The sequence below is a fragment of the Agrobacterium tumefaciens genome (assembly GCF_013318015.2).
Classification (GTDB): Bacteria; Pseudomonadota; Alphaproteobacteria; order Rhizobiales; family Rhizobiaceae; genus Agrobacterium; species Agrobacterium tumefaciens.
In genome coordinates, this window is the sequence record NZ_CP115842.1 from 1,335,443 (window position 1) to 1,391,910 (window position 56,468).

Sequence of the window (56,468 nt, forward strand, 5' to 3'; positions counted from 1 at the left end):
ATACCAGCCTCGCGGCATAGCAGGTCGATTGACGGGAAACGCGCCGAAAAACCGCTGCCGATCGCCTTGCGGGCATCGAGAAAGACTTTGCCGCCGCGCAGGATTTCCCGGTCGATGGCGCGGGCGACAATATCGCGGGAGGCAAGTTCTGCACCCGGAACGGCCGCCATGAAACGTTCGCCGCTTTCATTGAGAAGAACGGCACCTTCGCCCCGCACCGCCTCGCTGACCAGAGCCAGCGGCCGCCGGGGAGAGGAAAGCGCCGTTGGGTGGAACTGGACGAATTCCATATCAGTGAGGATGGCTCCGGCGCGCGCGGCGAGCATGATCCCCTGTCCGAAATTGCCGGTGGGATTGGTGGTGGCCTCATACAGCCCGCCGAGGCCACCGGTTGCAAGAATGACGTTTGTGGCCGGCAGAACAAAGCTGCCCTTTTGCCCGGCGCAGATGAGACCGGCTATGGCCCCGCCTTCTGTCAGCAGCCGGCGCACCTCCGCACCTTCCAGGACTGCGATGGACGGCGTGTTGAGAACGGCGGCTGCAAGAGCCCTCACAATGGCCGCACCCGAGCCGTCACCTTCGGCATGCAGGATGCGCCGGCGGCCATGGGCGGCTTCCAGCCCGAAAACGAGCCTGCCTTGTGCATCGCGATCGAAACGAACTCCGGCTCGTTCCAGGGCATCGATGACGGCGGGGGCGGTGGAGACGATATCCGCTGCCATAGCCGCGTCACAGAGGCCGTCGCCTGCGGCGAGCGTATCGGCAAGATGCAGTGCAGTGCTGTCGTCAGCGCCAAGGCTTGCAGCAATGCCGCCCTGCGCCCAGGCGCTGGACGTTTCGCCACCGAGCGCGCCGCGGGTCAGAAGCAGGACCGGTTGCGGTGCGAGCGTCAATGCTGCCATCAGGCCGGCAATACCGCTGCCGACGATGACCGTCCTGCCTGCATATTGCGACAGAGCGTCACTCATACCGCCAGCATCCTTTCCACCGCGCGGCGGGCGGCGACCGCAACAGCTGGATCGATTGTCACCTCGTGGCGGTTTTCTTCAAGCGCTGTGCGGATATTGCCGAGCGTGATGCGCTTCATGTGCGGGCAGAGGTTGCAGGGGCGGATGAATTCGACATCGGGATGATGCACGGCGACATTGTCGCTCATCGAGCATTCCGTCAAAAGCACCACGCGGGCCGGTCTTTCCCGGCCGACGTAATCCGACATGACAGCGGTCGAGCCGGAAAAATCTGCGGCCTCAACGACATCGGGCGGACATTCGGGATGCGCGAGAACGGTAATGCCGGGATGGCTTTCGCGCAATTCCCTGATGTCGTTGGCGGTGAAAAGCTCATGCACCTCGCAATGGCCGCGCCATGCGATGAGTTCGACATTGGTCTCCCGCGCCACATTCTTCGCCAGATATTCGTCCGGCAGCATCAGCACGCGCGGCACGCCGAGCGATTCCACCACTTGGCGGGCATTGCCGGAGGTGCAGCATATGTCGGAAGCCGCCTTCACCGCCGCCGAGGTGTTCACGTAAGTGACGACAGGAACGCCGGGATAGGCCTTGCGCAGAAGTGCGATGTCTTCGGGCGTGATGGAATCGGCGAGCGAGCAGCCGGCGGCCATATCCGGAATAAGCACGGTTTTTCCCGGATTGAGCAGCTTTGCCGTCTCAGCCATGAAATGCACGCCGGCGAGAACGATCACATCCGCTTCTACTTCCATTGCCTTGCGCGCAAGGGCGAGGCTATCGCCAACGATATCGGCAACGCCGTGGAAGATTTCCGGCGTCTGGTAATTATGGGCGAGGATGACGGCGTTGCGCCTGCGCTTCAGATCGAGGATCGCCTCCACATCATCCTGAAAACCCATCCATTCCGCCTTGGGAATGACGCGGCTGACGCGGTCGTAAAGGCTTGCGGCAGATATCTGTTCGTTCACGGCACTCTCCCATTTATACTCTATTTGAGTATATCTACGGCAAACAGATATTCTCATTGTGAGCATATGTCAATTGCGGGAGAGTGGCAGTTTGGTTCCGGAAAGGGCGCGTTCATTCACAACGGTCTGGCGGAATCGGAAGAGCTTTGCAGGGCGTCCGCCGGTTTCGGTCGCCATGTCGCCAGTTTCTTCCACCAGCTGCTGCTGTTCTATCAGCCGGCGGAAGTTCTGCTTGTGCAGCGTCAGACCGGCGAGCGCCTCCACCGCGCGCTGCAATTGCAGCAGGGTGAAAGCGTCGGCCATCAGTTCGAAAACTACAGGCCGGTATTTGATCTTAGCCCGGAGGCGCGCGATGCCGGTGGCAAGAATGCGGCGGTGATCGGCAAACATCGGTCTGCCGAAATTGATCCGAGGCTCACTCTGGGCTTCCTCGACCAGTCCGGCCTCATAGAGCAATTCGTAGCGCTGAAGTGTCAGTTCCTCGTTCCAGCCGCCGCCATCAAGGCCGAAGGTGAAGTCGGCCCGTAAATGGCGCTGGCCTTTGCAGGCAGGGTCGGAATCCGCCCAGCAGCGCAGCTTTTCGATGATGGTGTCCAGAACCGCCGGCCGGCCTTGCCGATGGTCTTCCCAGGGAAAATACTCGTACCAGCCATGCCAGAGAGGGCGGCCATTGCCAGGCGGCTCCTGTTCGCGAACCAGCCCGAGATAACCGATCGATATGGTTCTTCCGCCAAGAATGTCATTGTTGCGGTCCCGGTCGGCGAAGGTGTAGAGCTGTTCGAGATAGCCGACGGGATGATGTGTCTGTTCGTGTATCCACTCTCTCAACCCGCTCTGAAGCGTCCTGTGTCCGAATTCAAACGGCCCTGATGGAAGTGCCGCGCCCGCCCGCACGGTCATTACCCGCGGCTCGTCCGTGGTGATTGCGGTGACGACGGCGATGAGTTCGGCGTGGGCAAGCCCTATGGTCACGGCGGGTCCTCTGGTAGATGGCGTCGGTATCGACCTTCTTTGGCACAGGAATGCCTGTTCGCCAACAAGCGGGCGGGGAAACGCGGATGCCGACGCGCATGTATAACTTTACGTAGTGATCAGACAAAAGAATAAGTGCTTGTGGTTAGTCGCGTATCGTCCTTTATGTTAAGACCCGCGTCAAAAGCATCCATAATGTAGAAGGCCGATGTTAGAGGATATATATCTCGAAGAAACACTTGTGGGTTATTACACCTGGAACGTGGGGCAGAATCTGGTTTATCTGGATGCTGTGGCGGCTCGCCTGCGCGAATTTTCCGAAGAGAAAGCCGCCCGCGGCATTCCCGTGGAGGATTTCATAGATCAGATCGAAAGCGGCTCGCGCGCGCGTGTGGCCAAGGCGGTTTACAACTCGCTGACGAACGGCGTGTTCTATGATCAGCAATACCGCATCGAACTCAAATCCGGCGATTTTCGCTGGCTGCGGACAACGGGCAGGGTTATCCTTGATGGTGACCGCATTCCAATCATGGCGATGGGCACGGTGCGAGACATCACCTCGCGCAAGATTTTATTGATGTAATATTTATCGCGTTCGGTCTGTCTTGAAAAAAACGCCGATCTATTTCTTGTCGATTGTTTTGATGTGCGGTGACATGGTTCGGCAGGTTTTCATTTTGCTGTTTCAGATCGTGCTGGTCACGGGGCTTGGTATAGCCGGCATCCGCATCGCCTCGCTCATGAATGGCGAGGCGGCATATCCAGCGACTGGCCTCTCCGCAAACACGGAAACGCTGTGGACGACCTCTCCGGTCCGGGTCGATCCCCGCCATCAGAATTATGAGCGTATTCCGACCCCGCCCGATCCATACCCCCTGAAAATATACGCGGATCAGCGCCTGCGCGTTGCGTCCAACAATCGCTTCACCTTCAAAGGACAGGAGTTCCGCCTCGCCGGTGTGGAAGACATCGACCGCAACCGGGTTTGCGCCGGACCTGACGGCCGCCGTTATGCCTGCGGCCTGAACGCCTTCAAGGCGCTTGAGAACCGCCTGCGCGGCAAATATCTGGAATGCCGGGTGCTGGAAGAAGGCGGCGGCGTTCCGTCGGTGGAATGCCGGATCAACGGGCAGGATGTGCGGGCGCTCTTGCAATAGTCAACGCGAAGAACAGACAATGCCGCACGAAAGCCCGTGCTGGACGATGGAAATTTGTATTTTAGAAGGTTTGGTGGAGCTAAGCGGGATCGAACCGCTGACCTCTTGCATGCCATGCAAGCGCTCTCCCAGCTGAGCTATAGCCCCATAAGGGTTCCGGCATTTCGTCCGGTTCCGGGAACCGAAGCGGCTGTTGTTCCGTTCGGTGGCGGCTTACTACTTCGGCTAATCGAAGAGTGCAAGCACAAAAAACAGCCCGGCTTCATTTTTTTGTCGCCGGGCTGGTTTATCCAATAAGATCAAGCTTCTTCGTCGTCGCCCGGTACGCCGATGATGCCGGACATGTCGTCGTCATCGTCGTCTTCGTCGGCTTCGAGGAAGGTGTCGTCGTCGTCGCCGATTTCCACGTCGTCGTCATCGTCGCCCAGGTCCGGGATATCGTCGCCGCTGTTGTCGCCGTCGGCGTCTTCCAGCGATACGAGTTCGACTTCCGTGTTTTCGGCATCGACTTCCGCGACTTCTTCTTCTTCAGCCTGCTCGAGCTTTGCCTGAGCGGTGCTTTCTTCAAAGAAGGAGAGCGGCCAGGACTTGCCGCTATAGGGAGAAACGACCGGGTCGCGGTTCAGATCGTAGAACTTCTTGCCGGTATCGGGGTCTGTGCGCTTGGTACCAAGGTCCGCTTTTGCCACTGTCTAAGCCTCAAATTGTCGAATGAGTTTCGGTGTGTACGCCGTAAAACCGGCATAGACGGTAAAATTTCTAGCCGGTCCCCTTAATCGTTGCGGTCTTTCGTGTCAAAGACAAACTTTGGAGGCCGCCCTCCCATGATGCGACTTGTATGTCAGGCTGCTCATAAAGATTGGAGGCCGACGCACTCTACTGTATTAATGATGGACGCACAGGCAGAAAGCTTCATGACCTTTACGATTGCCATAGATGGGCCAGCTGCGGCGGGCAAAGGGACCTTGTCACGCAAGATTGCGGAGACCTATGGTTTCCATCATCTCGACACCGGGCTGACCTACAGAGCCACGGCCAAGGCACTTCTTGACGCCGGCCTGCCGCTCGATGACGAGAACGTCGCTGAAAAGGTGGCACTGCAACTCGACCTTGCCGGCCTCGACCGCGCGGTGCTTTCAAGGCACGATATCGGCGAGGCGGCGTCCAGGATTGCGGTGATGACGCCGGTGAGGCGCGCGCTCGTGACAGCGCAGCAGCGGTTTGCGGCAAAGGAACCGGGCACGGTTCTGGATGGCCGCGACATCGGCACGGTGGTGTGCCCGGAGGCGCCGGTGAAGCTCTACGTCACCGCTTCGCCGGACGTGCGGGCGCGCAGGCGTTATGATGAAATCGTCGCCAACGGCAGCGTTGCCGATTACGACGCCATTTTCGCCGAGGTGAAGAAACGCGACGAGCGCGACATGGGCCGAGCCGACAGCCCGTTGAAACCGGCTGAAGACGCGCACTTGCTAGATACGTCGGAAATGAGTATAGAGGCGGCGTTTCAGGCCGCGCGGATGATTATCGACGCCGCCCTGAAGAAACAGGTTTTTCGCGGAACCGCTTGAATCGGTCCGCGTTTAGTCCGGAATTGCCTGAAGACATGTCCTTGCGCCGGGAAGCCTTTTAAAAAGGCGGGCATGGGTTCGGGTATCAACAACGCTAGCCCACCGGCGCTTTTGTATTCGCTCTCGCGCGGATGCAATCAGGAGATTTCATGTCAGTATCTACCCCCACGCGCGAAGATTTCGCAGCGCTTCTCGAAGAATCCTTTGCCTCTAACGATCTTGCCGAAGGCTATGTTGCCAAGGGTATCGTAACGGCAATCGAGAAGGACGTTGCCATCGTCGACGTTGGCCTCAAGGTTGAAGGCCGCGTACCGTTGAAGGAATTCGGCGCGAAGTCCAAGGACGGCACGCTGAAGGTCGGCGACGAAGTCGAAGTTTACGTCGAGCGCATCGAAAACGCACTCGGCGAAGCCGTTCTGTCGCGCGAGAAGGCTCGCCGCGAAGAAAGCTGGGTCAAGCTCGAAGCCAAGTTCGAAGCTGGCGAGCGCGTCGAAGGCGTTATCTTCAACCAGGTCAAGGGTGGTTTCACCGTCGATCTGGACGGCGCCGTTGCCTTCCTTCCGCGTTCGCAGGTCGACATTCGTCCGATCCGCGACGTTACCCCGCTGATGCACAACCCGCAGCCCTTCGAAATCCTCAAGATGGACAAGCGTCGCGGCAACATCGTTGTCTCGCGCCGCACGGTTCTCGAAGAGTCCCGCGCCGAGCAGCGTTCTGAAATCGTTCAGAACCTCGAAGAAGGCCAGGTTGTTGACGGCGTCGTCAAGAACATCACCGATTACGGTGCGTTCGTTGACCTCGGCGGCATCGACGGCCTGCTGCACGTTACCGACATGGCATGGCGCCGCGTCAACCATCCTTCGGAAATCCTCAACATTGGCCAGCAGGTCAAGGTTCAGATCATCCGCATCAACCAGGAAACCCACCGTATCTCGCTCGGCATGAAGCAGCTCGAGTCCGATCCGTGGGATGGCATCTCCGCCAAGTACCCGGTTGGCAAGAAGATCTCCGGTACGGTCACGAACATCACCGACTACGGTGCATTCGTCGAGCTGGAGCCGGGCATCGAAGGCCTGATCCACATTTCCGAAATGTCCTGGACCAAGAAGAACGTACATCCCGGCAAGATCCTGTCCACGAGCCAGGAAGTTGACGTTGTCGTTCTCGAAGTCGATCCGTCCAAGCGCCGTATCTCGCTCGGCCTCAAGCAGACGCTGGAAAACCCGTGGCAGGCATTTGCCTTCAGCCATCCGGCCGGCACTGAAGTCGAAGGCGAAGTCAAGAACAAGACCGAATTCGGCCTGTTCATCGGCCTCGAAGGCGATGTCGACGGCATGGTTCACCTGTCGGATCTCGACTGGAACCGTCCGGGCGAACAGGTCATCGAAGAGTTCAACAAGGGTGACGTGGTCAAGGCCGTCGTTCTCGATGTTGACGTCGAGAAGGAACGCATCTCGCTCGGCATCAAGCAGCTCGGCAAGGATGCTGTCGGTGAAGCCGCAACGTCCGGCGACCTGCGCAAGAACGCAGTCGTTTCGTGCGAAGTCATCGCCGTTAACGACGGTGGCGTGGAAGTGAAGCTCGTCAACCACGAGGACATCACCTCCTTCATCCGCCGCAACGACCTCGCACGCGATCGTGACGATCAGCGTCCGGAGCGTTTCGCAGTTGGCCAGGTTTTCGACGCTCGCGTCGTCAACTTCTCGAAGAAGGACCGCAAGGTCATGCTTTCGATCAAGGCTCTGGAAATCGCTGAAGAGAAGGAAGCCGTCGCACAGTTCGGTTCGTCCGACTCTGGCGCTTCGCTCGGCGACATCCTCGGTGCGGCTCTGAAGAACCGCAGCGAATAATCGCTAGAGATCGTTTGATATAAAGAACCCGCCGGAATTTTCCGGCGGGTTTTTTGTTGGCTGCAGTATTCGTGGCATAGGCCAATGGGCGGCGCGGAATTCAGTGCATGCCACTCATCTTGAGGTAATAATTTTCCGCACTGTCGTCGAAAGCCGCTGTCCGCGGATTTTCCCCATCGCCAATCTCGTCATTGGCGGCCACCCGCTCTTCCATCTCGTCCTGACCGTCGGGATTTTCGCCCTCCGCATCGCCATTCGCTTCATCCTCGGAAAATGGACCACGCCCGCGATGCGGCGTTTCCGATTCGTGGTCCTCTTCCGCCGGTGGGTATGCGACGAGCGGTAACGGCGTGCCGTCTTTTGCCAGAGCCGCAGCGATCAGCGATTGCGAAGCCGTTTGTTCCAGCATCGCCATTCTTGCTTCCGGGTCGAGAGCGGCGCGCGGCATGGGCTGGGCTTCTGGCCGGTTGGTAATCGTCTCCGCATCCTCCCCGGTCGGGTGGATGGGCGTTGCGAGGGCAGTTTTTTCGGCAGGCTGCTCTTCGAGTGGTTGCGGTATGGCGCCCGGTGGCGTGGCGGAAAGCTGGGCAGCGGTGGTGGCCTTGACGGGAAGTTTGCCGGCCACTGCAGCAAGGAGCAGGTTTTCCATATCCTTGGCGCCAGCCGTGGACTGGCTGGATGGCGGGTTCAAGGTAGTGCGGGTTTCCCTCGGCTCCAGCTTCATGGTGTCCCGATGCTGAAGTGCAGGGCGCATCTCGGCGTTCTCAGCCCGTGGCGGATTTGCCGGGCGGGCATCTGTCGAAGCTTCCTTTGTTGTGCTGCCCGTTTGCGGCTGAGGCGAGCGTACGGTGCTTTCGGCGGCTTTCCCTTCCGGTTTTGCCGAATCGTGCGGAGAGTCGGACATGTCGGCAGGTGGGGCGGGAAGATTGGCCTGGGGGCCTTGCGGCGCTGCCTGCGCCGCAACCATGGCTTTTATTGCGGCGGCGCTTTGGGCAAGCGGGCCGATGAGCATAGGCAACAGCCGGCCGGGCGCGGCGGCGGTTGCCGGTTGTGCTGTTGTTGTGGTGGTCGTTGCCGGGTTTGGGCGGCCGTCAGCACTCTGGCTCGGGCCGTTCTGCTGTCTCGCTTGCACTGGCTGCGCGGTCACCGGATTGGCCGAATTGTTCTGCTGATAAGAGGACACCACCGCCTTCGCCGCAAGATCCGTTCCCTTGTAGCGGGAAAGTTCGATCAGCAGCGCAAGCCTTGCGGCATCCGGCCCGGTTGGCTGTTTCAGGATTTCTGCGAGCATCGAAAGGCTCAACCCCTGCAGGACTTTGCTGACCTGTTGTTCCAGCGCCAGGCGCTGCGGTGCGGGCAGGGCGCGCAGCGCATCCGTCAGACGCATCACATAGGTTTGAATGGCTTCGCCGTCGCGCCTTGGGAGGTTCATCAGCTTGCCAAGCGCCTCCGCCAGAACGGCGGTGCTGCGGGAAAGCTGATATTCGCTGGCGAGAGAGGTGACTGCGGCTTTGGCGAAAAGACTGCTGCCATTGTCGGGAGCAAGATTGCTTGCCTGCGGCTGCACGGCCTCCTTCGGCTCCCCGCGCTGCGTCTGCGAGGCTGCGGCTCCATAGGCGGCATCGGCTGCCGGAATTTTCGGTACAGGCGGTAACATGCTGCGCTCCGTTCCTATCGATTACCGCCGCTGGCTGCGAAAGGGCCAGTCCCTGGCTCTCTGATCCGCATTTGGCCTATGTTGAAAGATTGCCGCGCCGGTGATGTACAGGTGTCATCTCGCCCGCTCATGCGGGAGCGCCGTGTGCGTCGCTGGCAGGAATGCTAGCTCTTCGCGATGCACACAGAATCATCAACCCTGAGTCTGGGCCGTAGATATTAAGAATTCGCTAACCATAAAAATCGTGTCGATATGGCAATCAGGGAGAGACGCTGATGAACATGCGGTAAAGCCCGTTATCGTCGGAATTGACCGATGAAATATGGTCTGGTTCGCTGTCTGCTGCCTCAAAGGCTTCCGGCGGCATCGCGTCGAGCCAGCTTGCCTTGGGAAAACCTCTCTCGGGGCGATTTTCAACGGGGGCGATGAGGTTGTCTTCCTCGCTTGCGGCAACGAAATTGTCGTCATTCGGCGCCAGCGGCGGAGCGGCGATCGAGAGCAGCGCTTGCGCCGCATTTGGTTCGGCATCGAGGCCGGCGCTGCCGGATATGCCGGAAATTTGAGACATGTTTGAACTCACATCATGTTTCGCTCAAGTGACTATCGGTAGCGGCGAGATCATGCCGCCTTCTTCTTCAGCAGCGCATAAATTCCATTGTCGTCTATCGAGATCGGCAAAATGGCGCTGCGGGCGTTATCGACGACTGCCTGAGCATCAAGCAGTTTTTCGGCGTCGTCTTTCTGATCGGCTTCCGTCTTGGTTGCGGCGTCTGTCTCTGCGGGTTCGTTGTCATTTTCAGCCGGGGCCGTTTCGCTTGATGGCGTTGCCGCGAGCACGGAGATAAGGGCGATTTCCGAAGAAATATCGACCGGGCCTTGCCCGTCAGTGCCTTGCGCTTTTTCTTCGGCGGCAGCGTCTATGTGTTCCTTCACGACGTCCTGAAGTTTTTGCACATCCTCCAGCTTGCCCTGTGCGTCTCGGGTCTGGATATCCTCTTCCCGCTCGGCCGCAACTTCGGCATCGTTGATTTCGCCCATGCGGTTTTTGCCGCGTTCGGCCTGCAATTCTTCCTTGGTTTTCGGATCGGCAACGTCTTCCAGGCGCTGGATGACCTTCATGGTTTCCCGTGTCATGAATTGGGTGCCCTGCGCCTGATCGTTCAGCGCATTCTTCACGGCGCGTGCCGCATCGCCAAATGGGTTTGCGATTGCGGCGATCATCTGCTGCGCGGAAATACCAAGTTCCTTGAGGCCAGTCGATTCTTCGAGATCATTGACATTTTTGGGTGCGGTGGCGCGCACTGCCATGATTGCTTTCGACATCTGCACGCCGAAATCTTCTTCCTTGCCGCTCAGGCCGGCATTTTGGGCAATGCGTGCGGCAAGTGCTGCCATGGGCGCGGTCTTGGTAGTTACGCCGTTATTCAGGACTTCCACGACCTGCGCTTCCGAAACGCCGAAGGATTTCAGCGAAATCGTCGTGGCTTTTCCTGCCGCATCGGTTTTTTCAAAGCCGTCGGTCAGGGTCAGCGCGTCCTGAAGCCTTTGCGCGAAAGCGGCGTTCGATTCATCGTTTTCCTGGGTGATGCCAAGCGCAGACGAGAAACGGGAGACAAGCGAGGCGAAGGCATCGCCATCAGGCTTCATGGCGCCGAACAGATAGGCGCTTATCTTTTCATTGGCAACGCGATGGCTTTGGTCCGGCTGCGGCTGGGTCTTTATCGTCTCGTCTTTTTTGGTACCGTTCGCTTTTTCCTGCTCTTCGCGATGGCGTTCCTCAATGGTTTCCACCATCGACCGCATGAGGTCGCTGACTGCAATGCTTGCCGTCTGCTGCAACGGTGTAATCATCTGGAAGTCCCCGGCCACCCAAAGTTGCGGCCGAGAATAGGCAGTTTCGGTAAATCAGTCCTTAAACGAAGCGTGAAACCGCTCAGCTATGGGCGAAGATATCCGTTTCGTCCCAGCCCAGAAGATCGAGCTTGGCACGGGTCGGCAGAAACGCGAAACAGGCATCGGCATGATCGAGGCGACCATCACGCACGAGGCGGTGGGTCAGCTTGTCGCGCAGCGCATGCAAATGCAGCACATCGGATGCGGCATATTCGAGCTGTGCGGGTGACAGTTTTTCTGCTGCCCAGTCGGACGATTGCTGCGCCTTGGAGATGTCGACCTCAAGCATTTCCTTCAGATTGTCCTTCAGCCCGTGCCGGTCGGTATAGGTGCGGGTCAGGCGGGAGGCGATCTTGGTGCAGAAAACCGGCGTCGTCGTCACACCGAACGTGTGGAACAGAACGGCGATATCGAAACGGCCATAGTGAAAAATCTTCTGCCGGGCAGGGTCTGCAAGCATATGGGTGAGGTTTGGAGCTTCCTTCTGGCCGGCGGCGATGCGGATGACATCCGCCGTACCGTCTCCAGGAGAAAGCTGAACGACACAGAGACGGTCACGGCGTGGCACCAGCCCCAGTGTTTCCGTATCGATTGCGATGGCGCCAAGGTAGCGTGCGGCATCTGCGGCGGAAATATCGCCTTCGTGATAACGGATGGTTGCTGCCATTGTCTTGCTCCGGGAATGTCCAGTTCGTTGCTCCGGCTATAACGGAAAGACAGGTTTGACGATACCGTTTTGTAGGTCGCTCCGACGCGCCTTGGCGCATGTCCGCTTGGTACTTGCGTTTGCGAAAGTCTCCGGGTTAGGTTTGCGGAAATCCTGTTTCTCCAAATTGTATGAAATTTCCTATGACAAAGAAAATCTATCTCGCCGGGCCGGAGGTCTTCCTCCCGAATGCCCGTGAAATGCTCGACCTCAAGGCCTCGCTTGCACGCGAGGCCGGGTTTACGCCGCTTTCGCCGGGCGATTTGGAAATTCCGCCCGCGGACACGAAAATCGGCCACGGCTGCAACATCAATGCCATAGACGAGCGGATGATGCTGGAAGCGGATGCGGTTATCGCCAATCTCACGCCGTTTCGCGGCATCGCCGCCGATACGGGAACGAGCTACGAACTGGGGTTCATGTGCGCGCTGGGCAAGCCGGTTTTCGCCTACACCAATGTCGCGGCCAATCACTTCACCCGCATCATGGCGCAATATAACGGTGTTGCCGCAATCGATGAAACAGGGCGCTATCGCGGCCCGGACGGTTTGTCGATCGAGAATTTCGACATGGTCGACAATCTCATGCTGCACGGCGGAATTTTGCGGCGGGGCGGCGTCGTCATCGTTGGCAACGCCACGGCAGAGGCCCTTTATACGGATCTCGAGGCGTATAAGCGCTGCCTGGCGGCCGCCGCTGAAAAATTACTGACACAGACTGATCCCGACAGAACGAATTTAGTGGAGACATCATCATGAGCGGTACCATCCTCATCACCGGCGCCACGTCCGGCTTCGGACAGGCCACGGCGCGGCGCTTCGCCAAGGAAGGCTGGAAGGTCATCGGCACAGGTCGGCGGGCGGAACGGCTGGAGGCGCTGGCGCAAGAACTCGGCTCCGCTTTTCACGGCGCTGCCTTCGATGTTACCGAAGAAGATGCCACTAAAAAGGCACTTGCGGCTTTGCCGGAAGGTTTCCGGGACATCGATATTCTCGTCAACAATGCGGGGCTTGCGCTCGGCACTGCACCTGCACCGCAGGTGCCGCTGAAAGACTGGCAGACCATGGTGAACACCAACATCACCGGTCTTTTGAACATCACCCACCATCTTTTGCCCACGTTGATCGACCGCAAGGGCATTGTCATCAACCTTTCCTCGGTAGCTGCGCACTGGCCCTATGCGGGCGGCAATGTCTATGCCGGAACGAAAGCCTTCCTGCGGCAATTCTCGCTCGGTCTGCGCTCCGACCTGCATGGCAAGGGCGTGCGCGTCACCTCGATCGAACCGGGCATGTGCGAAACGGAATTCACGCTTGTTCGCACCGGCGGCAATCAGGATGCCTCGGACAATCTTTACAAGGGCGTCAATCCGATCACGGCCGAGGATATCGCCAATACGATCCATTGGGTCGCCTCGCAGCCCAAGCATATCAACATCAACAGCCTCGAACTCATGCCGGTCAACCAGTCCTTTGCCGGTTTTCAAGTGCATCGGGAAAGTTGATTCCAACGTCTTCTGCGGGAGTGCTAAAAAACAAAGCAGGAATTTTCGAGCTATGCAAAAATGCAATGCTGCATTGCGAGACTTGCTCTGTTAAAAATCGCGGATACCGCTATATTCAAATCATCGAAGCGACGCACTCCTCCTCCCAGTGTCGCTCGATGCGGATCGGTGGTACTCCTCCTCCCAATCACCGATCAAGTTTGAAGCCTGCCGCACCTCCTCCCGCGGCAGGCTTTTTCCTTTTCTGGGCTTCTTTTTCCAATGCATCTTGCGGTGAGGTTTCTGCGCGCCGTCTGCGCCCGGATGACCGATACCCCGCTTTTCCCCTTAAGTTTCCGGGGGATTTCTGATTTTCCGTCAAGGCGATGATTGTCGAAATCGGGCGCGTGTCGATCACGATTTCGTTATGTCTAGATGAATATGCACAGTTTTGTGGCGGTGCATGGTGTTGGCCCATTGCTTAGCCCCCGGCCTGTGTTTAAGCATTGGCAAAAGAACGCTTGGGAGTTGCCGACACGCTTGTGTCTGTGCGCCTGAAAGCGGCGGGGAGAGAATGGCAGACTTTCAAGAGGCGCTGAAGCGGTTTCAGCCGATCGCGGTTTCATCGATCGCTGAAGACGAGCTCGGGTTGCGGTTGCGCGGCCTGCAAGCGCAGCTAATCCAGCAAAATATCAAGGCGGTCTGGCTCGATGCATCATCGTCGCTGACCTATTATACTGGCCTGTCGCTTGGTCTTTCGGAGCGCATTCACGGCGCCCTGGTGCCGGCAGAAGGCAAGCCGGTCTATGTCAGTCCTGCGTTTGAGGAGCCGAAACTACGGACGATCCGTGTCGAGGGCGAAGTTGCCGTCTGGGAAGAGGATGAAAGTCCTTTTGACCTGATGGCAAAGCGAATCGAAGCGCTCGGCTGTCCCGGCCACCTTGTCGCGATCGATCCTGCCACTCCTTTCGTTTTCGCATCGGCCCTGATGCAGCGTCTGGAAGGCCGCATCATTTCCGCCCAGCCGATGATTGTCGCACAGCGGCAGGTCAAATCCGCAGCCGAGATTGCCATCATCCAGGCGGCGATGGATGCGAGCTACGGCGTGCAGAAGGCCGTGTTCGAGGGGCTGCGTCCCGGCATATCCACCACGGAAGTGGCCGACTTCGTTAACGCCGCACATGTTGCGCTTGGCATGAAGCCGCTTTTCGTGGCGGTTCAGTTCGGCGAGGCGACGGCTTATCCGCATGGCGTGCCATATGCGCAGACGCTTGTTGACGGTGACATGGTGCTGGTCGATCTCGGCGGCATCCTTCATGGCTATCGTTCGGATATCACCCGCACCTATGTGTTCGGCCAGCCGACGGAACGGCAGCGTTTTCTCTGGAACGCCGAGCGGGACGCGCAGGCTGCTGCCTTCGACGCGGCCCGGGTCGGGGCTGCCTGCTCGGACGTGGACAAGGCCGCGCGCGACAGCCTGAAAGCGGCCGGTTTTGGGCCGGATTATCAGGTTCCGGGTCTACCGCATCGCACCGGCCATGGGCTTGGGCTGGATATTCACGAAGAACCCTATATCGTTGCAGGAAATGCCACGGCTCTTCAGCCGGGAATGTGCTTTTCCATCGAGCCGATGCTGTGCGTTTATGGGGAATGCGGCGTCCGTCTCGAGGATATAGCTTATATGACGGAGGCGGGACCACGCTGGTTCTGCCCGCCGGAAAAGAACCTCGACCGGCTGTTCCAGCCGGTCGCCGGGTAATTGGTCGGGAGGCACAGGACCGAACGGCGACACGGGGCTCCGCGTCGTCGCTGACCAGGACAGGTAGGCCCCTTAAAACGGGGTCGCATAAACTCAGAAAAAGAGGGAAAGGACCACCAGATGAAAACGCTGACCCGCAGTTTGCTTATAGCCTCTGCGCTTGCGATGGCTTCCGCCGTGCCCGCCATGGCGAAGACCTTCGTTTATTGCTCCGAGGCATCTCCGGAAGGCTTCGATCCTTCGCCTTACACCGCCGGCGGCACCTTCGATGCCTCCGCGCATCCGGTCTACAACCGTCTGACCGAGTTCAAGAAGGGCACGACCGAAGTTGAGCCAGGCCTTGCCGAAAAGTGGGAAGTTTCGAGCGATGGCCTCGAATACACGTTCCACCTGCGCAAGGGCGTAAAGTGGCACTCTAACGAGAAGTTCACGCCAAGCCGCGATTTCAACGCCGATGATGTGATCTTCAGCTACAACCGCCAGGGTGACACAAAGAACCCGTGGAACCAGTATATCGCAGGCATCACCTACGAATATTACAACTCCATGGAAATGCCGTCGCTGATCAAGGAAATCGTCAAGGTTGACGATTACACCGTGAAGTTCGTGCTGACCCGTCCTGAAGCACCGTTCCTTGCCAATATCGCGATGCCTTTCGCTTCGATCGTTTCGAAGGAATATGCTGATACGCTTGATAAGGCCGGCACCAAGGAAGACTTCAACAACCTGCCGATCGGCACCGGTCCGTTCAAGTTCGTCGCCTATCAGAAGGACGCGGTCATCCGCTACCAGAAGAACGCCGACTACTGGGGCGAAGCTCCCAAGATCGACGATCTGATCTTCGCGATCACGCCGGACGCTGCCGTTCGTCTGCAGAAGCTGAAGGCTGGCGAATGCCACCTTATGCCTTATCCGGCCCCGGCCGACCTCGCCACCATTCGTGCCGATTCCAACCTCAAGCTCGATGAACAGCCGGGCCTGAACGTTGCCTACTTCGCCTACAACACCACCGTTGCACCTTTCGACAAGCCGGAAGTCCGCAAGGCGCTGAACATGGCGATGAACAAGCAGGCGATCATCGACGCCGTATTCCAGGGTGCAGGCACGGTTGCCAAGAATCCGATCCCGCCGACGATGTGGTCCTACAACGACAGCATCAAGGACGATCCTTACGATCCGGAAGCTGCCAAGAAGGCTCTCGAAGCCGCTGGCGTCAAGGATCTGACGATGAAGATCTGGGCGATGCCGGTTCAGCGTCCATACATGCCGAATGCCCGCCGCACCGCCGAGCTGATCCAGTCGGATTTCGCGAAGGTTGGCGTCAAGGCCGAGATCGTCTCCTTCGAATGGGGTGAATACCTCAAGAAGTCGACTGAAGTGAACCGCGACGGTGCCGTCATCCTCGGCTGGACCGGCGACAATGGTGACCCTGATAACTTCATGGGCGTTCTGCTTTCCTGCGCTGCAACCGGCGAAGGCGGTGCAAACCGTGCTCAGTGGTGCAACAAGGAGTTCTCCGAACTGCTTTCCAAGGCAAAGCAGACCACTGACGTTGCCGAGCGCACCAAGCTTTATGAGCAGGCGCAGGTGATCTTCAAGGAACAGGCTCCGTGGGCGACGCTTGCGCACTCCACGCAGTTCGTTCCGATGTCCGCCAAGGTTTCCGGCTTCACCATGAGCCCGCTTGGCGACTTCACCTTCGAATCCGTCGATATCGCTGAGTAATCCCAAACAACAGGACGCGCGGAAGAACTCAGGTTCTTTCGCGCGTCTTTTCAGGAAAAAACCATGATCCGGTTCATTTTCGGCAAACTTCTCTATCTCGTTCCGACATTTCTCGGGATTACCATCGTTGCCTTTGCCTTCGTTCGTGTCCTGCCGGGCGATCCCGTGCTGTTGATGGCGGGTGAGCGCGGCATTTCGCCCGAGCGGCATGCACAACTTGCCGAACAGCTCGGCTTCAGCCAGCCTATCTGGCAGCAATATCTCCATTTTCTGGGGCGGCTGCTTCAGGGTGATCTCGGCAATTCGCTGGTCACCAAGAAACCCGTTCTGACCGAGTTCCTGGCGCTCTTCCCCGCGACAGTCGAGCTTGGCCTCGTCGCCATCATCCTCGCCACACTGATCGGTGTGCCGGTCGGCGTCATCGCAGCCATCCGCCGTGGCTCGTGGTTCGACCAGATCTCCATGACGACGGCGCTGGTTGGCTTCTCCATGCCTATCTTCTGGTGGGGCCTGCTGCTCATCATCATGTTCTCCGGCATCCTGCAATGGACACCGGTGTCGGGCCGTATCTCGTTGATGTATTTCTTCCCTTCCGTCACCGGTTTCATGCTGATCGACAGCCTGATTTCGGGGCAGAAGGGTGCTTTCGCTTCGGCTCTGTCACATCTCATCCTGCCTTCGGTGGTGCTTGCCACCATCCCGCTTGCAGTTATTGCCCGCCAGACACGGTCGGCAATGCTCGAAGTCCTCGGTGAGGATTATGTGCGGACAGCGCGTGCAAAGGGCATGTCGCCGTCCCGTGTCGTCGGCGTTCACGCATTGCGCAACGCCATGATCCCGGTCATCACCACCATCGGCCTGCAGATCGGTGTGCTGATGGCGGGTGCAATCCTGACCGAAACCATCTTCTCCTGGCCGGGCATCGGCAAGTGGATGATCGATTCCATCTCGCGCCGCGACTATCCGGTCGTGCAGAGCGGCCTGCTTCTGATCGCGGGTCTGGTGATGATCGTCAACCTGCTTGTCGATCTCACCTATGGCCTCATCAATCCAAGGATCCGTCACAAATGAGCGATGTGACCACAGCTCCCGGCGTCAGGCTTTCCGACGCCGCCATCCGCCGCCGGATGATCGCCGATTTCTGGTTCTACTTCCGCCAGAACCGTGGCGCCGTCGTCGGCCTTGCCGTCTTCCTTCTTCTGGTTCTGATCGCGGTTTTCGCAGCCGTGATTGCCCCGCATGACCCGACCCAGCAATATAGAGACGCGTTGCTCGTCCCGCCGGTCTGGCAGGATGGAGGCCGTACCGCATTCCTGCTCGGCACCGACGCTGTCGGCCGCGACATGCTGTCCCGACTGATCTATGGCGCGCAATATTCGCTGTTCATCGGCGTCGTCGTTGTTTCCATCGCCCTTGTCGGCGGCATTGTCATCGGTCTCGTCGCCGGCTTCTTCGGCGGCTGGGTGGACACTGTCATCATGCGCGTGATGGACGTCATCCTGGCGTTTCCATCGCTGCTTCTGGCACTGGTGCTGGTTGCGATCCTTGGTCCGGGGTTGACCAACGCCATGATCGCGATTGCCATCGTCTATCAGCCGCATTTCGCGCGTCTGACGCGTGCAGCTGTCATGAGCGAGCTTCGGCGTGAATATGTCACCGCCGCCCGTGTGGCGGGTGCCGGCAATTTCCGGCTGATGTTCAAGACGATTTTGCCGAACTGCCTTGCACCTTTGATCGTGCAGGCAACGCTCTCCTTCTCATCTGCCGTTCTCGATGCGGCGGCTCTCGGCTTCCTCGGCATGGGCGCGCAGCCGCCCGCATCCGAATGGGGCACGATGCTGGCCGAAGCCCGCGAGTTCATCCTGCGCGCCTGGTGGGTCGTTACCCTTCCCGGCCTGACGATCCTCGTATCGGTGCTCGCCATCAACCTGATGGGTGACGGGCTGCGCGATGCGCTCGATCCCAAACTGAAGCGGAGCTAAGCCATGAGCCTGCTGAAAATCAAGAACCTCACCGTCAAGTTTGCCACCGCCACCGGCGCGTTCACGGCCGTCAACGGCATCGACGTCTCCGTGGACAAGCATGAAGTGCTGGCCATCGTCGGCGAGTCCGGTTCCGGCAAGTCGGTCTCCATGCTCGCCGTCATGGGGCTTTTGCCCGATACGGCGACGATCACCGCCGACGAGATGATCTTCGATGGTATAAACCTGCTGGCCATGTCGCCGCAGGAGCGCCGCAAGCTGATCGGCCGCGAGATCACCATGATCTTCCAGGAGCCGGTTGCGTCGCTCAACCCGTCCTTTACGGTCGGTTTCCAGATCGAGGAGGTGCTGCGCCTCAATCTCGGCATGGGCCGGTCTGCGGCGCGTGCACGCGCACTGGAGCTGTTCCGGTCCGTCGGTATTCCCGATCCGGAAACCAAGCTCAATGCCTATCCGCACCAGATGTCCGGCGGTCAATGCCAGCGTGTAATGATCGCCATCGCCATCGCTTCCAAACCGCGTCTCTTGATCGCCGACGAGCCGACCACCGCGCTCGACGTGACGATCCAGAAACAGATCCTCGATCTGTTGATGGATCTGCAGGAAGAATACGGCATGGCGCTGATCCTCATCACCCATGACATGGGTGTCGTGGCCGAAACAGCGGACCGCGTGGTCGTGCAATATAAGGGCCGCAAGATGGAGGAAGCGGATGTGCTGAGCCTGTTTGAGGCCCCGCAACATCCTTATACCAAGGCATTGCTTTCCGCGCTGCCGGAACATGCGACCGGCGACCGCCTGCCCACGGTTTCCGACTTCTTCGGCAAGGAGGGCGTTCAATGAGCATCGTTGTCGAAGGCAAGGGCATTACCCGCCATTATCACGTTCCGGGCGGCCTGTTCGGCGGAGCAAAGACCGTGCAGGCGTTGAAAGGCATCGATTTTGCCGTCGAGCGCGGCAAGACGCTCGCCATCGTCGGCGAGTCCGGTTCCGGCAAATCGACGCTTGCGCGCATCATCGCGCTGATCGACCCGGCATCCGGTGGCGAGCTGAAGATCGACGGCCAGCCGGTCGATATCGCAAAGCGCCGTCCCGGCACGGACATGCGCTCCAAGGTGCAGATGGTGTTCCAGAACCCCTATGGTAGCCTCAATCCGCGCCAGAAGGTTGGCGACGTGCTGATGGAGCCGCTTGTCATCAACACCAAAATGCCGGCGTCCGAGCGTCGTGAGCGGGCTGAAGCCATGCTCGTGAAGGTTGGGCTGGGTCCCGAACACTTCAACCGATATCCGCACATGTTTTCTGGCGGCCAACGGCAGCGCATCGCGATTGCGCGGGCGCTGATGCTCAACCCCGCACTTCTGGTGCTGGACGAGCCTGTCTCGGCACTCGATCTTTCAGTGCAGGCGCAGGTGCTGAACCTGCTGAGAGATCTCCAGGAAGAGTTCGAGCTGACCTACGTCTTCGTCAGCCACGACCTTTCCGTCGTTCGCTATATCGCCGATGACGTCATGGTTATCTCGAAGGGTGTAGCCGTGGAGCAGGGCACGCGCGAGGAACTATTTGCCGATCCGAAGCACGCCTATACACGCCAGCTTTTTGCCGCCACTCCGGTGACGGATGTAGACGCCATCCGCGCCCGCGTGGAGCGCCGCAAGGCGGCACGGCAGGCTGCGACGGCTTGAGATCGACGATTGACCGATGAATAAGTGGAACAGGCCGGATTTCCGGCCTGTTGTTTTTTCAGGACTTCAAAAGATTGCGGGGGTGCGCTCAGGCGCCGGCCTCTCTCAGCAGACGCACCTGCCGCAGCGTATTCTGCCGGCTACGCTCCAGATGGCGCCATAGGGCGTCGATAATCTGGGCCTTGCTGCGGGCGGCTATGGCGTCGGCAATATTCTGGTGTTCCTCGACAGAGCGGGCGTAGTCGCCAAGGATCGATACGAAAACCGTGTGGGTCTGGTCGAGAATGCGCCCATGCGTGCCGGAAATGACCGGAATGCGCGCGGCCGAAACAAGGGCCGTGTGGAAGCTGCGATCGTGAAACAGCGCTTTGGAGAGATCGTCCAGCGTCGCGCTCTTGGCAAATTCGCGGTGTTTCGCAAGGCTTTCCAGAAGCTGCGCATGCAAGGCTTCGTCCAGCTGCCCGGCATCGAAGGCCACTTCCACAGCGCCTTTTTCCAGCAGCATTCTGGCGGCGTAGAGTTCTTCCACATCCTCCACGGTAAAATCGCGTACTACCATGCCGCGCCTTGAGGAATTGACCACCAGCCCGTCTGCCTCGAGTTTCAGGCATGCTTCCTTGACCGGCGTGGGGCTGATGCCGAGATCGGCGGCGAGTTCGTTGGGCAACAGCCGTTCGCCGCCGCGCAATCTGCCGCTGACGATGCGCGCCCGCAGTTCCTGATGCGCTTGGTCGGCGAGCGTGACTTTGATCAGTGTGTTCATGGCAACACCATCGCCTAACCGCGAGTGACAGGCAATGACAGAATATAAAAAATAAAAAATTTTTTATTTTACAATGGTCGATTTTGCTTTAGCTGTATCCGTCATCGGAAGCTGGCTGCTGGAGGAGGGTGGCCGGGCAATCCCCTGAGGCTTCATCTCCTGCGGTCATTGATCGCGGGGCAGTGGCGACATTCCGCTGGTTGATCGGTGGAGCTTCGATCAGAACGGAACTTCCGTTTATTCCTCCCCAAAGGCTGCTCAAGCGTCGAGGAATTGACCGATCATGAAAATAACCGCTGTCGAACCTTTCATCCTGCATCTGCCGCTGACATCGGAATCCATTTCCGATTCCACCCACAGCATCACCCATTGGGGCGTCGTCGGCGCAAAAATTACGACGAGTGATGGCCTTGAGGGATACGGCTTCACCGGTACCCATGCGCATCTGCCGTCCGACCGGTTGATCACATCCTGCATCAGCGATTGCTATGCGCCTCTGCTGATCGGCGAGGATGCATCCGAACATTCGCGGCTGTGGACAAAACTTGCCCGTTATCCGTCCCTGCAATGGGTCGGCCGCGCGGGCATCACCCATCTGGCGCTGGCTGCGGTCGATGTGGCGCTCTGGGATCTGAAGGCGAAGAAGGCGGGCGTGCCACTCTGGCAATACCTCGGCGGCGCGCGCACCACAGGGGTCGAAGCTTACAATACCGATATAGGCTGGCTTTCCTTCAATCTCGAAAATCTGCTGGCGGGCAGCGCCAGGGCAGTTGAAGAGGAAGGCTTTACCCGCCTGAAAATCAAGGTCGGGCACGATGATCCGAATATTGATATCGGACGCCTCGCGGCGGTGCGCAAGCGTCTCGGCTCCGCGATACGCATCGCTATCGATGGTAACGGCAAGTGGGATCTGCCGACATGCCAGCGCTTCTGCGCGGCGGCAAAGGATCTGAATATCTATTGGTTCGAAGAACCGCTCTGGTACGACGATGTGACCAGCCATGCGCGGCTGGCACGCAACACATCCATTCCCATCGCTCTCGGAGAGCAGCTTTATACGGTGGATGCGTTCCGGTCATTCATCGATGCGGGCGCGGTTGCCTATGTCCAGCCGGATGTAACCCGACTTGGCGGCATCACCGAATATATCCAGGTCGCTGACCTCGCGCTCGCCAATCGCCTGCCTGTCGTTCCGCATGCCGGTGAGATGAGCCAGGTGCATGTGCATCTGAGTTACTGGCATCCGGCATCGACCATCCTCGAATATATTCCGTGGATCAAGGACCATTTCGAAGAGCCGATCAATGTTCGCGATGGTGTTTACAAGCGCCCGGAGCATCCCGGCGCCAGCACCACGCCTTTGGCCGAAAGCATCGCCCGCTACGGCAAAGCGGTGAAATGAAACAGAGGCGTTCAGCCCGGATTGCATCCGGCCACGGGGCGTCGGCGCCGTCAAAGGAATCGTGCGCTATCGAAGACTGGATCGCACCGTCACCCAGAATCTAATCCGGGGTGACGGTGTGGGCATGATGCAGGTTTTGCCAGACTTAGCGCCAGCCGAGTGCAGGAGCCACCTGTTTGAGGATCGTCTCGATAACATGGGCGTTGTAGTCGACGCCCAGCTGGTTCGGCACGGTCAGCAACAGTGTGTCGGCCTCGGCGATGGCTTCGTCGGCTTTTAGCTGCTCGATCAATGCTTCCGGTCCGGCGGCGTAGCTGCGCCCGAAGATCGCGCGCGTCTTGTCGTCGATGTAACCGATCTTGTCGTCACCCTCGCTGCCGTAACCGAAATAGGATCGGTCGCGATCGCTGACGAGAGCGAAGATGCTGCGGCTGACCGACACGCGAGGCTCGCGGGCGTGTCCAGCCTCTTTCCATGCGGCGCGGTAAGCACGGATCTGTTCGGCCTGCTGCACATGGAAGGGTTCGCCGGTCTCATCCGTTTTCAGGGTGGAGCTTTGAAGGTTCATGCCAAGCTTTGCCGCCCAAACCGCCGTCGCATTGGAGCTGGAACCCCACCAGATGCGCTCGCGCAACCCTTCGGAGTGCGGCTCCAGCCGCAGCAGGCCGGGCGGGTTGGGAAACATCGGCCGAGGGTTCGGCTCGGCGAAACCTTCGCCCTTCAGAAGCTCGAGGAAGACTTCGGTGTGCTGGCGCGCCATGTCCTCCTCGGTCTGGCCCTCGGCAGGGCGGTAGCCGAAATAGCGCCAGCCGTCGATCACCTGTTCGGGAGAACCGCGACTGATGCCGAGTTGCAGGCGTCCGCCGGCGATGAGATCGGCTGAACTCGCATCCTCCACCATGTAAAAGGGGTTCTCATAACGCATATCGATGACGCCGGTGCCGATCTCGATACTTTTCGTTCTTGCGCCAACGGCGGCAAGCAGCGGGAAAGGTGATCCCAACTGGCGGGCGAAGTGGTGGACACGGAAATAAGCGCCGTCGGCGCCGAGTTCTTCCGCAGCAACGGCCAGGTCTATCGATTGCAGCAGGGTGTCTGCAGCAGAGCGGGTCTGCGACTGGGGCGAGGGCGTCCAGTGTCCGAAGGATAGAAATCCGATCTTTTTCATGATGACCTTCCAAATGTTTAGGATGCAGCTGACTTGAGCCGGCATCGTTGTTGTCAGTCATATAGGCTGAAGTGCGGATTCTCCAATCCGCTGCGCGTAGACACGGTGTCGCCGAAATGTGAACGACGGTTGTTTCAGGCGATCGTCTTGCGGTCGAGGATGAAGAGATTTTGGTGGGCGCGCGCCGTCGTGAGAATGAAATCCATCAGCGAGCGCACGCGCGGCACATTGGCAAGGTCCTGATGGCTCGTCAGCCAGTAACCCCGCCGCAGTTCCACTTCACCTGCCAGCACCATCTGCAGGTCCGGAAAGCGTGCGGCGATGAAGTTGGGCAATATGCAAAGGCCACGTCCGCTCAGCGTTGCAGTCAACTGCGCAAAAATGCTTGATGACTGGAAGTTGGGTCGGAGGCCGGGCATCACGTCGCGCATGTAATCGAGGCCCGGCGAGAAGATCAGATCCTGCACGTAACCGATAAAGAAATGATCGGGCAAATCTTCGCGCCGGGTGATTTTCGGGTGGCTGGCAAGATAGGAACGCGATGCGTAGATATGCAGCGTGTAATCGACGATCTGTTCGTTGATGTAGGGGCCTGCTTTCGGCGGATCGAGTGTGACCGCCACATCCGCTTCTTTCTTCGACAATGCCATGATCTGCTGGATCGTAACCATCTCCACCATGATGTGCGGATGGGTGACGGCGAAGTCTTTCAGCCTTTCCACGAAGAAAAAGTTGGAAAAACCTTCAGGCGCACTGAGCCTGACCACGCCGCGCAGCAGGCTGCCGCTTTCGGAAATATCCGATTGCAATCTTTCCGCTTCCGCCTCGATGCGCTCGACGGTATCGACCAGGCGCCGCCCGACCGTCGTCAGTTCGTAACCACGTGGATTTCGCTCGAACAGTTTGGTTTTAAGCGAGAATTCCAGCCGGTCGATGTGGCGGGAGACGGTGGCGTGGCTGGTGCGCAGACTACGCGCTGCCGATGAAAGTTGTCCGGTGCGGGCCACCGCCAGAAAATATTGCAGGTCGTCCCAGGTAAAAGGCGTGGCCAATTCGGTCTCCATTGCCAGGTCTGTTCAAAAATGAACAGTTCCTGTTCGCAATTTGATGATGCCCCGCTCTTGTGTCAACGGCCGAATTCGAGAAGTCTACATAGGGAGGCGCTGCTTTGAGGAGGGTGGCGCGACCGTTGTGATGCAACACCGTTGGACGATCGCCATGCGCCTTCGTTCACCGTTGCACAGACCTATCTGAGGCTCGCAATCATCTCTGGGAGGAGAAGTCATGCGCAAGAGTATCGTTTTATCCACGGCCATGGCACTGGCGGCAGGCACCGCCGCTTACGCTGCCGAGATTTCGGACGGCAAGGTCAAGATCGGCATCTTGAACGACCAGTCGGGCGTCTACGCCAATTTCGGCGGCAAATACTCATATGAGGCCGCGAAGATGGCGGTCGAGGATTTTGGCGGCAAGGTGCTGGGCGCGCCGGTGGAAGTGGTAACGGCTGACCACCAGAACAAGGCGGATGTCGCTTCCAACATCGCCCGGCAGTGGTACGACACCGAACAGGTCGATTCGATCATGGAACTGACCTCGTCGTCGGTGGGCCTTGCCGTGCAGGCTCTCTCGAAGGACAAAAAGAAGATCACCATCAACACGGGCGCTGCAACCACGGAACTGACGGGCAAGCAGTGCAGCCCCTATGGTTTCCACTGGGCCTACGACACCTATTCGCTGGCAGTCGGCACCGGCGGTGCGCTGGTGAAACAGGGTGGCGACAGCTGGTTCTTTCTGACTGCGGATTACGCCTTCGGTTATTCGCTGGAAGAAAACACGTCCAACTTCGTCAAGGCCAATGGCGGCAAGGTGCTGGGTTCCGTGCGCCATCCGTTGGCCTCTACGGATTATTCCTCCTTCCTGTTGCAGGCGCAGTCATCAGGCGCGAAGGTCATCGGCCTTGCCAATGCCGGTCTCGACACCTCCAACGCCATCAAGCAGGCCGCTGAATTCGGTATCGTTGCGGGCGGGCAGCGGCTGGCGGCCCTTCTCTTTACGCTTGCCGAAGTGCACGGCCTCGGTCTCGAAGCGGCTCAGGGCCTGACGCTGACGGAAGGGTTCTATTGGGACCGCGACGATGAATCGCGCAAATTCGGCGAACGGTTCAAGGAACGCACCGGCGCCATGCCGAACATGGTCCACGCTGGTACCTATTCCGCCGTGCTGCATTACCTGAAGGCCATCGATAAGGCCGGCACCGACGATGCTGACGCCGTGGCAAAGGCCATGAAGGAAATGCCTGTCAACGACGTCTTCTCGAAGGATGGCCATGTGGCCGCTAATGGCCGCATGATCCACGACATGTATCTGATGGAAGTAAAGAAGCCGGATGAGAGCAAGCAGCCGTGGGACTACTACAAGGTGCTTGCCACGATCCCCGGCAAGGAAGCCTTCATGGACCCCGCAAAAAGCGGTTGCCCGCTGGTAACGCAGTAAAAAGGGGGAACTTCATGATGATCGCTCCCGCCCCTGCCGGTCAGGCGGAACCCCGCGTCGTGCTTTCGGCGCGCGGTCTCTCCAAGACCTTCGGCGCATTCGCGGCCGTGAAAAACGTCGATCTCGACGTCCATCATGCCCGCGTGCATGCACTTATTGGTCCGAACGGCGCCGGCAAAACCACGGTCTTCAACCTGTTGACCAAGTTTCTCCAGCCGACAGGCGGGGCGATCACCTTCATGGGAACGGATATAACAAAGACGCCGCCGGACAAGGTGGCGCGGCTCGGTCTCGTCAGGTCTTTCCAGATATCGGCGGTGTTTCCGCATCTGACGGTTCTTGAGAACGTGCGGGTGGCGTTGCAGCGGCCGAATAACCTTTCAACGCAATTCTGGTTGCCGCTCTCGTCACTCGACAGGCTCAATGCACGTGCCGAGGAGTTGATCGCAACGGTTGGCCTGACACGGGAAAAAAATGCACTTGCGGCCGATCTTTCCTACGGTCGCAAGCGCGTTCTTGAAATCGCCACGACGCTTGCGCTCGACCCGAAGGTATTGCTTCTCGATGAGCCGATGGCGGGCATGGGGGGCGAGGATGTCGCGCATGTCGCCGATCTCATCCGCGAAGTGGCCAAAACGCGCGCGGTGCTGATGGTCGAACACAATCTGAAGGTCGTGGCGGATATCTGCCATCAGGTAACGGTGCTGCAGCGGGGCGAAATTCTGGCGGAGGGCGATTATGCCACCGTCTCCGCCGATCCGCGCGTGCGTACGGCCTATATGGGCACGGAGGAGGCGTGATATGGCGGCAATGCTCGAAGTCTCCAACCTGAAATCCTGGTACGGCGAAAGCCAGGCGCTGCACGGCGTCGATCTGACCGTCGGCGAAGGCGAAACCATCACCATTCTCGGGCGCAATGGGGTTGGCAAGACCACGACGCTGCGCACCATTATGGGCATCATCCGCAACCGCAAGGGCGTGATCAAGCTCGGCGGCAAGGATCTGATGCCGGTGCCGTTGCATCGCACGGCGAAATACGGACTCGGTTTCGTGCCGGAAGAGCGCGGCATCTTCGCGACACTGAGCGTCGAGGAAAATCTGAAACTTCCGCCCGTCGTCGCATCCGGCGGCATGACGCTCGATGAAATCTACGAGCTGTTTCCCAATCTTTACGAACGCCGGGCGAGCCCCGGCACCAAGCTTTCCGGCGGCGAACAGCAGATGCTGGCCATGGCGCGCATCCTGCGCACAGGGGTCAAGGTTCTCCTGCTCGATGAGCCGACCGAAGGGCTTGCGCCTGTAATCGTGCAGCGCATCGGCGAGGTGCTGAAGACCTTGAAAAGTCGTGGCATGACAGTGGTTCTGGTCGAGCAGAATTTCCGCTTCGCCAGCCGCATCGCGGATCGTTTCTACCTGATGGATCATGGCCAGATGGTCAGCAATTTTCCGGTGGGCGAGCTTTCCGGCCGCATGGGCGAACTCAATAAAGTGCTGGGGGTTTAACGATGACGATGCTCTTCGGCGTTCCGCTTCAGGCCCTGCTCGGGCAATTGCTGATCGGCCTCATCAACGGGTCGTTTTATGCGCTCCTGTCGCTCGGCCTTGCCGTCATTTTCGGCCTGCTGCGCGTCATCAATTTCGCCCATGGTGCCCAATATATGCTTGGCGCTTTCGTCGCCTTTCTCGGCCTGCAATATTTCGGCATCAGCTTCTGGTGGGCACTGTTGGTGACGCCGCTTGTCGTTGCACTTTTCGGCGCGATCATCGAGCGCCTGCTACTGTCGCGGCTTTACGATCTCGATCCGCTGTATGGGCTGCTCTTCACCTTCGGCCTGGCGCTGGTGGTGGAAGGCACGTTCCGCTGGCTGTACGGTGCGGCGGGTCAACCCTATTCGGTTCCGCGCGAGCTTGCAGGCGGCACCAATCTCGGTTTCATGTTTCTGCCGAACTACCGCGCTTTCGTCGTCGTCATCTCGCTTGTCGCCTGCATCGCCACCTGGGCGTTGATCGAAAAGACGAGGCTCGGCTCCTATCTGCGGGCTGCGACGGAAAATCCGACACTGGTGCAGGCCTTCGGTATCAACGTGCCTGTGCTCCTGACGCTGACCTACGCGCTGGGCGCGGGCCTTGCCGGTTTCACCGGCGTGCTGGCCGCGCCGATCTATCAGGTCTCACCGCTGATGGGCACCAACCTCATCATCGTCGTCTTCGCCGTCGTCGTGGTCGGCGGCATGGGGTCGATCATGGGCGCCATCGTCACCGGCTACATGCTGGGTATCGCTGAAGGCCTGACCAAGGTGTTCTACCCGGAAGCGTCCAACATTGTCATCTTCGTCATCATGGCCTTTGTGCTGCTCATCCGCCCCGCCGGACTTTTCGGAAAGGACGCCTGATATGTCCAAAGCCACTCACAACCCGACAGCCGGCGCGATGCCGCAGGCCGAGGTTTCCGCAACCGCTGGAACCATCAAGACCGTGCTGATACTGGCAGGACTGGCCGTGCTGATCGCTGCACCGATGTTCGTTTATCCGATCTTTCTGATGAAGCTGCTTTGCTTCGCGCTGTTTGCCTGCGCCTTCAATCTGCTGATCGGTTACACCGGGCTGCTTTCCTTCGGCCATGCGGCATTTTTCGGCGGCGCTGCCTATTTCACCGCCTATTCGGTGAAGGAATGGGGCGTCACGCCCGAGATCGGCCTCCTCATCGGCATGGCGGGTGCCGCCCTTCTTGGCCTCGTCATCGGCTTTTTCGCCATTCGCCGGCAGGGCATCTATTTCGCCATGATCACGCTTGCCTTGTCGCAGATGTTTTATTTTTTCTGCCTTCAAGCACCCTTCACCCATGGTGAGGACGGATTGCAGGGCGTGCCGCGTGGACACCTCTTCGGCCTTCTCGATCTCAACGCGCCGCTGAACATTTACTACACGGTGCTTGCCGCCTTCGTGCTGGCACTTCTCGTCATCTGGCGTTTCGTCAACTCGCCGTTCGGCATGATCCTGAAATCCATCCGCGAAAACGAGCAGCGCGCCATTTCTCTTGGATACAGCGTGCAGCGTTACAAGCTTGGTGCTTTCGTCATGTCGGCGGCGCTTGCCGGTCTTGCGGGCGGCCTGAAGGCGCTGGTGTTCCAGTTCGCAACATTGACCGATGTGGCCTGGCAGATGTCGGGCGAGGTTATCCTGATGACCCTGCTCGGCGGCATTGGCACCATGATCGGCCCGATCTTCGGTGCGGGGCTTGTCGTCGCACTGCAGAACTATCTCGCGACATCCGATTTCCCGGTCACCATCATCACCGGCCTCGTTTTCATGGCTTGCGTTCTGGTGTTCCGGCGCGGTCTGATCGGTGAATTTTACGCTTCGCGGCTCGGGCGAAAACTGGGTTTTCAGCACCGGGGATAAGAATTTTTTGAAACAGGGGGAAGGCTCCTCCGCGTCCGGGGCGACGCGGCAAGGGCGCCCCATGGAGAATAGCATGGCGGAATTTGACTATATCGTCATCGGAGCGGGAAGTGCGGGATGCGTTCTCGCCAACCGCCTCTCGAAAGACCCGAACAATCGCGTCCTGCTGCTGGAAGCGGGCGGCAACGATAATTATCACTGGATCCATATTCCGGTCGGTTATCTCTATTGCATCAACAATCCGCGCACCGACTGGTGTTTCAAGACGGCGGAAGAACCTGGGCTTAACGGAAGGTCGTTGATCTATCCTCGCGGCAAGGTTCTCGGCGGCTGCTCCTCCATCAACGGCATGATCTATATGCGCGGTCAGGCCCGAGACTACGATGTCTGGCGTCAACTTGGCTGCGAGGGTTGGGGATGGGATGATATCCTGCCCTATTTCCTGAAGTCGGAGGATTTTTATCGCGGCAAGGGCGACATGCATTCCACCGGCGGCGAATGGCGGGTGGAGAAGGCGCGCGTGCGCTGGGATGTGCTTGATGCCTTTCAGCAGGCGGCAGGTGAGGCCGGCATTCGTGCGACCGAAGATTTCAACCGGGGCGACAATGAAGGGGCCGGTTATTTCGATGTGAACCAGCGGTCGGGCTGGCGCTGGAACACGGCCAAGGCTTTTCTGAAACCGGCGCTTGGCCGCCGGAATTTGACAGTCATGACCAAGGCCCATGTCAAGCGTCTCATTGTCGAAGAGGGCCTGGTCACAGGCGTCGAGTTTCACCACGACGGCGTCTTGAAAAAGATGCGTGCACGGCGCGAAACGGTGCTTTCGGCAGGTGCAGTCGGTTCACCACACATTCTGGAGCTTTCCGGCGTTGGCCGCGGCGACGTGTTGCAGGCCGCCGGTATCGACACAGTGACGGAAGTTCAAGGTGTGGGCGAGAACCTGCAGGATCATCTGCAATTGCGCATGGTCTATAAGGTTTCAGGCGTCCTGACGCTGAATGAGAGGGCCTCCACGCTGTTCGGAAAGGCAAGGATCGGCCTCGAATATGCTTTGACCCGCTCCGGGCCGATGTCGATGGCGCCGAGCCAGCTTGGTGTCTTCACCCGTTCCTCTCCGGAAAAGGAGACGGCGGATCTGGAATATCATGTCCAGCCGGTGTCACTCGACAAGTTTGGTGATCCGGTTCACACTTTTCCGGCCATTACGGCAAGTGTCTGCAATCTGCGGCCCGAAAGCCGAGGCTCAGTGCATGTGAAAGGACCGGATTTCGCCATGCAGCCGGAAATCCGACCGAATTATCTGTCGACGGAAGGCGACCGCCGGGTAGCCATCGATTCCATGCGGCTGACGCGCCGCATCGTCAACCAGCCCGCCTTTTCGCGGTTCAAACCGCAGGAATACCGGCCCGGCCCCACTTTTGAGAATGACGACGATCTGGCCCGCGCTGCGGGCGATATCGGCACGACCATATTCCACCCCGTCGGCACCCTGCGCATGGGCTCCGATGCCGAAAGCGTTGTCGATACGCGGCTGAAATTCCGCAAGCTTGCTGGGCTGCGTGTGGCGGACGCCTCCATCATGCCGAGGATCACGTCCGGAAATACCAATTCGCCAACGATCATGATTGCCGAAAAGGCTGCCGACATGATCCTTGCGGATAATCGCTAAGAGGAGCGTTCCCATGAAGACCGTCGCTTTTATCGGACTTGGCCATATGGGCCTGCCGATGGCCGCCAATCTCGTCAAGGCCGGTTATGCCGTCAGGGGTTTCGACCTTTCCGAGGCATGCCGCGCGGCGGCGAGGGAGGCCGGGATTCCCGTCGCTTTGGATTCTGCCGAAGCCATTGATGCGGCGGAAGTGATCGTAACCATGCTGCCGAAGGGGGAACATGTTGTTTCGGTATATGGTGATCTGGTGCAGAAAATAGCTGCCGGAACGCTTCTCATCGATTGCTCGACGGTGGATATGGACAGCGCCCTGAAGGCACATGAGCTTGCCGCTTCCGCCGGTTGCCCCTCCGTCGACGCGCCTGTATCTGGCGGTACGGGCGGTGCCAGTGCCGGCACCTTGACCTTCATGTGTGGCGGAGAGGCCGAGGCTTTCTCGGCGGCCAAGCCGGTGCTGGAAGCCATGGGCAAGAAGATCGTCCATTGCGGCAAGGGCGGCAACGGCCAGGCAGCCAAGATCTGTAACAACATGATCCTCGGCATTTCCATGATTGCGGTTTCCGAGGCCTTCGTGCTGGGCGAAAAACTCGGCCTTTCGCATCAGGCGCTGTTCGATGTCGCCTCCACCTCATCGGGTCAATGCTGGTCGCTCACCACCTATTGCCCGGTGCCGGGACCAGTGCCGACATCACCGGCGAACAATGATTATCAACCGGGTTTCGCTGCGGCGCTGATGCTGAAGGATTTGCTACTCTCGCAGGCGGCCGCGAATGGAGCCGGCGTTGCCACTCCACTCGGCGCCGCAGCATCGACGCTTTATGAGAACTTCGTGGGTGAGGGCGGTGGCGCGCGTGATTTCTCCGCAATCGTCGAAATGCTACGCGGAGGCGAGGCATGATGGACGCCACGCCGTCGGATATTCTGTGGGTACCGCCAATGGAAAGGCTGGAGCACTCGGCGCTTTTTGCCTTTGCCACAAGGACCGCATCGCTGCATGGGCTTTCGGCTGATGATTATTCCGGCCTGCTGCGCTGGTCCATTGAGGCACCGGATGCCTTTTACAATGCCCTGTGGGACGAGCTGGGGATCATCGGCACGCGCGGCGAAAGGGCCTTCAAGCCTGGCGCGACCATGCGGGAAGCCGAGTTTTATCCCGGCGCGAGGCTCAATTATGCCGAAAACCTGCTGCGCGATGCCGATGAACGGTTGGCGATCATCGCCCATCGAGATGATGGCACGCGGCGTGAAATCAGCCGCAGGCAGCTTTATGCGGATGTCTCCCGCATGGTGCAGGCGCTTGTCCACGCAGGCGTGCAGGAAGGCGATCGTATCGGCGCTATCGTCACCCACGATATCGAGGCGATCGTCGGTTATCTGGCAACGAGCGCCATCGGAGCCATCTGGTCGTCCTGTTCACCGGATTTCGGCCCGGCGGGGGCGTCCGACCGGCTCTCGCAGATCGATCCGAAAATCCTCATCGCCGTGCCGGAATACGGTTATGCCGGCAAGCGGATCGATGTCGGACCGACCATCCGCGCGGTGGTGGAAAGCGCTGCCCCTCAAAAGATCGTGCTGATTGGTGACGTTGTTCCCGCCAGCCTTTCCGATCTCGGCTGCGTGACGTTGCATGATTTCGTTTCGCCCTTTGAGCCGGGTGAAATCGCGTTCAACCGGCTGCCGGTCAAGTCGCCGCTGGCGATCCTTTATTCCTCCGGCACCACCGGCAAGCCGAAATGCATCACCCATTCCGGCGGTGGCCTGCTTCTTCAGCATATGAAGGAGCAGAAGCTGCAATGCGATATCAGGCAAGGCGAACGTTTCTTCTATTTCACCACCTGCGGCTGGATGATGTGGAACTGGCAGGTGTCCGGCCTGGCGCTTGGCGCCACCCTCGTCACCTATGACGGCAACCCGGGTTATCCGTCGCCCGCGCGGCTGATCGATCTCGTTGACGCCGAACGGATCGCGACCTTCGGAACATCGGCCAAATTTATCGACGCATGCCTGAAGGCAGGGTTGAAACCGCGCGAAACCCATGACCTTTCATCCCTTCGGACAATCCTTTCCACCGGCTCGCCGCTCATCCCGCAATCCTTCGATTATATCTATCGCGACTGGAAGGCCGATCTGCATCTCGCCTCCATTTCCGGCGGCACGGATATATGCGCCTGTTTCCTTGGCGGCAATCCGCTGCAACCTGTTCACCGTGGGGAGCTGCAGGGCGCGATGCTCGGTATGGATGTCGATACCCTGGACGACGAAGGCCATCCCGTTCGCGGCGTGGCTGGTGAGCTCGTCTGCCGCAATGCCCATCTTTCCATGCCGGTCAAATTCTGGGGCGATGAGGACGGTTCTCGTTATCAGGCTGCCTATTTCGATCGCTTCCCGGGCATCTGGGCGCATGGCGATTTTGCCGAAATGCGTGCCACCGGCGGATATGTCATCCACGGGCGCTCGGATACGACTCTCAATCCCGGTGGGGTTCGCATCGGTACGGCGGAAATCTACCGTCAGGTGGAAGCAGTGCCGGAGGTCGAGGAAGCGATTGCCGTGGGTCAGGACATTGACGGTGACCAGCGGGTTATCCTCTTCGTGCGCCTTAAAGAGGGTGCAGCGCTGACGGAGGAACTCGAAAAGACCATCCGTACGCGCATCCGCTCGGGTGCTACGCCACGGCATGTTCCGGCAAGGATCATTGCCGTCACGGCCATTCCCCGTACCCGCTCGGGCAAGATTTCCGAAATCGCAGTTCGCGACACCATTCATGGCAGGCCGGTGAAAAACACCGACGCGCTCGCCAATCCCGAAGTGCTCGAGCTTTTCCGCAACCTGCCGCAACTGAAGGATTAGGATGATGGAGGATCAACCGAAAACCGTTCTGGTCACCGGCTCCACCAGCGGCATTGGCCTTGCCATCGCCAAACGTTTTGCCGAAGCGGGATTTCTCGTCGCCGTTCACGGCATAGAAACCGTGGAGGCGGCGACGCAGGCACTGGAGGCGGTTGCGAAGGTGGCGCGGCACCGGCCGGTCTATTTTTCTGCCAACCTCGCCAATTATGACGAGAGTGCACATCTGCCGGAAACCGTCATCGCCGAATTCGGTCACATCGACGTGCTCGTCAACAATGCCGGTATCCAGAAGGTCGCGCCGATCGACGAATTCGATTTCGCCGATTTCTCCCATATTGTCGCGATCTCCCTCGACAGCGCTTTTCATACGATCCGTGCAGCCCTGCCGGGCATGAAGGAAAGGGGTTGGGGGCGCATCGTCAATATTGCTTCCGCGCACGGGTTGCGCGCCTCACCCTTCAAGGGTCCCTATGTGGCGACGAAACATGCCGTGGTGGGCCTGACGAAAAGCGTGGCGCTGGAAGTGGCCGAACTTGGCATTACCTGCAACGCCATCTGCCCCGGTTACGTCTGGACGCCGCTCGTCGCGGCGCAGGTTGCCGATCAGGCGCGCCTGCACGGCATGGGCGAGGATGAGGTGGTGAAGAAGGTGATGCTTGCGCCGCAGCCGACGCGACGTTTCGTGCAGCCGGAGGAAGTGGCGGAGATGGCGCTTTACCTCACCGGCGATATGGCGCGCTCCATCACCGGCACCACCATTTCCATCGATGGCGGCTGGACCGCTAAATAATTTTCGCGCATCCGGCTCAAGCGAACGATCTGCCATCCTTCCGGTATTGTGAGGCGATTTCAATACTGTATAGTTTTGCGTGCGGCGGGGTCAGCGCCGTGTTCACGGAACAGCGGTATTATGAACACAGGGTTTTCGGAAGCTCCGTTAGCGCGCTCGCGTTTCGATACACGCCATGTGCCGAAGCGCGACGCCATGGCGCTGTGGCGCGATTCGATCAACGTGCTTTTTGATGCCCGCCTGCGCAGATCGCAGGATGACGGTTTTTTTGCCAGTGTCGATGCCGCCTTCATCGGCAATGTCGCGCTTGGCCGCACCCAGTCCTCGGCGCAGGATTTCGACCGCTCGCGCCACAAGATTGCCCGGGACGGGATGGACGGCTTTCTCCTGCAATTTTACGCCAGCGGCCAAAGCATGTCGCGGCGCGGAGCGGGCGAGACTGCCGGCCCGGGCGATCTCCACATCATTGACATGGCGCAGCCGCTGGCCACAGCCACAACCGATCACGATCATCTGAGCCTTGTCGTGCCGCGCCGGCTGCTGGAAGGCAGGCTCATCGGTTCCGGCAATAATCACGAGCGCGTGCTGCCGGCCGGTTTGCCCCTGGTATCTCTGCTGCGGGAAACGATGACCAGCGTTTACCGCCACTTTGACGTCATGAACGCCAATGATGGCGCGGCCGCGGTCTCGCCATTGCTGGAGCTTGCCGCGGCTGCCATCAATAATCATGTCCGGGAAGACAATGCGCAGGGTGTTCAGCGGGCGCTGCGAGCATCCATCAGGCGCTATATCGACAATCACCTGCTCGATCCGGCCTTGTCGGTGGAAAAGGTCATGGGCGAGTTCGGCGTATCGCGACGCACCGTCTACCGGCTTTTCGAACCGCTGGGCGGGTTTTCGGCCTGCATCACCCATAGGCGCCTCGAACGGGCAATGGATTTCCTGCGGGCGCCGCAGTCGGCCCATATGACGATAGCTGAGGTGGCGGCGTCCTATGGCTTCACCAACCCGGAAAATTTCAGCCGCGTTTTCAAGAAGACCTTCGGCCTGTCGCCGCGTCAGATGCGGCATTTCGCATCCGAAAACCGCGATACCATACCGGATATTATCAAACCGGATAGCGCAGAGTGGACACGCTGGATCGTGCAGCTCGGTCGCTGACGCGATTGTTTCGAAGCCGATCTGACACTGTATGACGGAATGTTGGCACAATCCGACCATTCGTTCCGCTTGGACCTTCGCAGGGATGCGCTTGCGCGGCGGGCGTGCCACAGTGCGGACGTTGTTTTTAATAGATATTTCGCCTGACAATCATGATGATACGAATTCTCAATTTTCTGGAGATGCTGCCCGTATGGCGGGTGCGTCGCCGCGACACGACGAGATACCTCGAAGCCGCCGGCGACCAATGCGACTTTGAAACGGCGGGACCACCACTGTGGCTGTCGATTTCTGAAAACCCGCCGGACATCCAGTGTGAAACGGAAGACGTCAATCGCCGGCCACCATTCTCGTGGCTGGGGATTGGGCAAAGTTTCAGCGCGGTCGATGAGTTCGACGGTGCCGGTTGCGATAGACTTGCGGTCGCAGAGTACGGCTAAGCTGATTTTGCTGTCTGGAACAAACTGTGTCCCTGTGAATTAAATCAACAGGATTATAGGGAGTGAGAGACATGGCCAGAGAAAATACCAGCTATCTTGGCGGTCGGCATGATCCGAAAAATGAAACGGCAACGCGGGCGCGGCAAGGGGTAAAAGGACGTCCAGTTCTTGTCATTCTGGTTGTCAGTCTGCTCCTCGCGCTGGTGGTCTGGACGGTCGTCGAATATGCGGTTTTCGAACCCGACGAGAACCGGCCGCAAAACGCTCAGACGGAGACTGCGCCGGCGCCACAAAACCCATAACCATCATGCCGTGAAATTTTTCACGGTGAATGTTGAGTTTGTATGGAACCAGATTGCCCCCAATTCCATTTCACGCAAAGTGACAGGAATCGGGGGTTTCATTCATGGCAGTCACCGTTACTGCGGTTATTCTATCGCTGATCGGCCTTGCGCTGTTCGGTTTCGGCTCTCAGCTCGTCATGTTGGGCGGGAGCTTCTATTACGTCCTTTCCGGTATGGCCTTCCTGTTGACAGCCATTCTGCTGTTCAAGCGTAACCGGGCAGCTCTCCACGTCTATGCCGTCTTCATTGTCGCGACACTCGCCTGGGCCCTCTGGGAAGTGGGTTTCGACTGGTGGCAGCTTGGGCCGCGGGGTGGCATAGTCATTCTTATCGGCTTGTGGTTGCTGGTGCCCTGGGTCAGGAAGCCTCTCGGTTTTTCAAGCCCGACAGGGCTGAATTACGGCCCGAATGCCTGGCCACTCGCGCTATCGGTTCTCGCCTCCATTGTGGTGGCGGGATATTCGATGGCGCAGGATCCGCATGACCAGGCAGGGTCCTTGTCTGAGGAGAAGGTGGCGTCCGCTCCGATCTATGGCGGCGACGTACCGGATGGCGATTGGCATCAATACGGCCGCACGCCTTATGGCCAGCGCTATTCGCCGCTGACGCAGGTCAATGTCGATAATGTTTCGCAGCTGAAGGAAGCGTGGCGGTACCAGACAGGCGACGTGAAGCTACCGGATGATGTGGGTGAAACCACCTATCAGGTAACGCCGCTCAAGATCGGCAATACGCTTTATATCTGCACGCCGCACAATTGGGCGATCGCCATCGATGCCGCCACCGGCAAGGAAAAGTGGAAATACGACCCCAATGTCGGTCTTAACCCGGACCGCCAGCACCAGACGTGCCGCGGTGTTTCCTATTATGCCGAACCCAATGCCGCACAGGGCACCGCCTGCGCCCAGCGCGTTTACCTGCCGACCTCGGATGCGCGGCTGATTGCGCTTGATGCAGCGACCGGTCAGATCTGCACATCCTTTGCGGATCAGGGCGTGCTGCATCTGGAACAGGGCATGAAATACAATCCTGCCGGTTATTATTATTCGACCTCGCCGCCCGTGATCGCGGCGGGCAAGATCATCATCGGCGGTGCGGTGAACGATAACTACTCCACGCAGGAACAGTCCGGCGTCATCCGTGCGTTCGATGTGAACAGCGGCGCACTCATCTGGAACTGGGATTCCGGCAATCCGGAAAAGACCGAGCCGATTGCCGCAGGCGAAACCTACACTACCAACTCGCCGAACAGCTGGTCCGTGTTGAGCTACGACGAGGGGCTTGGCCTCGTTTACGTACCCCTCGGCAATCAGGTGCCGGACCAGCTCGGTATGGGTCGCAGCGAGAATGTGGAGAAATATTCCTCCTCCATCGTGGCGCTCGATATCAATACCGGCAAGGATCGCTGGGTGCGCCAGACGGTTCATCACGACCTCTGGGATATGGATGTGCCGGCCCAGCCGGTGCTGCTCGACATCACCAAGAACGGTCAAAGCGTTCCCGCACTCGTGGGCCCTACAAAGCAGGGCGATATCTACGTTCTGGACCGGCGCACGGGTGAGCCGCTTCTGCCGATTACGGAAGAACCGGCACCGGGCGGTACAATCCCTGAGGACTTCAGCTCCCCGACTCAGCCAACGACGGCGCTGTCGTTCAAGCCGGAGCCGCTGAAGGAAAAGGACATGTGGGGCGTCTCCATGTTCGATCAGCTCGCCTGCCGCATCCGCTTCCATCAGCTGAACTATCAGGGCCGCTATACGCCGCCCTCGCTGAACGGCTCCATCATCTATCCCGGCAATTTTGGCACGTTCAACTGGGGCAGCGTCGCGGTCGATCCCGAACGTCAGGTCATGTTCGGCATGCCGACATACCTTGCCTTTACCTCGCAGCTCGTGCCGCGCGCCGACATCCCGCCGAAGGGCCAGGACGAGAAGGGCAGTGAGCAGGGGCTGAACCGCAATGACGGTGCGCCCTATGGCGTCTTCATGGGACCGTTCCTCGGTCCGCTGAAAATCCCCTGCCAGGCACCTCCGTGGGGTTATGTCGCTGGTGCCGACCTGCGCACCGGCGATATCGCATACAAGCACAAGAACGGCACGGTCCATGACATGACGCCGCTGCCGTTGCCCTTCAAGGTGGGCGTACCGGGCATTGGCGGGCCGATGATTACCAAGGGTGGCGTGGCCTTCCTCGGTGCTGCCGTCGACAACTATCTGCGCGCCTACAACCTCACCACCGGCAAACAGCTCTGGGAAGCACGTCTGCCGGCTGGCGGGCAGGCAACGCCCATGACCTATGCGCTGGATGGCGGCAAGCAATATGTTGTGATGGTTGCGGGTGGTCACGGCTCGGTTGGAACCAAGCCGGGCGACTATGTGATCGCCTATACCCTGCCGTAAAACGAGGCGGATTCAATCAAACAAAAAAAACCGGAATGGATGACCATTCCGGTTTTTGCTTGTGCAGTTGGAAAAGGCGATCAGGCCGCCTTTTTCTGTGCTGCGGCATTGATCGATGTCTTGGCAAGCGCGCTCAGCGCATCGTCTGTCTTGGACTCTTCCTTCAGCGTCGCATCCAGCAGGGTAACGGCATTGGCATGACCAAGCTTTTCGGCCCATGCCTTCAGGGTGCCATAACGGGCGATTTCGTAATGTTCGACCGCCTGAGCCGAGGAAATGAGACCGGCATCGAGAGCTGCGGTGCCCTTGAAATCGTCCATAATCTCTTCGCCCTCGGCAATGATGCCCTGGATAGCTTCGCAGGTCTTACCCTGCGCCCGCTTGCCGATGATCTCGAACACTTCCTGCAGGCGTTCGATCTGGCCCTGCGTTTCTTCCTTGTGCTTTTCGAAGGCCTGTTTCAGCTTCGGGTCTGTCGCTGCCCGCGCCATTTTCGGCAGAGCTTTAAGGATCTGCCTTTCGGCGTAATAGATATCCTTCAGCGTATCGTAAAACAGGTCGTCGAGTTTTTTCTCGGCCATTGGTTCTTCTCCCATGGTGTGAAAGTGCGTGATGTACGCCATTGCGCACGGGAGACAAACCTTTCGAAGCCCCTATGGTTCCGGCTCTGTTGCGCGCAACGTTTTATATTCCAGCAGAAGCTCCGCCGCGTATAGGATGACGAGCGGCATCAGTCGAAACGGAAGAGATCGGCGTCGGGGTCCTTGCCACCATTAACGGCGGCGGCGACTATCTCGGCGGCGATCTGGCTGAAGGTGATGCCGTTGCCGCCAAAGCCCATGACGGCATAAACGTTCTTCATGCCGGGAACCGCGCCGATCAGCGGCAGGCCCGTGGTGGTCGTGCCGAAGCCGGCCGCCCAGCGATATTCGGGTTCGCCGATGTCGACGCCAAGAAGCTTTTCGATCTTGCGTTTGATTGCATCCGCCTTGGAGGCAAGCTTGCTCTCAGACAGGTAGGATGTGGAGTTCTCTTCATCCTCACCACCGGCAATAAGGCGCTCATCCCGGTCGGTGCGCAGGTAGAGATAGGGATCTGAAGCCTCCCAGAGGATGTGGCTATTCAGCCAGTCCGGCAGATCGATACCCTTCGCACTCGCCAGCGCCCAGGTGGAGATGATCTGGTGTTTCGGGCTTTCGAGCGATTTCAGGAACTCGTATCCGGTGCAGAAAACGATATTGCGCGCGGAAATGATTTTGCCGTGTGCTGTGGCGACGACCACCTCGTCACCGAGATTTCGAAGATCGGTGATTTCAAGTTGTGAAACGATCTCCGCGCCGGCGCCTGCTGTGTGGCGCAACAGGCCCGCCGTCAGCTGCGCCGGATTGGCGGAAGCGGAGATATCGCTGAGGATCGCCCCTGTCCGCTCAATCGCATAGTCGTTTTTAAGTTTTGCGGTGTCGAGAAAGCGGGCTTCGATCCCGGCCTCTTCGCGCGCTGCCGCTTCGGCCTTCAATGCACGCAAACCCATCTCGTCTCCGGCAAGATAAAGCGCCTGTTTGCGCGCCATGCTGCAGGAAATGCCAAGCGAAGAAACGATTTCCTCCAGCCGCAACACGGCGCGCGCGGAGCGCTGCCACGCCCGATCAGCAGCATCCTTGCCGATCATCTTTCTGAGCTCGATAAGGGGTGTGTCGATCTCGTGCTGTATCATCGCAGTGCTGGCGACACTGCTGCCCATCACCGGATCACGCCGGTCGACGATCAGCATGGATTGCCCCGGTCTCTGCAACGCATGGGCGGCAAGCGCGCCGCTGATGCCGGCGCCGACGACGATCGTATCGTAATGGTCGGAACTCGGGGTGTTCCTGGTGCGGAGGCCTATGCGTGGCGTGTCGGCCCAAAGGGGTTTCGATTCCCTGAGGTCGCGTTCCTTCGTCAGTTCCGATGTGGGCATGGAGTTTTCCTGAAAGGTGCAGGGCATTTACGGTGGAAATGCCTGGCGGGTTACGTCTGGAAAATGCGAACAAACAAAGACAGAGAGCGCATCCGGCCATTTTGGATAGGCCGGATGCGCTCTGGTTTTTTTCCGCTTTACTGCCCTTAGGCAGCGCGGCGCTCGTGGTTGCCTTCTTCGACCTCCTCGATGATTTTGGCGACGAAGGCGTCCAGATCATCGGGGCTGCGAGACGTGATGATGCCCTTATCGGTCACAACCTTTTCGTCCTTCCAGTTGGCGCCGGCATTTTTCAGGTCGGTTTTGATCGACCAATATGAGGTCGCGTCGCGACCGCGCAGGGCATCAGCTTCAACCAGAAGCCAAGGGGCATGGCAGATGGCAGCCACGACCTTGCCGGATTTGACGAAATCGCGCACCACGCGCATTGCATCCTCGTCGTGACGCAATACGTCGGGATTGATCTGGCCGCCGGGCATGACGAGTGCATCGAAATCATTGGCGCTTACGTTCTTCGCGGAAATATCGACGGCGATGCTGTCACCCCAGTTCTTTTCGTCCCAGCTCTTGATCTCACCATCCTTGATCGAGGCGATCTTGACGTCCGCGCCCTTGGCCTTCAGCTGATCATAGGGCACGCGCAGTTCCGAACGCTCATAGCCGTCCGTTGCGAGAATGACGATTTTTGCAGTGTTGATGGCAGTCATGTCTGTTTCCTTCCTGTTTATCTGTTTTCGTCTTTGTCCGAATTCACGGAGGGCAGAAAAAACTCCACATCCTCACGGCGCTCCGGATCGAGCTTTTCGATATTCGTTTGCCAGAAGGTCTCGGCTTCTGCCGGTTCGTCTTCCCATTGGCGCACGAAGGTCTTGTTGTCGTCGATCATGACCTGACGGGTGCCGCCGAGCCGCAGATATTCTTCTGCAAGTTTACGCGTTTCGGTCTTTTCCATGTCGCGGTTCCTTGTGCGTGGAAAGCGGGGACGGAGGGCGCCGGATGGGTAAGAAGCTCGGCTGCCATTTCGTTGGCCACCGGGAGAAAACGGAAAAATCCCGATGTTCTTCAGCGCCATCGTGTCCGTTTGACACGGCGGCTCTCCTGCCAGAACAACGTGAGCTTTCCGGTATGGTTCCGCATTTTTTCAGGCGGATTCTTGCCGAGGACAAATGTATCGCGCGCAATTTTTATCGGAACAAACCGGCAAGTCGTGCTGTTTTACCCCAGATGCAGGGGAGGCAGCATGACAGCCAGACACAGTGACGGCGAGTATCGCGGCAACGACGAAAACAAGGGTTTCTGGTCGATCGACTTCGGCAATTCACCGATCATCGGCACGGCCATTCATGATGGTCATCTCATTCGTCCGGACATAGCCTCGCTGATGGCTCTTTCCGCCGACCAGCGGCTGAGAGAGGAAGACCCTTTTACCGGCGAGATGATCGCGGGGATGACAAACCGCATTGTCGTTCACCATTCGCGTTTCGAAATCGATCTCAACCGGTCCGCCGATCAGGCAGTTTATCTGAAGCCGGAACAATCCTGGGGGCTGGAGGTCTGGAAACAGGAGCCGCCGGAAGAGGCCACCCGGCAATCGCTCGATTTTCATGCCGACTATTACGCAATGCTCGAAGCAGTTGTTTCAACCGTCGAGCGGCGGCATGGTGCTTTTGTCGTGCTGGACATACACAGCTACAATCATCGCCGGCAGGGCGCTACAGCGCCGCCAACGCCACAGGCGGAAGCGCCTGATATCAATATCGGCACATTTTCCATGGATCGCAGCCGCTGGAGTGACGTCGTCAGTGCGGTGGGCCATCATTTCGCGACAGCCACCATCGGCGGACGCCGCCTTGATGTACGCGAGAACGTCGCCTTTCAGGGCAAGGGTGAGCAGACCCGGTTTATTCACGAGCGTTTTGCGCAGAACGGCTGCGCCATCGCAGTGGAGTTCAAGAAATTCTTCATGGACGAGTGGACCGGTAAGCCGGATAAGCGCGTTGTTTCCGATATTGGCGACGCTATCACCGCACTTCAGCCGGTACTCGAAGAGTGCCTGAGGGCGCGGCGATGAACGTCTCCTCGGCGCGTAGTGAACCGTTACCGGTTATCGAGCTGGTAGACGATGTCGTCGCCTGCCTTGAGGCCGGCAAAGCCGTCCGTCGTGATGTCGGAAAGAACGGCCGGCTGCATATCGACCGGCCGCTGCCGTTTCTTTGCCTGCATCTGACCGGTGGCTCGAAGGACCTTGCGGCCCGCGATATCGCCTCTGCGCATGCATCTTATCTGATCGCATCGAGCATTCAGGAGGCTGCACCCCTGATTGCAGCCGTCGGCATGGCCATGCGCGAACGTTTCGGCGCCTTCATGGTTCTCGATATCGGCGAACTGGAACACGACATTCTGCTCGCTGACGATTCACCTTTCCTGCCGCATTATGAGGTTTCCGTCTCTGCAACATCTGAGCCGGAAACGCAAAGTGCCCGCCGTGTTTTCATCAAGGCGGTTTGTGATGCCGAAGTGCGTTTCCGCACGCCCCGCATAACCCGGCCCGAACCGGATGCCGATCCGATCCTCAGATTTCAAAATGCCGGGCTTGATTTTCCCTGCATCAGCGTGCGTTTCGCGCCGATCTACCGACAGCCTGAATCCGGCGCCGATTATCCCGGCCTGCGCGAGACGATGATTGCGGATATTTTCGATGCCGGCCTTCAGGCCTTCTCGTCATTCGCTGCCGGTAAAGACGCACTCAAGGTTACCAGCCATCGCGCGCTCGGCCGCAAGGCCTTCGTTGATGCCGTCAGACGCGCCGATCGCTCAATAGACGACATCGTCTCGTCCTTTGATTTTCTTCTGTCCGTGACGCCGATCAATGCCCGCCGGGCCTTCGAGGAATTTCGCGATGGCAGCTTCCAATATGCGCCGCGCCTGCTTTACCGGCCGCTCGGCGTTGACGTCGAGGAGCAGAAACGCAAGCTCTATTCCGTCGTTTTCGATCATCTGGAAGACCCGGTGCTCTATCATCTCTACCGGGAGAAACAGCAGGAGATCGATCTGCAACTGACCATGCTCGCCAATCTGCATCGCCGTACTTTCACCGATTTCTCCCGCGCCCTTTACGGTGCCGTCGAACCCACGCTTCTGACGCTGGCGCTCAAGGTGCTTGCCGATTGCCCACGCAAGGATGAGAGCGGCGAAATCGCCATGGTCGATTGTTATGCGGTCGCCAAAAAATCGCGCGAGATGATCGAGACCTATCTGGCGGAGGAGCCGGAATTCAAGGCGCGTGTCGAGATCAGGGATGACCTGCCGCCTGGCCTGATGGTGACGGGCGAGAAGCTCCTGATTTCTCGCCACACCGTCATGGAACAGCGCCGGGTCGAAGCGCTGCTGTCGCATGAGATCGGCGTGCATCTCCTCACTTATTTCAATGGGTCGTTTCAGGGCCTCCGGCTCTTCCGCACCGGCCTTTCCGGTTACGAAGGCGTGCAGGAAGGGCTGGCAGTGCTGGCAGAACATCTGGCCGGCGGCATGACGCGCGAGCGCCTGCGGCTGATCGCCGGCCGTGTCGTCGGCTGCGCCGCCATGCTGGACGGCGCGACTTTTGTTGAGACGTTCCGGACTATGACCCGCGATCATGGTTTCGACGAGGCTGGCGCCTTCAACATGGTTTTGCGCATCTATCGTGGCGGCGGTCTTTCCAAGGACGCGATCTATCTGCGTGGGCTTGCGGAGGTGCTGGAGCATCTGCGCAAGGGTGGCGCGCTCGATCCGTTCTGGATGGGCAAGATCGCCGCTGCCCATTTCCCGGTGATGCAGGAGCTTGCCTTGCGCGGCCTCTTGCGTCCGCCGGGCGTACGTCCCGCTTTTCTGCTGCCGGCCAAGGCCAATGAGCGGCTGGAAAAGATACGGGCCGGATTATCCATCGCCGAACTGGCGACATTGTAATATTACAGGAGGGGCTTATGCGTATCGCATTTTTCGTCAATTCCATCGAAACCGAGGGGCCTACTTTCGCAACCGGCCTGCTGGCCATGGCGGCGCTCAATCGCGGTCACGAGGTGGTGTATCTGACGCCTGGCGATTTTACCTTGCGCTCGGATGATAGCCTGACCGTACACGCCACCGTTCTACCGAAGGCCAAATACAAGAAAGCCGATGCTTTTCACGCGGCACTTCAGGACAAAGCACTGGAACGGCGTACCATGGATGTAGAGGAAATCGACGCGCTGATGCTGCGCAACGATCCCTCGCTGGATCAGACGACGCGGCCATGGGCGGTGCATGCCGGCATTCTGTTCGGGCGGCTGGCAGAACAGCGCGGCGTTGTGGTTCTGAACGACCCGGAAGGATTGGCGCTGGCGCAGAACAAGCTCTATTTCCAGAGCTTTCCGGAAATCGTACGCCCGACCACGATCATCTCGCGCAATGTCGATGAAATACGCGCATTTGCGGATACCCACCCTAAGGGTGTCATCGTCAAGCCGCTGCAGGGTTCAGGCGGCAAGAACGTCTTCAAGATCGGCTCCAGCAAGGAGGCCAATCTCAACCAGATTTTCGAGGCGGTCAGTCTCGAAGGTTACTTGATTGCACAGGCCTATCTGCCGGCCGCCAAGGATGGCGATATTCGGTTCTTCATGATGAATGGCAAGCCTCTGATGCGCGACGGACAATATGCGGCTTTGCGCCGCGTTCCGGCAAAAGGCGATCTGCGCTCCAACATTCACGCCAAGGGCACTGCCGAGGCCGTGAAGGTGACGGATGAGATCGTGGCGCTTGCCGAAATGATGCGGCCCAAGCTGGTGGAAGACGGTATGTTCCTGGTCGGGCTTGATATTGTCGGCGACAAGATACTGGAAGTGAACGTGTTTTCGCCCGGCGGTCTCTCCAACATTCGCGACCTCACCGATGTCGATTTCAGCGATACGATCATCGAAGCCGTGGAAACCAAGATCGCCATGCAGAGCGCTTCCGGCGGCATGCTTTCCAATCGTCTGCTGGCGACGCTTTGATTTATTCGCGCAGCTCTGTCGACTGCATGTCACGATACCAGGCGACGAGGGCCTTGATGCCCTCCTCGACCGGGGTTTGCGGCACATAGCCCGTCAAGGCCCTCAGAAGATCGGGTGAAGCGAAGGTGCGGGGGACGTCTCCCTGCTGCATCGGCAACATGTTGCGGATTGCCGGCCTGCCGACCGCCTTTTCGACCGTTTCGACAAAGTGCATCAGCTCTACCGGCTGGCCGCCGCCAATATTGACGATGCGGAAGGGTGCGTGGTGCGACAGCGTGTCGGTGACGCCTTCCTCAGTGACCCGGTTTTCCTCGGACGGAATGACCTGGCTCAGCCGGACGATACCTTCAACGAGGTCATCGATATAGGTGAAGTCGCGGCTCATATTGCCTTGGCCGTAAATATCGATCGGCTCGCCGTTCGAGATGGCGTCGACGAATTTGATTGGCGCCATGTCCGGCCGTCCCCACGGCCCGTAAACCGTGAAGAAACGGAAGGCTGTGGTGGGCAATTTGTGGAGATGGGCGTAGCTGTGCGCCATCAATTCCATCGATTTTTTGGTGGCCGCATAAAGCGTCATCGGCTCGTCGGCCTTGTCGCTTTCCGCAAAGGGTATTTTTTCGTTGGCGCCGTAGATGGAGGAAGTCGAAGCCAGCATCAGGTGTTTGACACGCAGGTTCTTGGCAAGCTCCAGCATGTTCCACGATCCAATGAGATTGGAATCGATATAGGCGCGTGGATTTTCGAGGCTGTAGCGAACACCTGCCTGAGCGGCGAGGTGAATTATGATTTCCGGTTCGGCAGCCTCTGCCGCGCGCTTCAGCGCATCCGTGTCTTCCAGCATGCCGATTTCGGCCCTGAAACCGTTGGAGCGGGAAAGGATCGCATGGCGTTTTTCTTTCAGGCTAACATCGTAATATTTCGTCATGCCGTCGAAACCGGTTACGAAATGGCCGGCATCGAGCAGCCGTTTGGCAACGTAAAAACCGATGAAGCCCGCGGTGCCGGTAACCAGATAACGCATGATGACTATATCCCACATCCGTTGGTGCGTTTGCGGCCGAACCGAAGCGCAAAAACCGTTTTAATGAAACTTCGAAGGCGAAACCGCTATTGGCCCTTGTCGGAACTGCTGTCGTGCGGGCGGCCAATGCCAGCATAAACGAAGCCGTGCCCGGTGACCTCGTCCGTGCGGTAGATATTGCGCAGATCCACCAGAACGGGGTTTTTCATGATGGCCTTCAGGCGCGGCAGATCGAGTGCGCGGAACTGGTTCCATTCCGTCACGATCACGAGGGCATCGGCGCCTTCGGCAGCCTCGTAGGGACCGCTGGCATAGTCGATACCCTCGATCACATGGCGGGCATTCACCATTCCCTCCGGATCGTAGCCGACCACCTTGGCGCCGCCGTCCTGGAGGGTCTGGATGATGGCAATCGCCGGGCTGTCGCGCATATCGTCGGTATTGGGCTTGAAGGTCAGGCCAAGGACCGCGATCTTCTTGCCGCGCACGTCGCCGCCCACCGCGTTGATGACCTTGCGGCCCATGGCGCGCTTGCGGTTGTCGTTGATGGCGATGGTGGTCTCGATCAGCCGCACAGGGGCGTCATAGTCCTGCGCGGTCTTGGCAAGCGCCAGCGTATCCTTGGGGAAACAGGAGCCGCCATAACCGGGGCCGGCATGCAGGAACTTCGCGCCGATGCGGCCATCGAGGCCGATGCCGCGCGAAATATCCTGAACATTGGCGCCGACCTTTTCGCATAGATCCGCCATTTCGTTGATAAAGGTGATCTTCATCGCCAGAAAGGCGTTGGCGGCATATTTGATCAGTTCCGAAGTGCGCCTGGTGGTGAAGAGCAAAGGCGACTGGTTGAGATAAAGCGGACGGTAAACCTCCGTCATCACCGGGCGGGCGCGCTCGTCGGAAAGACCGACGACGATGCGGTCCGGTCGCTTGAAATCCTCGATGGCCGCGCCTTCCCGCAGAAATTCCGGGTTGGAAACCACGGCAAAATCGGCCGAAGGGTTTTCTTCGCGGATGATGCGTTCCACCTCGTCCCCCGTGCCGACGGGAACGGTAGACTTGGTGACGATGACGGTGAAGCCTTCAAGCGAATGGGCGATTTCTTTCGCCGCCGCATAGACATAACCGAGATCGGCGTGGCCGTCGCCGCGCCGCGAGGGCGTGCCGACCGCGATGAACACGACATCGGCATTGGCAACCGCGGAGGAGAGATCGGTGGTGAAGCTCAATCGGCCCGCCTTGGCGTTGTTGGCAACGATGACCTCCAGACCCGGTTCGAAGATCGGGATATGGCCGCTTTTCAGCGCTTCGATCTTCTCCGGCATCTTGTCCACGCAGATCACGTCATGGCCGAAATCGGCAAAACACGCACCGGAAACAAGGCCGACATAACCGGCACCGATCATCACTATCCGCATTCTTCTTCCTTTCAGTTCGTGAGGCGATGTTCGCGCAGCAAGCTTCAGGCGAAATCAGCGGGTGCAATCACACCACATTGTTTAGCCGCCTTCACGCTTGCCGCCAAGCGCCACGATCAACACGGGCTAACCTCTTTCCGTGACGGTGATATGATGGCGTCGGCGGGACAAATTTGCCGCACCTTGCGGCCATCTGCATCGATGCGGCCGGATCGGGTGTTTTTGCGGCTTTTGCGGCTTGCACTCATAGGTAGCCGGGTCTAGCCATAAGGTGAGGATCAAATCTGCCAGACTGTCTGTCCCTTAAGGGGCGTCCGGGTTGCTTTAAGCGGCCGGGGTGCGCTTTGCGTTGCGGTCGCTGTTCGGGGAAGTTCAAATGCAAAAGGGTTTTCTGCTCGGTCTGTTCGCTTATGCGACCTTTTCCCTGGGCGATGCCACGATCAAGTCGCTTGGATCACAGATCAGCGTTTTCGAGATCGGCTTTTTCAGCATCCTGTTTTCCGGCATTTTCATCTTCTTCAGCAAGCCGCGTGAGGAAAGGTGGCGTGAATTCTGGCGCATGAGCCGTCCGTTTGCGGTGCACGGGCGGGCGATTTCCGGCCTGTTCGCCGGTATTCTCGGTATCTATGCCTTCACCACCATTCCGCTGGCCGAAGCTTATGCGCTGATCTTTCTTTCACCGCTGTTCGTGACAGTGCTGTCGGCTGTCGTATTGAAGGAAGATATAGGGCCATGGCGCTGGGCGGCCGTTCTGGCCGGCATCGTCGGTGTTCTGCTCGTCGTGCGGCCCGGCTTCAAGGCGCTGGAACTCGGGCACGTCGCAGCCATCGGTGTCGCATTCCTGGCGGCGATGACCATCGTGCTGCTCCGCTCGCTTGCGGGCAAGGAGAAGCGCACCTCGATAATGGGCGTGCTTTTGGTCTACGGCCTCACCTTCAACGGCATTGCCTCGATTCCCGAGTTCGTCATGCCCAATCTGCACCAGTTCGCCGCCTTTGCCTTCATCGGCCTCTGCACGGCGACGGGACAGATAACGCTGCTCGTCGCAACACGTATCGCGCCGGCCAGCCAGATTGCACCCTCGCATTATTCTCAGATCCTCTGGGCCGTGGCGATCGGCATGACTTTCTTCCACGAATATCCGGATGCGATCGCGGTGCTTGGGCTGGGTGTCATCGCCGCATCGGGACTTCTGACGATGATCCGCGAAAGGGTCAGGCTCGGCACAGTTCGCTGGAATCCGTTTTTCCGCAATCGGCTTTGAAGTCATCCATCGATCGGAAACAGTGCGTCAACCGAAGCGCGGCTTGCGGGGTGAGTGCAGACGGCCCCATAAGCTTTTCATCGATAGATGAATGGAGAGCCCAAAATGCTCGTGGATGGAAAGTGGACCGCCGAATGGCACCCGGTGCAGGCGACCGACAAGAAGGGTGGTTTCGTTCGCCAGACATCCGGCTTCCGCAACTGGGTAACGCCTGATGGTTCAGCAGGCCCGACGGGAGAAGGCGGCTTCAAGGCCGAGACCGGCCGTTATCACCTCTACGTCGCGCTGATTTGTCCATGGGCCTCACGCACGCTAATCGGCCGCAAGCTCAAGAAGCTCGAGGATGTCATTTCGGTCTCAATTGTGGAGCCGGCGCTCTCCGACGAGGGTTGGAAATTCGGCGATTATCCAGGTTCGGATCGCGACGGGCTGAGAGGCTTCGCTTATATGCACGAAGCCTATACCAGCGCCGATCCGCATTATACCGGCCGTGCCACCGTTCCGGTTCTTTGGGACAAGAAGACGAAAACCATCGTCAACAACGAATCCGCCGACATTCTCCGCATGCTGAATTCCGGTTTCGGCGATCTGGCCGATAACGGCATCGATCTTTATCCGGAAGATCTGCGGGACGCGATTGATGCGCTCAACGACCATATCTATCCCCGCCTCAACAACGGTGTCTACAGAACCGGTTTTGCCACCACCCAGCTTGCCTATGAGGAAGCCTTTGCCGACGTCTTCGCGACACTTCAGGAACTTGAAACTCGCCTGGCATCAGGCGGTCCCTTCCTCTTCGGCGATCGCCTGACGGATACGGATATCAGGCTTTTCGTGACGCTGGTGCGTTTCGATGCCGCCTATTACGGCCTCTTCAAGTGCAACCTTCGCCGCATTGCCGACTATCGGGCCCTGCAGGCCTATATGATGCGGGTGCTGAACATTCCGGGCGTGCGTGACACGGTCAATATCGACCACATCAAGCGCGGTTATTATTCGATCAAGGCGCTCAATCCGACCCGGATCGTGCCGGTCGGCCCCGATCTGCCGGGGCTTGACGAGGTTTCCATCGGCGGCACTGTGTGAATATCTAGGCCGGCTTGCCGACCTGATCGAGAAGCCATGCCTGGAAGGCGCGGGCAAGGACGTTGTCCTGCCGCCCTTCCGGCAGGGCGACGTAATAGCTCTTGTCGGTTTGCAGTGGAATGTCGAAGACGATTTCGAGACGGCCGGAGACGAGTTCCGCCTCGATCAGATATTTCGGCAGAAGGGCAAAGCCGATGCCGCTTATGGCTGCTTCAATGATCATAGAAAACTGGTCGAAACGGCTGCCTCTATAGGCATTCTCCGCCGTTACCCCATTCATCTCCAGCCACTCAGTCCATAGTTTCGGCCGTGTGGTCACGTGCAGCAACGGTTGGCGGTTAAAATCCTCCGGCTCTCTCATTCCCGCGCGCTGAAGCAGAGCGGGGCTGGCGACCGGCACGATCACTTCGTTGCATAAAAAGGTGCAGGTGCCGTGCGCCCAGACCGGCTGGCCGTAATGGATGGCGAGGTCGAAACCTTCCTCATCGAAATCGAAGGGGTGCGAGCGCGAGCCGATGGTGATGGTCATTTCCGGGTTGGCGTCGATGAAGCGGTGCAGACGCGGCATCAGCCAGCGGCTGCCGAAGGTTGGCAGGGTGGCGACGGAAAGTGATGCATGAGATGTTCCGGCCGAGACCGCGCGCACCATCAGCTGTTCGGATTGCTGCAACAGGCGCCGCACGTCTGGCAGGAATTTGCGACCCGCTTCCGACAGGACGACGCGCCGGCGGATGCGTTCGAAAAGCTGCATTCCGGTCTGCGCCTCGAGTTCGCCGATCTGCCGGCTGACCGCACTTTGCGTGAGGTTGAGTTCTTCCGCCGCACGGGTAAAATTCCCATGCCTTGCGGCACACTCGAATGCTTGCAGGGTTACGATATCAGGGACCAGTCTTCTGCGCGGATCCATACCATTCTCGCATCAACTTACCCGCTTTCCTCATTGGAAAAGGGTCATTATGGCCATATATGATTACGGGAAAGAATGGAATGGTGTTTTGCCGGCTTCGACGGAGGCCCCGTTTCACAAAATGATAAATTCGGGGAAAGAACAGCGACGGGAGTTGAAAGCGCCGTATCAAAAACGGCCTTTCCTCCCCTTTGAGCCAAAAAGGATAATTTGACATGGATGCGACCACGAAGCTTGACGTGAAACAGGAAGCCGCGGCCCTGCTCGACAGAATGGGCGTCGCCCGCGATCTTTATACCGGCGGCGATATGGCGTCGTTCAGCCCGGTAACGGGTGAACAGATCGCAAGCCTCAAGACCATTTCCGTCGAGGGTGTCGCAGCCGTGGTAGACAAGGCCGATGCCGCCTTCAAGATTTGGCGCAACGTGCCTGCTCCGCGCCGTGGCGAACTGATCCGCCTTCTGGGCGAAGAACTGCGCTCCTTCAAGGCAGATCTCGGTCGGCTCGTCTCGCTGGAAGCGGGCAAGGTCCCGTCCGAAGGTCTCGGCGAAGTGCAGGAGATGATCGATATCTGCGATTTCGCGGTCGGTTTGTCCCGCCAGCTTTACGGCCTCACCATCGCCACCGAACGCCCCGGCCACCGTATGATGGAAACCTGGCACCCGCTCGGCGTTGTCGGCGTTATCTCCGCTTTCAATTTTCCGGTCGCGGTCTGGTCGTGGAACGCGGCGCTCGCGCTAGTCTGCGGCAATTCGGTGGTCTGGAAGCCATCTGAAAAGACCCCGCTGACGGCACTTGCGGTTCAGGGCATCTTCGAACGTGCCGTAGCCCGGTTCGGCGATGCGCCGGAAGGGCTGTCGCAGCTTCTGATCGGCGACCGCGCCGTTGGTGAAGCATTGGTGGACAACCCCAAGGTTCCCCTGGTTTCTGCCACCGGTTCCACCCGCATGGGCCGCGATGTCGGCCCGCGTCTGGCGAAGCGCTTCGCCCGCGCCATTCTGGAACTGGGCGGCAACAATGCCGGCATCGTCTGCCCGTCTGCCGATCTCGACATGGCGCTGCGCGCGATTGCCTTCGGCGCCATGGGCACGGCCGGCCAGCGCTGCACCACGCTTCGCCGTCTCTTCGTGCATGACAGTGTTTACGACCAGCTCGTGCCGCGTCTGAAAAAGGCCTACGCCTCCGTTTCCGTCGGCAATCCGCTGGAAACATCGGCGCTTGTCGGACCGCTGGTGGACAAGGCGGCTTTCGACGGGATGCAGAAGGCGCTCGAAGCGGCCAAGGCGCATGACGGCGTGGTGAATGGCGGCGGGCGAGTGGATACGGGTGCGCCGGATGCCTATTATGTAAAGCCGGCACTTGTCGAAATGCCTGAACAGGCGGGGCCGGTGTTGGAAGAGACGTTCGCGCCGATCCTTTATGTGATGAAGTACAGCGATCTCGATCAGGCGATTGACGCGCATAACGCCGTTGCCGCTGGTCTGTCGTCGTCGATCTTCACCCGTGACATTCAGGAATCGGAACGTTTCCTGTCTTCGGAAGGCTCGGATTGCGGCATCGCCAACGTCAATATCGGAACCTCGGGCGCGGAAATCGGCGGCGCATTCGGTGGTGAAAAGGAAACCGGCGGTGGCCGCGAATCCGGTTCGGATGCATGGAAGGCCTATATGCGCCGCGCCACCAACACTATCAACTACTCCAAGGCGCTGCCTTTGGCGCAGGGCGTTTCCTTCGATATCGAGTAAATCGCTTCGCAAGTTTGCGCGTTCGATAGCGATATTGATCCATCATGCCGGTGCGGCCAGTCCGCACCGGCATTCGTCTGTTAAGCAGGCTTGGTAATGCCTCCTGCGATGATTTGCGGGAAAGAGGCGTCTCTGCGGAATTTTATTCCCGCAATATCGCTCATATTGAATTATCCTCTCTCTATCGTTTTCATCGAAAACCCTAGCATTGCTCCATATCGCAAACCGGCCCCAGGGGGTCGGCGACAAGGAGCTAAAATGCCAGCCATTACCCGTCGTGCCCTCTCCGCCAGTTTTCTTGTTGCCGCTGCATTGTCCGTTCTGCCCTTGCAGGCGCAGGCGGCGGAAGAGCTGAAGATCGGTTATCAGAAAACCGGCCTGCCGGTGATCGCGAGGCAACAGGGCGTCATCGAAAAGGCGCTTGAGGCCAAGGGCGTCAAGGTTTCGTGGGTCGAATTCACCGCAGGCCCGCCGCTGGTGGAGGCCTTGAATGTTGGCTCCATCAATGTCGGCTGGACGGGCGATGCGCCGCCAATCTTCGGTCAGGCGGCCGGTTCGGCCATCGTTTACGTTGCGGCTCTTCCCTCAAACGGTAAGGGTGAGGCGATCTTCACCAAGCCCGAGAGCGGTATAAAGTCGGTTGCCGATCTGAAGGGCAAGAAGGTCGGCGTCGGCAAGGGCACAAGCGCCCACAATCTGCTGGTGGCGGCAATTGAGAAGAACGGCCTGAAATTTAGCGATATCGACGTGGTCTATCTCAGCCCTGCTGACGCGGCGGCGGCCTTTGCCAGCGACAAGATCGACGCCTGGGCCGTCTGGGATCCGTTCTATGCAATTGCCGAGACCCGCTATAAGCCAGTCACTCTGGCCCGCACCAGCGAGGTTCTCAACGTGAGCACCTATTTCCTCGCCAACCGCGACTATGCCAAATCCCATGCCGACACCATCAATATCACGCTTGATGCCCTGGGCGAGGCGGCCAAATGGTCCGCCGCCAACCGCGACAAGGTTGCGGCAGCCCTGCATGAGGTGACAGGTGTACCGCTGGAAGCGCAGACGCTGGCTGCGAACCGTTCAGAATTCGGTATTTCGAAAATCGATGACAAGATCATTGCCAGCCAGCAGGAAACTGCCGACCGCTTTTATCGCCTGGGCCTGATCCCTAAGCAGATCAGCATCAAGGATGCCGTCTGGTCAGGCGCCACCAACTGATCCCGGATACGGAGGGTTTCGCGATGAGCATCAGAAGGCGTATCGAGGCTGGAAGCATCACGGGCTGGTTGCTTCCTGCCATCATTCTTGCCGGCTGGGAGCTTGCTGCCCGCGTCGGTCTCATTTCGGCAAACGTCCTGCCGGCTCCCTCTGCCGTCGCGGAAGCCTTCTGGCGGCTTTTGCTTTCAGGGGAACTCATCGCCAATATCGGTGTCAGCTCCGCTCGCGCTCTGGCCGGTTTCGCCGTTGGCGGCGCGATTGGTTTCATCTTCGGGCTGGCCAACGGACTGTCGCGGTTTTCCCGCAGCTTTACCGACACGACGCTGCAGATGATCCGCAACATCCCTCATCTGGCGCTCATTCCGCTCGTCATCCTCTGGTTCGGCATCGACGAGGAGGCAAAGCTTTTCCTCGTGGCACTCGGAGTGTTTTTCCCCATCTACATCAACACGCTGCTCGGCATTCAGGGGGTCGATCCGCAACTGGTGGAGATGGGGCGTACCTATGGCATGTCGTCCTTCACCCTGTTCCGGCGGGTGATCCTGCCCGGCGCGCTGCCGTCCATTTTCACCGGCCTGCGTTATGCGCTCGGCATCATGTGGCTGACGCTTATCGTGGCGGAAACGATTTCCTCCTCTTCCGGCCTCGGCTACATGGCCATGCAGGCGCGCGAGTTCCTGCTGATCGATGTCGTCGTGCTGTCGATCCTTATTTACGCGCTTCTTGGCAAGCTGGCGGACAGTTTCGCCCGCTTCCTCGAAAGCATCTTCCTGCAGTGGCATCCAGCCTTCAAGAAAGTCTGAGGTAACCCATGTCGACCAGCAATGTTACGACGTTGAGACGCCCCGATGCCCCATCATCCTCCCCTTCCGGGGCAGAGACCAAGGTCGAACAGCGCGGCAAGCAGAACGACAGCAAGGTCGCTTTCAGCTTCCGCAATGTGACCAAGGCCTTTGGCGATAAACCGGTTCTGCGCGGCATCGATCTCGATGTGCGGGAAGGCGAGTTTCTGGCTATTATCGGCAAGAGTGGATGCGGCAAGAGCACGCTTCTGCGTATCTTGGCCGGTCTTGATGCGCCCACAAGCGGCACCGTTTCGAAAGACGCATCGAGCCGCACTCGCATGATGTTTCAGGAGCCGCGCCTTCTGCCATGGGAGCGGATCGCAAACAATGTATCCGTGGGACTGACCGGCATCGCCAAAGGTGAGGCGGCCAACGAGCAGGCGCTTGCCATTCTCGAAGAGGTTGGGCTAAAGGACCGGGCGGGCGAGTGGCCCTATGTCCTGTCTGGAGGCCAGAAGCAGCGCGTGGCGCTGGCACGCGCGCTGGTGGCGCATCCGCAAATTCTGGCGCTGGATGAACCCCTCGGGGCGCTCGATGCGCTCACCCGCATCGAAATGCAGCTTCTGCTGGAGCGCATCTGGCGCAAGCAGAAATTCACCGCCGTTCTCGTTACGCACGATGTTTCGGAAGCCGTCGCACTTGCAGACCGCATCGTCGTGATTGATGAGGGGCGCATCGCCCTTGATCTCGATGTGAAACTGCCGCGTCCGCGCCGACACGGCACCCCGGAATTCGCGCGGCTTGAAG

The 56,468-nt window shown here is 59.0% G+C and carries 54 protein-coding genes and 1 tRNA gene (2 of these 55 running past the window's edge); 36 read left to right on the forward strand and 19 right to left on the reverse strand.

Annotated elements, in window-relative coordinates:
• The 3 genes from G6L97_RS19595 to G6L97_RS19605 all read right to left on the reverse strand — a co-directional run.
• Positions 1-968: the 5' portion of an L-aspartate oxidase gene (locus G6L97_RS19595; RefSeq protein ID WP_127966392.1), read on the reverse strand. It extends 598 nt beyond the left edge of the window; the window shows 968 of its 1,566 coding nt (coding positions 1-968); the start codon lies at positions 966-968; its stop codon lies off the left edge, out of view.
• A complete protein-coding gene (gene nadA / locus G6L97_RS19600) occupies positions 965-1,936 on the reverse strand; it encodes a quinolinate synthase NadA (protein ID WP_164876663.1) in 972 nt (323 codons plus the stop codon). The genes G6L97_RS19595 and nadA overlap by 4 nt, the downstream gene beginning before the upstream one ends.
• Positions 1,937-2,005: 69 nt before the next feature.
• Complete coding sequence (locus G6L97_RS19605) at positions 2,006-2,908, reverse strand: NUDIX hydrolase (RefSeq protein WP_174003618.1); 903 nt, start codon at positions 2,906-2,908, stop codon at positions 2,006-2,008.
• A gap of 208 nt (positions 2,909-3,116) precedes the next feature.
• On the opposite strand from G6L97_RS19605, the gene G6L97_RS19610 reads away from it, so the two are divergent.
• Both G6L97_RS19610 and G6L97_RS19615 read left to right on the forward strand, forming a co-directional pair.
• Entirely contained in the window at positions 3,117-3,491 is a 375-nt protein-coding gene (locus G6L97_RS19610) for a PAS domain-containing protein (protein WP_004431894.1), read from the forward strand.
• A gap of 73 nt (positions 3,492-3,564) precedes the next feature.
• The gene (locus G6L97_RS19615; RefSeq protein ID WP_025595216.1) at positions 3,565-4,065 is read left to right on the forward strand and encodes a hypothetical protein; all 501 of its coding nucleotides are present in this window, start codon (positions 3,565-3,567) and stop codon (positions 4,063-4,065) included.
• Positions 4,066-4,136: 71 nt separating this feature from the next.
• Here the strand turns inward: G6L97_RS19615 and G6L97_RS19620 are convergent.
• Positions 4,137-4,212 (reverse strand) — tRNA-Ala (locus tag G6L97_RS19620).
• Between the two features lie 152 nt (positions 4,213-4,364).
• A complete protein-coding gene (locus G6L97_RS19625; protein ID WP_004431900.1) occupies positions 4,365-4,754 on the reverse strand; it encodes a TIGR02300 family protein in 390 nt (129 codons plus the stop codon).
• A gap of 198 nt (positions 4,755-4,952) precedes the next feature.
• Here G6L97_RS19625 and cmk point away from each other — a divergent pair, with 198 nt between their 5' ends.
• Both cmk and rpsA read left to right on the forward strand, forming a co-directional pair.
• A complete protein-coding gene (gene cmk / locus G6L97_RS19630; protein WP_038494660.1) occupies positions 4,953-5,633 on the forward strand; it encodes a (d)CMP kinase in 681 nt (226 codons plus the stop codon).
• A 149-nt stretch (positions 5,634-5,782) separates the two neighbouring features.
• Positions 5,783-7,483 (forward strand): 30S ribosomal protein S1, encoded by a 1,701-nt coding sequence (gene rpsA, locus G6L97_RS19635; RefSeq protein WP_004431908.1) that lies wholly within the window; start codon positions 5,783-5,785, stop codon positions 7,481-7,483.
• A 100-nt stretch (positions 7,484-7,583) separates the two neighbouring features.
• Here rpsA and G6L97_RS19640 read toward each other — a convergent pair whose 3' ends face one another.
• From G6L97_RS19640 to G6L97_RS19655, 4 genes are all read right to left on the reverse strand, one after another.
• Positions 7,584-9,140, reverse strand: coding sequence for a hypothetical protein (locus G6L97_RS19640; RefSeq protein WP_076844539.1), 1,557 nt, complete (start codon positions 9,138-9,140; stop codon positions 7,584-7,586).
• Positions 9,141-9,399: 259 nt separating this feature from the next.
• Entirely contained in the window at positions 9,400-9,708 is a 309-nt protein-coding gene (locus tag G6L97_RS19645) for a hypothetical protein (RefSeq protein WP_004431913.1), read from the reverse strand.
• A gap of 50 nt (positions 9,709-9,758) precedes the next feature.
• Positions 9,759-10,991, reverse strand: coding sequence for a hypothetical protein (locus tag G6L97_RS19650; RefSeq protein ID WP_019566522.1), 1,233 nt, complete (start codon positions 10,989-10,991; stop codon positions 9,759-9,761).
• Between the two features lie 82 nt (positions 10,992-11,073).
• Positions 11,074-11,700, reverse strand: a complete 627-nt coding sequence (locus G6L97_RS19655; protein ID WP_004431923.1) for a ribonuclease D — start codon at positions 11,698-11,700, stop codon at positions 11,074-11,076.
• A 182-nt stretch (positions 11,701-11,882) separates the two neighbouring features.
• Between G6L97_RS19655 and G6L97_RS19660 the strand changes: the two genes are divergently transcribed.
• The 8 genes from G6L97_RS19660 to G6L97_RS19695 all read left to right on the forward strand — a co-directional run bounded on the left by G6L97_RS19660 (position 11,883) and on the right by G6L97_RS19695 (position 20,373).
• Complete coding sequence (locus G6L97_RS19660) at positions 11,883-12,497, forward strand: nucleoside 2-deoxyribosyltransferase (RefSeq protein WP_035199943.1); 615 nt, start codon at positions 11,883-11,885, stop codon at positions 12,495-12,497.
• Positions 12,494-13,243, forward strand: a complete 750-nt coding sequence (locus G6L97_RS19665; RefSeq protein ID WP_035199947.1) for an SDR family oxidoreductase — start codon at positions 12,494-12,496, stop codon at positions 13,241-13,243. Before G6L97_RS19660 ends, G6L97_RS19665 begins: the two co-directional genes overlap by 4 nt.
• Before the next feature lie 553 nt (positions 13,244-13,796).
• On the forward strand, positions 13,797-14,981 hold the full coding sequence (locus G6L97_RS19670) for a M24 family metallopeptidase (RefSeq protein WP_174003620.1): 1,185 nt from the start codon (positions 13,797-13,799) through the stop codon (positions 14,979-14,981).
• A 120-nt stretch (positions 14,982-15,101) separates the two neighbouring features.
• Positions 15,102-16,706, forward strand: a complete 1,605-nt coding sequence (locus tag G6L97_RS19675) for an ABC transporter substrate-binding protein (RefSeq protein WP_004431933.1) — start codon at positions 15,102-15,104, stop codon at positions 16,704-16,706.
• A gap of 63 nt (positions 16,707-16,769) precedes the next feature.
• Positions 16,770-17,777: an ABC transporter permease subunit gene (locus tag G6L97_RS19680; protein ID WP_004431937.1), complete on the forward strand. Its 1,008-nt coding sequence runs from the start codon at positions 16,770-16,772 to the stop codon at positions 17,775-17,777.
• Entirely contained in the window at positions 17,774-18,688 is a 915-nt protein-coding gene (locus G6L97_RS19685) for an ABC transporter permease subunit (protein WP_004431940.1), read from the forward strand. Before G6L97_RS19680 ends, G6L97_RS19685 begins: the two co-directional genes overlap by 4 nt.
• Positions 18,689-18,691: 3 nt before the next feature.
• The gene (locus G6L97_RS19690) at positions 18,692-19,531 is read left to right on the forward strand and encodes an ABC transporter ATP-binding protein (RefSeq protein ID WP_004431942.1); all 840 of its coding nucleotides are present in this window, start codon (positions 18,692-18,694) and stop codon (positions 19,529-19,531) included.
• Positions 19,528-20,373: an ATP-binding cassette domain-containing protein gene (locus G6L97_RS19695; RefSeq protein ID WP_004431943.1), complete on the forward strand. Its 846-nt coding sequence runs from the start codon at positions 19,528-19,530 to the stop codon at positions 20,371-20,373. The genes G6L97_RS19690 and G6L97_RS19695 overlap by 4 nt, the downstream gene beginning before the upstream one ends.
• 88 nt (positions 20,374-20,461) lie before the next feature.
• On the opposite strand, the gene G6L97_RS19700 is transcribed toward G6L97_RS19695, so the two are convergent.
• Entirely contained in the window at positions 20,462-21,136 is a 675-nt protein-coding gene (locus G6L97_RS19700) for a GntR family transcriptional regulator (protein ID WP_025595209.1), read from the reverse strand.
• Between the two features lie 283 nt (positions 21,137-21,419).
• Between G6L97_RS19700 and G6L97_RS19705 the strand changes: the two genes are divergently transcribed.
• Entirely contained in the window at positions 21,420-22,538 is a 1,119-nt protein-coding gene (locus G6L97_RS19705) for a mandelate racemase/muconate lactonizing enzyme family protein (RefSeq protein WP_076844530.1), read from the forward strand.
• A gap of 145 nt (positions 22,539-22,683) precedes the next feature.
• Here the strand turns inward: G6L97_RS19705 and G6L97_RS19710 are convergent, their stop codons facing one another.
• Both G6L97_RS19710 and G6L97_RS19715 read right to left on the reverse strand, forming a co-directional pair.
• On the reverse strand, positions 22,684-23,706 hold the full coding sequence (locus G6L97_RS19710) for an LLM class flavin-dependent oxidoreductase (protein WP_127966388.1): 1,023 nt from the start codon (positions 23,704-23,706) through the stop codon (positions 22,684-22,686).
• 134 nt (positions 23,707-23,840) lie between these two features.
• Positions 23,841-24,770, reverse strand: coding sequence for a LysR family transcriptional regulator (locus G6L97_RS19715; protein WP_004431950.1), 930 nt, complete (start codon positions 24,768-24,770; stop codon positions 23,841-23,843).
• Between the two features lie 220 nt (positions 24,771-24,990).
• Between G6L97_RS19715 and G6L97_RS19720 the strand changes: the two genes are divergently transcribed.
• The 13 genes from G6L97_RS19720 to G6L97_RS19780 all read left to right on the forward strand — a co-directional run bounded on the left by G6L97_RS19720 (position 24,991) and on the right by G6L97_RS19780 (position 39,254).
• Positions 24,991-26,199, forward strand: coding sequence for an ABC transporter substrate-binding protein (locus tag G6L97_RS19720; protein ID WP_013762102.1), 1,209 nt, complete (start codon positions 24,991-24,993; stop codon positions 26,197-26,199).
• 14 nt (positions 26,200-26,213) lie between these two features.
• Positions 26,214-26,999, forward strand: a complete 786-nt coding sequence (locus G6L97_RS19725) for an ABC transporter ATP-binding protein (protein ID WP_025595206.1) — start codon at positions 26,214-26,216, stop codon at positions 26,997-26,999.
• A 1-nt stretch (position 27,000) separates the two neighbouring features.
• Positions 27,001-27,702 carry an ABC transporter ATP-binding protein gene (locus G6L97_RS19730; RefSeq protein WP_004431956.1) on the forward strand — a complete coding sequence of 234 codons (702 nt, stop codon included), beginning with the start codon at positions 27,001-27,003 and terminating at the stop codon, positions 27,700-27,702.
• A 2-nt stretch (positions 27,703-27,704) separates the two neighbouring features.
• Positions 27,705-28,592 (forward strand): branched-chain amino acid ABC transporter permease, encoded by an 888-nt coding sequence (locus G6L97_RS19735; RefSeq protein WP_019566514.1) that lies wholly within the window; start codon positions 27,705-27,707, stop codon positions 28,590-28,592.
• Position 28,593: 1 nt separating this feature from the next.
• Positions 28,594-29,601 carry a branched-chain amino acid ABC transporter permease gene (locus tag G6L97_RS19740; protein ID WP_019566513.1) on the forward strand — a complete coding sequence of 336 codons (1,008 nt, stop codon included), beginning with the start codon at positions 28,594-28,596 and terminating at the stop codon, positions 29,599-29,601.
• Between the two features lie 73 nt (positions 29,602-29,674).
• Positions 29,675-31,270, forward strand: a complete 1,596-nt coding sequence (locus G6L97_RS19745; RefSeq protein ID WP_076844528.1) for a GMC family oxidoreductase — start codon at positions 29,675-29,677, stop codon at positions 31,268-31,270.
• A 13-nt stretch (positions 31,271-31,283) separates the two neighbouring features.
• Positions 31,284-32,168: a 3-hydroxyisobutyrate dehydrogenase gene (gene mmsB / locus G6L97_RS19750; protein ID WP_013762107.1), complete on the forward strand. Its 885-nt coding sequence runs from the start codon at positions 31,284-31,286 to the stop codon at positions 32,166-32,168.
• Entirely contained in the window at positions 32,165-34,120 is a 1,956-nt protein-coding gene (locus G6L97_RS19755; protein ID WP_127966387.1) for an acetoacetate--CoA ligase, read from the forward strand. The genes mmsB and G6L97_RS19755 overlap by 4 nt, the downstream gene beginning before the upstream one ends.
• Before the next feature lie 4 nt (positions 34,121-34,124).
• Positions 34,125-34,910, forward strand: coding sequence for a 3-hydroxybutyrate dehydrogenase (locus tag G6L97_RS19760; protein WP_025595201.1), 786 nt, complete (start codon positions 34,125-34,127; stop codon positions 34,908-34,910).
• 117 nt (positions 34,911-35,027) lie between these two features.
• Positions 35,028-36,071, forward strand: a complete 1,044-nt coding sequence (locus tag G6L97_RS19765) for a helix-turn-helix domain-containing protein (protein WP_174003635.1) — start codon at positions 35,028-35,030, stop codon at positions 36,069-36,071.
• Between the two features lie 152 nt (positions 36,072-36,223).
• Entirely contained in the window at positions 36,224-36,511 is a 288-nt protein-coding gene (locus G6L97_RS19770; RefSeq protein WP_236742485.1) for a hypothetical protein, read from the forward strand.
• Positions 36,512-36,582: 71 nt separating this feature from the next.
• Positions 36,583-36,813, forward strand: a complete 231-nt coding sequence (locus G6L97_RS19775) for a hypothetical protein (protein WP_004431981.1) — start codon at positions 36,583-36,585, stop codon at positions 36,811-36,813.
• A 104-nt stretch (positions 36,814-36,917) separates the two neighbouring features.
• Positions 36,918-39,254: a glucose/quinate/shikimate family membrane-bound PQQ-dependent dehydrogenase gene (locus tag G6L97_RS19780; RefSeq protein ID WP_013762113.1), complete on the forward strand. Its 2,337-nt coding sequence runs from the start codon at positions 36,918-36,920 to the stop codon at positions 39,252-39,254.
• 80 nt (positions 39,255-39,334) lie between these two features.
• On the opposite strand, the gene G6L97_RS19785 is transcribed toward G6L97_RS19780, so the two are convergent.
• From G6L97_RS19785 to G6L97_RS19800, 4 genes are all read right to left on the reverse strand, one after another.
• Positions 39,335-39,835: a YciE/YciF ferroxidase family protein gene (locus G6L97_RS19785; protein ID WP_004431986.1), complete on the reverse strand. Its 501-nt coding sequence runs from the start codon at positions 39,833-39,835 to the stop codon at positions 39,335-39,337.
• 149 nt (positions 39,836-39,984) lie between these two features.
• A complete protein-coding gene (locus G6L97_RS19790; protein WP_174003623.1) occupies positions 39,985-41,211 on the reverse strand; it encodes an NAD(P)/FAD-dependent oxidoreductase in 1,227 nt (408 codons plus the stop codon).
• A gap of 146 nt (positions 41,212-41,357) precedes the next feature.
• A complete protein-coding gene (locus tag G6L97_RS19795) occupies positions 41,358-41,918 on the reverse strand; it encodes a type 1 glutamine amidotransferase domain-containing protein (protein WP_076844519.1) in 561 nt (186 codons plus the stop codon).
• 17 nt (positions 41,919-41,935) lie between these two features.
• Entirely contained in the window at positions 41,936-42,163 is a 228-nt protein-coding gene (locus G6L97_RS19800) for a hypothetical protein (protein WP_004431991.1), read from the reverse strand.
• A 44-nt stretch (positions 42,164-42,207) separates the two neighbouring features.
• Between G6L97_RS19800 and G6L97_RS19805 the strand changes: the two genes are divergently transcribed.
• From G6L97_RS19805 to G6L97_RS19820, 4 genes are read left to right on the forward strand one after another with little or no spacing between them, the layout of a single operon-like run.
• Positions 42,208-42,471, forward strand: coding sequence for a hypothetical protein (locus G6L97_RS19805; protein ID WP_076844517.1), 264 nt, complete (start codon positions 42,208-42,210; stop codon positions 42,469-42,471).
• Complete coding sequence (locus G6L97_RS19810; protein WP_076844514.1) at positions 42,452-43,282, forward strand: N-formylglutamate amidohydrolase; 831 nt, start codon at positions 42,452-42,454, stop codon at positions 43,280-43,282. Before G6L97_RS19805 ends, G6L97_RS19810 begins: the two co-directional genes overlap by 20 nt.
• Positions 43,279-45,156 carry a flavohemoglobin expression-modulating QEGLA motif protein gene (locus G6L97_RS19815; protein WP_065688874.1) on the forward strand — a complete coding sequence of 626 codons (1,878 nt, stop codon included), beginning with the start codon at positions 43,279-43,281 and terminating at the stop codon, positions 45,154-45,156. The genes G6L97_RS19810 and G6L97_RS19815 overlap by 4 nt, the downstream gene beginning before the upstream one ends.
• Before the next feature lie 17 nt (positions 45,157-45,173).
• Positions 45,174-46,220: a glutathione synthase gene (locus tag G6L97_RS19820; RefSeq protein ID WP_004432010.1), complete on the forward strand. Its 1,047-nt coding sequence runs from the start codon at positions 45,174-45,176 to the stop codon at positions 46,218-46,220.
• 1 nt (position 46,221) lies between these two features.
• Here G6L97_RS19820 and G6L97_RS19825 read toward each other — a convergent pair whose 3' ends face one another.
• Together G6L97_RS19825 and G6L97_RS19830 are read right to left on the reverse strand one after the other, a co-directional pair.
• Positions 46,222-47,244, reverse strand: a complete 1,023-nt coding sequence (locus G6L97_RS19825; protein ID WP_013762120.1) for an NAD-dependent epimerase — start codon at positions 47,242-47,244, stop codon at positions 46,222-46,224.
• A gap of 86 nt (positions 47,245-47,330) precedes the next feature.
• Entirely contained in the window at positions 47,331-48,662 is a 1,332-nt protein-coding gene (locus G6L97_RS19830; RefSeq protein ID WP_076844510.1) for a UDP-glucose dehydrogenase family protein, read from the reverse strand.
• Positions 48,663-49,038: 376 nt separating this feature from the next.
• On the opposite strand from G6L97_RS19830, the gene G6L97_RS19835 reads away from it, so the two are divergent.
• Complete coding sequence (locus G6L97_RS19835) at positions 49,039-49,926, forward strand: DMT family transporter (protein WP_004432025.1); 888 nt, start codon at positions 49,039-49,041, stop codon at positions 49,924-49,926.
• A 105-nt stretch (positions 49,927-50,031) separates the two neighbouring features.
• Positions 50,032-51,012: a glutathione S-transferase family protein gene (locus G6L97_RS19840; RefSeq protein WP_174003626.1), complete on the forward strand. Its 981-nt coding sequence runs from the start codon at positions 50,032-50,034 to the stop codon at positions 51,010-51,012.
• Positions 51,013-51,016: 4 nt separating this feature from the next.
• On the opposite strand, the gene G6L97_RS19845 is transcribed toward G6L97_RS19840, so the two are convergent.
• Positions 51,017-51,919, reverse strand: coding sequence for a LysR family transcriptional regulator (locus G6L97_RS19845; protein ID WP_004432029.1), 903 nt, complete (start codon positions 51,917-51,919; stop codon positions 51,017-51,019).
• A gap of 215 nt (positions 51,920-52,134) precedes the next feature.
• Between G6L97_RS19845 and amaB the strand changes: the two genes are divergently transcribed.
• The 4 genes from amaB to G6L97_RS19865 form a co-directional block, all read left to right on the forward strand.
• A complete protein-coding gene (amaB, locus tag G6L97_RS19850; protein ID WP_013762124.1) occupies positions 52,135-53,664 on the forward strand; it encodes an L-piperidine-6-carboxylate dehydrogenase in 1,530 nt (509 codons plus the stop codon).
• 258 nt (positions 53,665-53,922) lie between these two features.
• Complete coding sequence (locus G6L97_RS19855; RefSeq protein ID WP_004432036.1) at positions 53,923-54,876, forward strand: aliphatic sulfonate ABC transporter substrate-binding protein; 954 nt, start codon at positions 53,923-53,925, stop codon at positions 54,874-54,876.
• Between the two features lie 23 nt (positions 54,877-54,899).
• The gene (locus tag G6L97_RS19860; RefSeq protein ID WP_013762127.1) at positions 54,900-55,679 is read left to right on the forward strand and encodes an ABC transporter permease subunit; all 780 of its coding nucleotides are present in this window, start codon (positions 54,900-54,902) and stop codon (positions 55,677-55,679) included.
• Positions 55,680-55,687: 8 nt separating this feature from the next.
• On the forward strand, positions 55,688-56,468 hold the 5' portion of the coding sequence (locus G6L97_RS19865) for an ABC transporter ATP-binding protein (protein WP_111828528.1). It continues 47 nt past the right edge of the window; only the first 781 of its 828 coding nucleotides appear in the window; its start codon is at positions 55,688-55,690; its stop codon lies off the right edge, out of view.

What these genes read in the sequence shown, in the direction of transcription:
- G6L97_RS19655 (WP_004431923.1), bottom strand. Translation starts at nt 11,700, where the DNA reads ATGGCAGCAACCATCCGTTATCACGAAGGCGATATTTCCGCCGCAGAT.
- G6L97_RS19740 (WP_019566513.1), top strand. Translation starts at nt 28,594, where the DNA reads ATGTCCAAAGCCACTCACAACCCGACAGCCGGCGCGATGCCGCAGGCC.
- G6L97_RS19640 (WP_076844539.1), bottom strand. Translation starts at nt 9,140, where the DNA reads ATGTTACCGCCTGTACCGAAAATTCCGGCAGCCGATGCCGCCTATGGA.
- rpsA (WP_004431908.1), top strand. Translation starts at nt 5,783, where the DNA reads ATGTCAGTATCTACCCCCACGCGCGAAGATTTCGCAGCGCTTCTCGAA.
- G6L97_RS19825 (WP_013762120.1), bottom strand. Translation starts at nt 47,244, where the DNA reads ATGCGTTATCTGGTTACCGGCACCGCGGGCTTCATCGGTTTTTACGTT.
- G6L97_RS19785 (WP_004431986.1), bottom strand. Translation starts at nt 39,835, where the DNA reads ATGGCCGAGAAAAAACTCGACGACCTGTTTTACGATACGCTGAAGGAT.
- G6L97_RS19840 (WP_174003626.1), top strand. Translation starts at nt 50,032, where the DNA reads ATGCTCGTGGATGGAAAGTGGACCGCCGAATGGCACCCGGTGCAGGCG.
- G6L97_RS19730 (WP_004431956.1), top strand. Translation starts at nt 27,001, where the DNA reads ATGGCGGCAATGCTCGAAGTCTCCAACCTGAAATCCTGGTACGGCGAA.
- G6L97_RS19670 (WP_174003620.1), top strand. Translation starts at nt 13,797, where the DNA reads ATGGCAGACTTTCAAGAGGCGCTGAAGCGGTTTCAGCCGATCGCGGTT.
- G6L97_RS19645 (WP_004431913.1), bottom strand. Translation starts at nt 9,708, where the DNA reads ATGTCTCAAATTTCCGGCATATCCGGCAGCGCCGGCCTCGATGCCGAA.
- G6L97_RS19760 (WP_025595201.1), top strand. Translation starts at nt 34,125, where the DNA reads ATGGAGGATCAACCGAAAACCGTTCTGGTCACCGGCTCCACCAGCGGC.
- G6L97_RS19615 (WP_025595216.1), top strand. Translation starts at nt 3,565, where the DNA reads ATGGTTCGGCAGGTTTTCATTTTGCTGTTTCAGATCGTGCTGGTCACG.
- G6L97_RS19695 (WP_004431943.1), top strand. Translation starts at nt 19,528, where the DNA reads ATGAGCATCGTTGTCGAAGGCAAGGGCATTACCCGCCATTATCACGTT.
- G6L97_RS19720 (WP_013762102.1), top strand. Translation starts at nt 24,991, where the DNA reads ATGCGCAAGAGTATCGTTTTATCCACGGCCATGGCACTGGCGGCAGGC.
- G6L97_RS19845 (WP_004432029.1), bottom strand. Translation starts at nt 51,919, where the DNA reads ATGGATCCGCGCAGAAGACTGGTCCCTGATATCGTAACCCTGCAAGCA.
- G6L97_RS19650 (WP_019566522.1), bottom strand. Translation starts at nt 10,991, where the DNA reads ATGATTACACCGTTGCAGCAGACGGCAAGCATTGCAGTCAGCGACCTC.
- G6L97_RS19780 (WP_013762113.1), top strand. Translation starts at nt 36,918, where the DNA reads ATGGCAGTCACCGTTACTGCGGTTATTCTATCGCTGATCGGCCTTGCG.
- cmk (WP_038494660.1), top strand. Translation starts at nt 4,953, where the DNA reads ATGATGGACGCACAGGCAGAAAGCTTCATGACCTTTACGATTGCCATA.
- mmsB (WP_013762107.1), top strand. Translation starts at nt 31,284, where the DNA reads ATGAAGACCGTCGCTTTTATCGGACTTGGCCATATGGGCCTGCCGATG.
- G6L97_RS19705 (WP_076844530.1), top strand. Translation starts at nt 21,420, where the DNA reads ATGAAAATAACCGCTGTCGAACCTTTCATCCTGCATCTGCCGCTGACA.
- G6L97_RS19795 (WP_076844519.1), bottom strand. Translation starts at nt 41,918, where the DNA reads ATGACTGCCATCAACACTGCAAAAATCGTCATTCTCGCAACGGACGGC.
- G6L97_RS19680 (WP_004431937.1), top strand. Translation starts at nt 16,770, where the DNA reads ATGATCCGGTTCATTTTCGGCAAACTTCTCTATCTCGTTCCGACATTT.
- G6L97_RS19820 (WP_004432010.1), top strand. Translation starts at nt 45,174, where the DNA reads ATGCGTATCGCATTTTTCGTCAATTCCATCGAAACCGAGGGGCCTACT.
- G6L97_RS19770 (WP_236742485.1), top strand. Translation starts at nt 36,224, where the DNA reads ATGATGATACGAATTCTCAATTTTCTGGAGATGCTGCCCGTATGGCGG.
- G6L97_RS19700 (WP_025595209.1), bottom strand. Translation starts at nt 21,136, where the DNA reads ATGAACACACTGATCAAAGTCACGCTCGCCGACCAAGCGCATCAGGAA.
- G6L97_RS19745 (WP_076844528.1), top strand. Translation starts at nt 29,675, where the DNA reads ATGGCGGAATTTGACTATATCGTCATCGGAGCGGGAAGTGCGGGATGC.
- G6L97_RS19710 (WP_127966388.1), bottom strand. Translation starts at nt 23,706, where the DNA reads ATGAAAAAGATCGGATTTCTATCCTTCGGACACTGGACGCCCTCGCCC.
- G6L97_RS19830 (WP_076844510.1), bottom strand. Translation starts at nt 48,662, where the DNA reads ATGCGGATAGTGATGATCGGTGCCGGTTATGTCGGCCTTGTTTCCGGT.
- G6L97_RS19675 (WP_004431933.1), top strand. Translation starts at nt 15,102, where the DNA reads ATGAAAACGCTGACCCGCAGTTTGCTTATAGCCTCTGCGCTTGCGATG.
- G6L97_RS19805 (WP_076844517.1), top strand. Translation starts at nt 42,208, where the DNA reads ATGGGTAAGAAGCTCGGCTGCCATTTCGTTGGCCACCGGGAGAAAACG.
- G6L97_RS19690 (WP_004431942.1), top strand. Translation starts at nt 18,692, where the DNA reads ATGAGCCTGCTGAAAATCAAGAACCTCACCGTCAAGTTTGCCACCGCC.
- G6L97_RS19685 (WP_004431940.1), top strand. Translation starts at nt 17,774, where the DNA reads ATGAGCGATGTGACCACAGCTCCCGGCGTCAGGCTTTCCGACGCCGCC.
- G6L97_RS19735 (WP_019566514.1), top strand. Translation starts at nt 27,705, where the DNA reads ATGACGATGCTCTTCGGCGTTCCGCTTCAGGCCCTGCTCGGGCAATTG.
- G6L97_RS19775 (WP_004431981.1), top strand. Translation starts at nt 36,583, where the DNA reads ATGGCCAGAGAAAATACCAGCTATCTTGGCGGTCGGCATGATCCGAAA.
- amaB (WP_013762124.1), top strand. Translation starts at nt 52,135, where the DNA reads ATGGATGCGACCACGAAGCTTGACGTGAAACAGGAAGCCGCGGCCCTG.
- G6L97_RS19660 (WP_035199943.1), top strand. Translation starts at nt 11,883, where the DNA reads ATGACAAAGAAAATCTATCTCGCCGGGCCGGAGGTCTTCCTCCCGAAT.
- G6L97_RS19810 (WP_076844514.1), top strand. Translation starts at nt 42,452, where the DNA reads ATGACAGCCAGACACAGTGACGGCGAGTATCGCGGCAACGACGAAAAC.
- G6L97_RS19610 (WP_004431894.1), top strand. Translation starts at nt 3,117, where the DNA reads ATGTTAGAGGATATATATCTCGAAGAAACACTTGTGGGTTATTACACC.
- G6L97_RS19665 (WP_035199947.1), top strand. Translation starts at nt 12,494, where the DNA reads ATGAGCGGTACCATCCTCATCACCGGCGCCACGTCCGGCTTCGGACAG.
- G6L97_RS19860 (WP_013762127.1), top strand. Translation starts at nt 54,900, where the DNA reads ATGAGCATCAGAAGGCGTATCGAGGCTGGAAGCATCACGGGCTGGTTG.
- G6L97_RS19835 (WP_004432025.1), top strand. Translation starts at nt 49,039, where the DNA reads ATGCAAAAGGGTTTTCTGCTCGGTCTGTTCGCTTATGCGACCTTTTCC.
- G6L97_RS19715 (WP_004431950.1), bottom strand. Translation starts at nt 24,770, where the DNA reads ATGGAGACCGAATTGGCCACGCCTTTTACCTGGGACGACCTGCAATAT.
- G6L97_RS19815 (WP_065688874.1), top strand. Translation starts at nt 43,279, where the DNA reads ATGAACGTCTCCTCGGCGCGTAGTGAACCGTTACCGGTTATCGAGCTG.
- G6L97_RS19790 (WP_174003623.1), bottom strand. Translation starts at nt 41,211, where the DNA reads ATGCCCACATCGGAACTGACGAAGGAACGCGACCTCAGGGAATCGAAA.
- G6L97_RS19725 (WP_025595206.1), top strand. Translation starts at nt 26,214, where the DNA reads ATGATGATCGCTCCCGCCCCTGCCGGTCAGGCGGAACCCCGCGTCGTG.
- G6L97_RS19800 (WP_004431991.1), bottom strand. Translation starts at nt 42,163, where the DNA reads ATGGAAAAGACCGAAACGCGTAAACTTGCAGAAGAATATCTGCGGCTC.
- G6L97_RS19755 (WP_127966387.1), top strand. Translation starts at nt 32,165, where the DNA reads ATGATGGACGCCACGCCGTCGGATATTCTGTGGGTACCGCCAATGGAA.
- G6L97_RS19855 (WP_004432036.1), top strand. Translation starts at nt 53,923, where the DNA reads ATGCCAGCCATTACCCGTCGTGCCCTCTCCGCCAGTTTTCTTGTTGCC.